The 41,601-nt window shown below is 46.1% G+C and carries 31 protein-coding genes; 11 read left to right on the forward strand and 20 right to left on the reverse strand.

The features are described 5' to 3' along the window. Positions 1-1,560 (forward strand): calcium-binding protein (locus tag QT994_RS21250; RefSeq protein WP_333177859.1); only part of this gene is annotated, 1,560 nt, incomplete at its 5' end. Between the two features lie 88 nt (positions 1,561-1,648). Here QT994_RS21250 and cruG read toward each other — a convergent pair. The 8 genes from cruG to QT994_RS21290 all read right to left on the reverse strand — a co-directional run bounded on the left by cruG (position 1,649) and on the right by QT994_RS21290 (position 18,793). After that, on the reverse strand, positions 1,649-2,860 hold the full coding sequence (gene cruG, locus QT994_RS21255) for a 2'-O-glycosyltransferase CruG (RefSeq protein WP_333177861.1): 1,212 nt from the start codon (positions 2,858-2,860) through the stop codon (positions 1,649-1,651). Between the two features lie 409 nt (positions 2,861-3,269). After that, entirely contained in the window at positions 3,270-4,211 is a 942-nt protein-coding gene (gene cruF, locus QT994_RS21260) for a gamma-carotene 1'-hydroxylase CruF (protein WP_333177862.1), read from the reverse strand. A 135-nt stretch (positions 4,212-4,346) separates the two neighbouring features. Then, the gene (locus QT994_RS21265; protein ID WP_333177864.1) at positions 4,347-6,962 is read right to left on the reverse strand and encodes a CHAT domain-containing protein; all 2,616 of its coding nucleotides are present in this window, start codon (positions 6,960-6,962) and stop codon (positions 4,347-4,349) included. 120 nt (positions 6,963-7,082) lie between these two features. After that, positions 7,083-10,001 (reverse strand): two-partner secretion domain-containing protein, encoded by a 2,919-nt coding sequence (locus QT994_RS21270; protein WP_333177867.1) that lies wholly within the window; start codon positions 9,999-10,001, stop codon positions 7,083-7,085. A 65-nt stretch (positions 10,002-10,066) separates the two neighbouring features. Beyond that, the gene (locus QT994_RS21275; RefSeq protein WP_333177869.1) at positions 10,067-12,961 is read right to left on the reverse strand and encodes a two-partner secretion domain-containing protein; all 2,895 of its coding nucleotides are present in this window, start codon (positions 12,959-12,961) and stop codon (positions 10,067-10,069) included. Positions 12,962-13,026: 65 nt separating this feature from the next. Then, positions 13,027-15,930: an S-layer family protein gene (locus tag QT994_RS21280; protein ID WP_333177872.1), complete on the reverse strand. Its 2,904-nt coding sequence runs from the start codon at positions 15,928-15,930 to the stop codon at positions 13,027-13,029. Positions 15,931-15,982: 52 nt separating this feature from the next. Then, positions 15,983-16,603, reverse strand: a complete 621-nt coding sequence (locus QT994_RS21285; RefSeq protein ID WP_333177874.1) for a Uma2 family endonuclease — start codon at positions 16,601-16,603, stop codon at positions 15,983-15,985. A 129-nt stretch (positions 16,604-16,732) separates the two neighbouring features. After that, the gene (locus tag QT994_RS21290) at positions 16,733-18,793 is read right to left on the reverse strand and encodes a ShlB/FhaC/HecB family hemolysin secretion/activation protein (protein WP_333177877.1); all 2,061 of its coding nucleotides are present in this window, start codon (positions 18,791-18,793) and stop codon (positions 16,733-16,735) included. Between the two features lie 47 nt (positions 18,794-18,840). On the opposite strand from QT994_RS21290, the gene QT994_RS21295 reads away from it, so the two are divergent. After that, positions 18,841-19,002, forward strand: coding sequence for a hypothetical protein (locus QT994_RS21295; protein ID WP_333177880.1), 162 nt, complete (start codon positions 18,841-18,843; stop codon positions 19,000-19,002). A gap of 425 nt (positions 19,003-19,427) precedes the next feature. Here QT994_RS21295 and QT994_RS21300 read toward each other — a convergent pair whose 3' ends face one another. The 3 genes from QT994_RS21300 to QT994_RS27915 all read right to left on the reverse strand — a co-directional run bounded on the left by QT994_RS21300 (position 19,428) and on the right by QT994_RS27915 (position 22,316). Further along, a complete protein-coding gene (locus QT994_RS21300; protein ID WP_333177882.1) occupies positions 19,428-20,435 on the reverse strand; it encodes a protochlorophyllide reductase in 1,008 nt (335 codons plus the stop codon). A 377-nt stretch (positions 20,436-20,812) separates the two neighbouring features. Beyond that, a complete protein-coding gene (locus tag QT994_RS21305; RefSeq protein WP_333177884.1) occupies positions 20,813-21,931 on the reverse strand; it encodes an alkene reductase in 1,119 nt (372 codons plus the stop codon). 124 nt (positions 21,932-22,055) lie between these two features. Then, the gene (locus tag QT994_RS27915; protein ID WP_445243933.1) at positions 22,056-22,316 is read right to left on the reverse strand and encodes a transposase; all 261 of its coding nucleotides are present in this window, start codon (positions 22,314-22,316) and stop codon (positions 22,056-22,058) included. A 149-nt stretch (positions 22,317-22,465) separates the two neighbouring features. On the opposite strand from QT994_RS27915, the gene QT994_RS21310 reads away from it, so the two are divergent. Further along, positions 22,466-22,906 (forward strand): hypothetical protein, encoded by a 441-nt coding sequence (locus QT994_RS21310; RefSeq protein WP_333177887.1) that lies wholly within the window; start codon positions 22,466-22,468, stop codon positions 22,904-22,906. Positions 22,907-23,080: 174 nt separating this feature from the next. Here the strand turns inward: QT994_RS21310 and QT994_RS21315 are convergent, their stop codons facing one another. Then, positions 23,081-23,296: a hypothetical protein gene (locus QT994_RS21315; RefSeq protein ID WP_172188518.1), complete on the reverse strand. Its 216-nt coding sequence runs from the start codon at positions 23,294-23,296 to the stop codon at positions 23,081-23,083. A 251-nt stretch (positions 23,297-23,547) separates the two neighbouring features. Between QT994_RS21315 and grxC the strand changes: the two genes are divergently transcribed. After that, on the forward strand, positions 23,548-23,862 hold the full coding sequence (gene grxC / locus QT994_RS21320) for a glutaredoxin 3 (protein ID WP_333100208.1): 315 nt from the start codon (positions 23,548-23,550) through the stop codon (positions 23,860-23,862). Positions 23,863-23,906: 44 nt separating this feature from the next. Here the strand turns inward: grxC and menD are convergent, their stop codons facing one another. Next, positions 23,907-25,709, reverse strand: coding sequence for a 2-succinyl-5-enolpyruvyl-6-hydroxy-3-cyclohexene-1-carboxylic-acid synthase (menD, locus tag QT994_RS21325; RefSeq protein WP_333177890.1), 1,803 nt, complete (start codon positions 25,707-25,709; stop codon positions 23,907-23,909). Between the two features lie 73 nt (positions 25,710-25,782). On the opposite strand from menD, the gene QT994_RS21330 reads away from it, so the two are divergent. Further along, entirely contained in the window at positions 25,783-26,082 is a 300-nt protein-coding gene (locus QT994_RS21330) for an antibiotic biosynthesis monooxygenase (protein WP_333177891.1), read from the forward strand. 52 nt (positions 26,083-26,134) lie between these two features. Here QT994_RS21330 and QT994_RS21335 read toward each other — a convergent pair whose 3' ends face one another. Then, positions 26,135-27,568, reverse strand: a complete 1,434-nt coding sequence (locus QT994_RS21335) for an isochorismate synthase (protein WP_333177894.1) — start codon at positions 27,566-27,568, stop codon at positions 26,135-26,137. 427 nt (positions 27,569-27,995) lie between these two features. Between QT994_RS21335 and menA the strand changes: the two genes are divergently transcribed. From menA to QT994_RS21355, 4 genes are all read left to right on the forward strand, one after another. Further along, positions 27,996-28,892, forward strand: coding sequence for a 2-carboxy-1,4-naphthoquinone phytyltransferase (gene menA / locus QT994_RS21340; RefSeq protein WP_333177896.1), 897 nt, complete (start codon positions 27,996-27,998; stop codon positions 28,890-28,892). Positions 28,893-29,025: 133 nt separating this feature from the next. Next, positions 29,026-29,826, forward strand: a complete 801-nt coding sequence (gene menH, locus QT994_RS21345; protein ID WP_333177899.1) for a 2-succinyl-6-hydroxy-2,4-cyclohexadiene-1-carboxylate synthase — start codon at positions 29,026-29,028, stop codon at positions 29,824-29,826. An 11-nt stretch (positions 29,827-29,837) separates the two neighbouring features. After that, positions 29,838-30,944: an o-succinylbenzoate synthase gene (locus tag QT994_RS21350; protein ID WP_333177903.1), complete on the forward strand. Its 1,107-nt coding sequence runs from the start codon at positions 29,838-29,840 to the stop codon at positions 30,942-30,944. 69 nt (positions 30,945-31,013) lie between these two features. Further along, entirely contained in the window at positions 31,014-32,432 is a 1,419-nt protein-coding gene (locus QT994_RS21355) for a 2-succinylbenzoate--CoA ligase (RefSeq protein WP_333177905.1), read from the forward strand. A gap of 178 nt (positions 32,433-32,610) precedes the next feature. Here the strand turns inward: QT994_RS21355 and QT994_RS21360 are convergent, their stop codons facing one another. The 4 genes from QT994_RS21360 to QT994_RS21375 all read right to left on the reverse strand — a co-directional run bounded on the left by QT994_RS21360 (position 32,611) and on the right by QT994_RS21375 (position 36,629). Continuing rightward, positions 32,611-33,582 carry a putative 2-dehydropantoate 2-reductase gene (locus QT994_RS21360; protein WP_333177909.1) on the reverse strand — a complete coding sequence of 324 codons (972 nt, stop codon included), beginning with the start codon at positions 33,580-33,582 and terminating at the stop codon, positions 32,611-32,613. A 218-nt stretch (positions 33,583-33,800) separates the two neighbouring features. After that, positions 33,801-34,214 (reverse strand): thioesterase family protein, encoded by a 414-nt coding sequence (locus tag QT994_RS21365; protein WP_333177912.1) that lies wholly within the window; start codon positions 34,212-34,214, stop codon positions 33,801-33,803. A 294-nt stretch (positions 34,215-34,508) separates the two neighbouring features. Continuing rightward, the gene (locus tag QT994_RS21370) at positions 34,509-34,955 is read right to left on the reverse strand and encodes a tellurite resistance TerB family protein (RefSeq protein WP_333048640.1); all 447 of its coding nucleotides are present in this window, start codon (positions 34,953-34,955) and stop codon (positions 34,509-34,511) included. Between the two features lie 369 nt (positions 34,956-35,324). Next, a complete protein-coding gene (locus QT994_RS21375) occupies positions 35,325-36,629 on the reverse strand; it encodes an ATP-binding protein (RefSeq protein ID WP_333048634.1) in 1,305 nt (434 codons plus the stop codon). A gap of 126 nt (positions 36,630-36,755) precedes the next feature. On the opposite strand from QT994_RS21375, the gene QT994_RS21380 reads away from it, so the two are divergent. After that, positions 36,756-37,079 (forward strand): TMEM14 family protein, encoded by a 324-nt coding sequence (locus QT994_RS21380; RefSeq protein ID WP_333103981.1) that lies wholly within the window; start codon positions 36,756-36,758, stop codon positions 37,077-37,079. 181 nt (positions 37,080-37,260) lie between these two features. Here the strand turns inward: QT994_RS21380 and QT994_RS21385 are convergent, their stop codons facing one another. Together QT994_RS21385 and iscB are read right to left on the reverse strand one after the other, a co-directional pair. After that, a complete protein-coding gene (locus QT994_RS21385) occupies positions 37,261-38,286 on the reverse strand; it encodes a hypothetical protein (protein WP_333177915.1) in 1,026 nt (341 codons plus the stop codon). 72 nt (positions 38,287-38,358) lie between these two features. After that, positions 38,359-39,630 carry an RNA-guided endonuclease IscB gene (gene iscB, locus QT994_RS21390; RefSeq protein WP_333177918.1) on the reverse strand — a complete coding sequence of 424 codons (1,272 nt, stop codon included), beginning with the start codon at positions 39,628-39,630 and terminating at the stop codon, positions 38,359-38,361. 326 nt (positions 39,631-39,956) lie between these two features. Here iscB and QT994_RS21395 point away from each other — a divergent pair, with 326 nt between their 5' ends. Then, positions 39,957-41,369, forward strand: coding sequence for a hypothetical protein (locus QT994_RS21395; protein ID WP_333177920.1), 1,413 nt, complete (start codon positions 39,957-39,959; stop codon positions 41,367-41,369). The last annotated feature ends 232 nt before the right edge of the window (positions 41,370-41,601 follow it).

The raw sequence follows: 41,601 nt of genomic DNA on the forward strand, positions 1-41,601 counted from the left end.
GCTGGGATATTGTTGGGAGCCAACACCAGTCAAAATATTGCGATTACTGACAACGACTTCCCCAAGGTCAACCTCTCTGTTACTCCCACCACCGGCACCGAAGCCGGCACAACCAGCATCACCGTCACAGCCACCGCCGCCGCACCTGTAGCCGGCAACCAAACCGTTGACCTCGCCTTAACAGGAGTTGCCACGGCTGCTGATTTCACCGGCACCATTCCCACCCAAATAACCATCGCTAATGGCGCCACCAGCGGACAAGTCACCTTCACCATTACCGACGACCAAATCGCCGAAATTGAGGAAACTGCCAACCTCACCATTAGCAATCCATCGGCAGGCCTTCAATTAGGAACCACTACCACAGGTAGTTTCACCATCACCGACAACGATACTGCACCTGTACCCGCGCCCTCACCGACACCATCGGTAACACCGACACCATCGGCAACACCGACACCATCGGGAACACCGACCCCATCGGGAACACCGACACCAACGGCAACACCGACACCAACGGCAACACCGACACCAACGGCAACACCGACACCATCGTTAACACCGACGCCATCGTTAACACCGACGCCATCGTTAACACCGACGCCATCGGGAACACCAACGCCAACGGGAACACCGACCCCATCGGGAACACCGACCCCATCGGGAACACCGACCCCATCGGGAACACCGACCCCATCGTTAACACCGACCCCATCGTTAACACCGACCCCATCGTTAACACCGACCCCATCGTTAACACCGACCCCATCGGGAACACCGACCCCATCGGGAACACCGACCCCATCGGGAACACCAACTCCGACACCAACTTTAAACCAACCCAATGCAGTTGAAAACACCATACTTGGTGTATCGGGAATTCAAAGAGGCACTGCCCAAAACGATGAATTTCTCGGCACTAACAACGGCAATATATTTGATGGCCAATCCGGGGATGACAACTTATATGGTGGTGCCGGCAACGACATCTTTAATGGCAATCAAGGCAACGACTTCATCACCGGAGGCAAAGGTGACGACATCCTCTATGGAGAAGAAGGAAACGACATCGTTCTTGGCGAGTCGGGCAACGATTTAATCTTCGGAGGCAAAGGCAATGACTCGTTATATGGCGGCAAAGGCAATGACATCCTTTATGGTGGCAAGGATAATGACTTCATCGATGGCGGCAAGGATAATGACGTTTTATATGGAGGCAAAGGTAACGACATCATCCTTGGTAGTCAAGGTAATGATACTCTCACGGGTGGGAAAGGCGACGATCTCCTTGACGGAGGCGTGGGAAATGATAGTTTGATTGGCGGTAGCGGCAACGATATCTTTGCCTTAAAAGCTGGTCAAGGATTTGATGTTATTGCTGATTTTACAATCGGTCAAGATTCGATCGCACTAACCGGAGGTTTGAGTTTTGGTCAGTTAGAAATAACTCAAAATACTCAGGGAACTCTCATCAAGAATCTCTTGACAGGGGAAGAGTTAGGTGTAATGATTGGAGTGAGTGCCAATGCGATTACATCTGCTAATTTCCTGCTGATTTAGGAAATCAAGAAAAGTACGATCGCCCCTTCGATACAAAAGGGCGATCGCACTTCTACCAATTTTAAAAGGTCTAGCAAAAATTTAACGATTATTCATACTTCCGGCCGCGCCACTGAGTAGGCTGATTTAAAGCAGAAATTAGAATTCGCAAAAACGCCAGCGGATCGGCCAAAGGTGACAGCCAAAACAGCCATTTACCCGATGCCCCAGTTGTATCGTAGGAAGGAGCGATCGCGAAACACAAAGCCGATCGCACAGCAACCAAAAATACATTCAATCCCAACAGCCAAAAGTGCGGAAATACACCAACCGGCGGCAACGAACCAAACAGCAAATAGCACAACACAATCGGCACCGGCAAACCTTGAACCGCCAGCAACAGCCACAAATCGCCCCAGATTTGACCGCCCGAAGCAGCATCTTTCAAATCGAGCGATCGACCCCATTCATTCCAAGTCTCGATCGCCCCCTCATACATCCGCACCTTCAACACCTTAGCCCCATCCAAAAAGCCCACCTTAAAGCCCTTAGCAGCCGCATAGCGAGCCAAAGTCACATCATCGCAAAACGAACCCCTCGCGACCTCATAGCCCCCCAATGCCACCAAAACCTCGCGCTTACACAAGAAACACTGACCGTTCGCCATCACCCGTTCCGGCACATCCCCGCCAGTGCCCGTCGGCCCGAAGCGATAAACCAAAGTCATTAACAAAGCAGGTTGCAGCCACAACTCCCCCGGATACTTGAGGATAAACTGCGGCGACAGCGAAATCAAATCGTAATTTCCAGCAGCCGCCGTCTTCAGCAAACTCGCAATCAAACCCGGATGCGGCACAGTATCCGCATCTATCCCCAAAATCCACTCGCACTTCTGGGAACTTGCCAAAAAACCCGTGTGCAAAGCCCAGGGACGCCCTACCCAACCCGCCGGCAGCGGATCGTCGTTAATCAAGCGAAACCGGGGGTCTTTTTCTGCTGCTGCTTTGACTAAATCTCCGGTTCCGTCTACCGAATAGCTGTCAACGACGATCGCTTCTCGGAGTTCGTAACTTTGGCGGCTCAATCCTTCCAAACAAGGCGCAATTCGATCGGCTTCGTTCAAAGTCGGTACTACCGCAGTACAAGAACCTAACAAATCCAGCGTCGGCGAATCCGGTTCCAGGGGCGGGATGCGCGATGGGCCTTTAATCAGACGCGACATCAGAATTGCGGCGGCGGGCAATTGCAGTAGCAAGAGTGCGACAGGGATGATACTTGTCAGCGATTGGGAGAAGAGGTGAGGGGCGATCAGCAAAACCATACTATTGAAGAATTGAAGAATTGGGAATGACTGACTGGATATGGGTCAATACGGTTCAGTTAACACTGTTAATTCCCCGGAGATCCCCCTAAATCCCCCTTAAGAAGGGGAGTAGGGGTTGACTTTGAGTAAGTTCTTGTCCCCCCCTTTTTAAGGGGGGCTAGGGGGGATCGGTCTTATCTGAACCTTATTAGGATATGGGTTGGGAGCTTATTTACAGTTGATTTTTTTGATAACTGATATCAATTTAAAAAATTCAATAAAATTTTGACCTCAAACATATTACAGGAATTGCGAATGAAAAAATCGCCACTGAAAAACCCGGTTTCTTGTAGAAACCGGGTTTTTAAACTAGCTCAAAATTTAGTGTAAATTTTTGCTAAATCAGCCGGGGTTGCTCACTAGCAACTCACTTACGCAAAACGCCCACCGGCTGAGGTGGAATTTCAGCCGTGAGAACAGATGTATCCAAAGACGGCATTGTTTCGGTTACGTCACCTGTTGCGGGTTTAGCGATCCAGCTTAACGCGATCGCCGGAACTACACCCAGAAGCACCGCTAACGATGTCGGGAACCAGAACCGAGAATCCAAGGAAGTTACAGTGATAATTGCTCCGAAAGCAAAGTTTACCAAATAAACAATTAAGGGCAAACCCAATTCCGATCGCTCTAATTTAATCGGTGTTTTTCTCCACAAGAAAGCTGCTACAGACATAAATAGCGCCCCCGTACCCATCCAGCCAGCCAAATTGCGGTAAGGCATCCCAAAGAAAGCCCCAAGTTCCTCAAACTCCCAAAAAGGCACAGAAGTTTGACTCATCGCCGGATCTAGTACAAAATCCCAAGCTGTTAGCAGCAAAGCACCAAGGGCGATCGCCCCTATTTGGCGCACCCAGTTGAGTTCACCTTTACCGCCAGCTACTCCAGCGCGAGCAATTATGTATGAAACCAGTCCCAGATAAAACCACGACAGAGGAATTGTAAACGGAACCAACCCTGCAATTTTGTAGCCCAAACCGCTCAAATAGTGGTAGTGGCCGAAGGGAAAACCCGTACTCGTTCCCAACAACTCGCTACTCAAGGACAAAAACACAGAAGGCACTAAAAAACCCAGAGTTGCACCCCAACCCAACGTCCGCAAGGCATAGAGAGCAACCGCTGCAGCACCAAAGATGATATAAACTACTCCACCCCCAGCCATCCCCCACTGGAATAGCGTTTGCCCTGCTGGTGGCAAACTCATCACCAATTCGGGACGGGGTAAAATCAGCAGCAACCCTGCCAATCCAAAAGCCATTGACAAGACGTGGGCAATTAGGCAAAAGCGCTCAGCAATCAAAAGTTGCTTCATGGGACTCCTCGAAAAAATATTAGATGCAGAAAGCACTCGTTAACAGTTTACAATCTTTAACAAAAAACCAACACGAATAGAGCATCAGTCTTTCCCAATCTAAAATCCACAATCTCAAATCCCAAATCGCCTGCCTTATTGCCAATTCCCCACTAGCACGAAAGGCGCCCAGAAATAGGGATTTTGATACTGTGGGTTTTTCAACAGAGTTAATTGAGCGTTGCGGAGGGCTTCAGCTTTGCTGGTTTTAGAAGAAGCAAGCTGCCGGTAAAACTCAGTCATAAAGATAGCTGTCGATTCGTCGTTGACTTGCCAAAGGGTGGCGGCGGTGCTGCGGGCACCCGATCGAATTGCCGCCCCCGCCAAACCCAAAGCCGCGCGGTTATCCCCCGAAGCAGTTTCGCAAGCACTCAAAACCAAAAGTTCGATCGGCTGTTGTCTCTCCCCAGTGCGGGCTCGCAGCAGTCGATCGAACTCCTTAACATTCACTTTCTGATCCCAAGTCACAATAAAAGTATCCGCCGCGTTCGAGCTAAACTGACCGTGAGTTGCCAAATGCACGATCGGGTAAGACAAAGCTTTAATTCGATCGTGCAACCGCCCGCTGACAAAATCTTCATTCAGCAGCGAACTCGCCGGCATCTCGGCTGCAATTTGTTGAATTTCCTCCTTCACTCCCGGCAAAGCCGAGAAGCCTTGACGCGCTTCGGAGAGGGCAGCGGTAAGCACTCTTAACTTGACTTTGTTCAGCGGTTTCGGTGCCAGCAATTGCAATCCCGGCGCCAAAGCAATACTGTATTTTTCTACCAAAAACTTTTCACCGTCGTGGAGCACCGCCATCGGCAGATTCCGCAAGTAACCGTCGAGCACAAATACCAGGGTTTTAATCCCGGCGGCGGTCAAATCCGCCTCTGCGGGACGGATTAACCAGTCATAAACCTGTTCAACCGGTTGCCTCCTGTTGCGGGGGAAAGAAGCAGGCCTGATGGTATTTTTGGCTTGTCTGAAGGCAGTTTCCAATTCAGCTTGAGACTTCACAGTAGTGTAGCGGCGCAGGGGTTTGCCGGGAATCGATAAAATTACCTCTAAACGATCGCTCAAAATAATCGGATAAATCACCGCCGCTGTAGGATCAATTTCCTCGATCGACTTTGGTTTAGCATCAGCGCAAGCATCCCGAAAAAAGTTGTCCAATTCTGCCAACTGCAAAGATTCCACCGTTTGGCGCGCTAGTTTCAATTTAGCTTGACTGGGAGATTCCTCTTGCAAAAGCAGTCCGACTAATTCCCGATAAACCGGTTCGGCACTTTCCCGAAACGAAAATTGCACTTCGGGATTGACTGTTACCAAATCGCCCCGCAGAGATGACAGTAGATTCACAGCTTGAGTATATTGAACGATCGCCCCTTCTGTATTTCCCTGAGCTTTCCGAATCCGTCCAAGTTGCCAAAACAATTGGTAAGCAATATCGGGAGATTGAAACGCCGGCGCTAAACTCAAAGCCTGAATTGTGAAATTTTCCGCTTTCTGATACTGCTGTTGGATTTCCGATAGTTTGCCTTTCGCTGCCAGAATATAAGCTTGTATTCGTTTATCGCCCAAACTGTTTGCTGGTTCGACAGAGCGATCGAGCATTTGGTCAATATCGCTTAAACTCAAAGTTTTCGCAGGCGACTGAGCTAATTTCATCAAGCTTTGAGCTAGATTAATGTAAGCGTAAAGTCCGGCGCGGTTCGACCCAAATTGAGCGACTTGAGGTTCGATGGAACGCCACAAAACCTCCGCTTCAGACCAATCTTTGCGATCGACTAAAAGACTCAATTGGTTTAACTTCGCCTGAATTTGTAAAAGCGATCGCTCTGGCATCGCCCCCGTCGATCGAGCATAATACTCTAGGGCTAACCGTTCCAAATCAGCCCGCTGTTTGGGTGTCAAACCAGGTTTATTGCTTTTAGCCCGTACCGTATTGCCCAGATTGAGATAAATTGCAGCCTCCTCTGGCCGAGCACCTAATTTTTGGGCTGCTTCGAGTCCAACCGACAGCACATCCTGCGATCGTTCCAGTTGTCCCAAAACCCGCAATACCCGCCCTAAAGCATGAATTGCCCGGACTTGTTCGAGGGAAACTGGCTGATTTTTCAAAGTTTCAAAACCCGCTGCCGAAACTTCGCAAGTTTGGTTTTCCAGCTTGAAAGAAGCTAACAGCATTTTGCAAGCCCTGGGGTAAAGTCCGAGAATTTCCCAAGCCCGACTTTGATTAATTTGAACTTGAAAAAGTTGGTTCTTTCTATCAATTTGCTCGAAAATTTGAGCAGCTTGCGTCCAAATCTCGATCGCATCTTGAGTCTGCCCCCGTTCGAGTTGCAACTGTCCTTGAATGTTGAGAGTTTCAGCCAAAATCCGCTGCTGTTCGGGAGTTTTTGCCTGTGTTCGCACAGCCGACAAACTCGAATTTACCGCTTTTTCTGCTTCTTCCCAAAGCGCCAACTGCCCGTAGGTTGCAGCTAAATTGCTCAAAGCTGTGGCGCGATCGAGATTTTCGCCTTTTGCCTCAAACGCCGCCGCCGCTTGCTGCAACAACGGTACAGCTTCCGAAAAGCGTTCCTCTTGGTACAGAGTTCGAGCTTGTCGGACAAGCTGCACCGCTTGTGGTGGATTAACCTGAGCAACGCCGGGAGGAATCGCAACTGCTAGCAGACAGGAAATCACAAATAACAGAATTACTTGCCGGAGCGATCGGGTAAACTTCATATTTATAAAATAAAATTACAGCCGCAGACACACATACTAACTAACCCAAATACATCTTATTATTGATCTGCGTTAATCCGCGTTAATCCCCCTACATCTGTGGTTAAAAGAAACCTAATTTCAACGCGGCACACAACCAGAATTCTGCCGAGGATTGCGAGAGTCACCAGCATTACCCGGATTATATCCAACAAGCGTTACCTCCCCTTTCGCATTCACCACCCAACCTTGCGCCGGAACAACTTCCCGATCGGGGATTTTCCCTTCTTCCTTCTTCCCTCGATCGGTTACATCGGTTAAATCCTCTACATTGCTCGTTGCCGAACTTCCTGCCTCTTCTACCCAAGGCAACGGCGGTAGAGGGCTGCTGAGGGCATCATTAGGACTTGGAGGCACTCCTCCTTTCCCCGTGACGGTAAATGCGCTCCCTGCCTGTTGCGTGCAGGGATTTGCAGCAATTAACGCAGTCGGATCGACAACATTTTGCGGCAGTTCCACTAAACCTTGAGCAGGATTCACCCCAGAAGAACCAAATGTCACACTACCTTGCAAAGCCGGGCCGCTACTTTGGGAAATCGCCGCAATATCGCTGGTAGGAATTAGAGAAGTCGGACTTACTTGCAACGCACCAAATTGAGCATCTGTTAATCCCAAACTCGCTCGAACCTGTTCACGAGTGACTGATGTAAACCCGAAAACATTGGGGACATTAATATTAACGCGACCACCTTGAGCCGAGATCGCATTAGCAGTAATATCGCTATTTTCATTAGGGATAGCAACCAGAATATCGCTTTTAATGTTGATATTGCCACCCGCAGACATACTTGCATCAGTTGTAATTCTGCTCCCTCGACGCAACTGGACATCCCGTGCTTCGAGGTTAATATTCGCTCCGGCCCCGGATTCTGTTCTACCGTCAATGCTGCTTTGACTGTCAAGGGAAATTGAATCGGCTTTCACGTTAATGTTACCAGCCCGTGCCGAACCCAATGCTTGCAGATTGAGTGTTCCCCCGTTGCGAAGAATCAATTGCCCGACATTCAGATTCAACGAACCTCCGTTAGCCGTAGCATTGGGATTTCTAACGCGAGAGGAAATCCCAACGGAAGTCTGAATTTGACTGTTAAATTCACCTTGACCTCCATTACCAATCACCTCTACACGCCCCGCATCGATCGTGATGCTTCCTGCTTCTCCTTTGCCTAAAGATGCAGTAGAAATAACTCCCCCATCCCGGAGAGTCAGGACAGGTGTAGAAATGTTCATATTTCCTCCCCGATTAGCAGCGTTGGCATCAGCGGAGATGAAACTGGGACTGCGACTCCCGTTCGCCAAAACACCAGAAATACCCTCTATTGTTACTGACTCAGTAGCCGTAAGTGTAAAATTACCTCCTGCCCCCCCAGTTGTATTGAACGGTTGGTTGCCCACAACCGATCCGCTAGATAAACTAATTCCGCCTCCGTCAGAGATCCTCAACCGCTTCGTGTCGATATTAATGTCCCCAGCTTGCCCATTCACACCGCCCGCAGTTGAGCCTATTAAGGTGGCTACGGGACTTCGAGCTGGAGTCCGCAGCACTTCTACTGATTCATTCGCTTTAATGTTGATATTCCCCGATGCTCCTCGATCGCGGGTGATGCTGATCAGAGCTGCACCATCACTCACCGTTAAACGTTCTCCCTCAAAGCTGATATTTCCTCCCCTGCCCCTACTCCCCGCAAATGTGCCGCTGTTAATTACCGAACCTACCAGATCGAAGTCTCTGATACGGAGGGTAATATTTCCGGCGTTGCCAGTAGCAAACGTGGCGCTAGTCAATGCTGTTCCATTGTCCATCAGCAATCGTCCCGTGTCGATCGAGATGTTTCCGGCATTTCCCAGGCCAGTAGTGCCAGAGATCAGAACAATTTGTGGGTCAAAAGGAGCGACAGTTCCAGATAGTAAATACTTACCTGCAAAAACTGTATAGAGAGCCAATCCAATCCCCTTCATTTCTACTGAGTCGGTAGCGCTGATGTTGATAGCGCCCCCCGCACCACTTCCTGCTGTCAGTGTGGAGATTTTTGTTCCACCTTGGGCCCGAAACTGTTGAGCGTTAATATCGATACCCCTACCATCGATATTTCCCAAAGTCAGTGCATAAATTCGCCCACCGTTGAGGCTGACAGTTCCACCTCGAATATCGACTTTCCCGCCACCGACTCCACTGGTGTTGATTAGTGAGCCGTTGGTCATTTCAATATTACCCAAGTTGGAAATCTTGTCATAGTTTAAACTTAATCCAAATGGCGTTGCCCCCAATCCAACAATCCCCGGACTAGCGACGCTACCCAGTAAAATTTGTCCGGTTGAGGCAGTGACACTTCCCTGATTTAATTCAATATCTCCGCCCACTAGGGCAAGAGTTTGTCCGGGCTGAACTCCTAAACCGGTATTATTGAAAATCGGCGGGATTCCAGCGGGTAATTCTGGTAAATTCAAGGCTGGTGCTGCTGAAGAGTTAATGATTTTTCCCGGATTTTCTCGAAAGTTTAAACCGATCGGTATATTGACATTTAACAGCGGTAATGATTGGGGATTGCTGCTGCTGAATTGATAGCCATTATTGAAAACTACGCTATCAGCAGAACTTGCTAAAAATGAACCACGCAAATCTAACCTCGCGTTCGGCCCAAAGACAATCCCTTTTGGGTTTATTAAAAATAAGTTGCCGTTCCCCAAAACTCCCAGAGTTCCTAAAATATTAGAAGGGTTGCCACCAGTAACGCGGGTGAAGATGTTGGCAATTCCGCTGGGATTGGCAAAATAGGCTCCCCGCCCTTCACGGATGTTAAATTCACGCAAGCTGTGAAAGAGGTTAACGCCACGAGTTGCACCGCCTTCTATTCTGTCCGATGGTAAGTTATTAATCGTGTCGGGAACTGTGCGCGAACTTTCTGCACCCAAGCTATTATCGGGGATGATTTGGGCGATCGCAGGGACAGGAAACAGCAGTAAAAATGCAAAAAATAGGGCGGAAGATTGGCAGCGCATCTTTGAAGTTTTGTTAATTTAATTTTAGAAAAATAGCGATCGGGTAGCTAAAACCTCAAGAGTACCTATCGAGGTACGCAAACACCCGTCGGTTTCGGACTGCGAATAGATGCACCACCACCAGAATTATAGGCTAACAGCGTTACTTGTCCTCGATCGTCCATTACCCAACCTTGAGCGGGAATAATTTCTGTTGGCCGAATTTCTTCTATGGATGCTCTTTGACCTTTTACTTGCTGGCTTTCACCTACGGCTGGTTCCACCCAATTAAACTGGGTAGAATTGCTGCTGAGAACATCATTAGGACTTGGTGGCACTCCTCCTTTCCCAGTAGCCGTAAACTCGCTCTCGGCCCCTTGGATGCAGGGATTTGTCGCAATTAACGCAGCCGGATTGACAACATTTTGTGGCAGTTCCACTAAACCTTGAGCCGGATTCACCCCAGAAGCACTAAATGTTACAGTACCTTGCAAATCCGGGCCGCTACTTTGGGAAATAGCCGCAATATCGCTGGTAGGAATTAGAGAAGTCGGACTTACTTGCAACGCACCAAATTGAGCATCTGTTAATCCCAAACTCGCTCGAACCTGTTCGCGAGTCACTGATGTAAACCCGAAAACATTGGGGACATTGATATTAACGCGACCACCTTGGGCCGAGATCGCATTAGCAGTAATATCGCTATTTTCATTAGGGAGAGCAACCAGAATATCGCTTTTAATGTTGATATTGCCACCATCAGAAATACTTGCATCAGTTGTAATTCTGCTTCCTCGGCGCAACTGGACATTCCGTGCTTCAAGGTTAATATTTCCTCCGGGGCCGGATGCCGTTCTACCGTCAATGCTGCTTTGGTTGTCAAGGGAAATTGAATCTGCTTTGACGTTAATGTTACCAGCCCGTCCCGATCCCAAAGCTTGCAGATTGAGTGTTCCTTCATTGCGAAGAATCAATTCCCCGACATTTAGATTCAACGAACCTCCGTTAGCCGTAGCATTAGGATCTATAAGGTCAGATGCAATCCCAACAGAAGTCTGAATTTGACTGTTAAATTCACCTTGACCCCCATTCCCAATAACTTCTACACGACCCGCATCGATCGTGATGCTTCCGGCATCTCCTTGGCCTAAAGATGCAGTGCTAATAACTCCTCCATCCCGGAGAGTCAGTACAGGTGTCGAAATGTTGATACTCCCTCCCCGATTAGCAGTATTGGCATCAGCGCAGATGAAACTGGGATTCCGACTCCCGTTGGCCAAAACTCCAGAAAAACCCTCGACTGTTACTGACTCAGTGGCCCTAACTGTCAAATTACCTCCGGGCCCCCCAGTTGTATTCAACGGTTGGTTGCCCACAACTGCTCCGCTAGATAAACTAATTCCGCCTCCTTCAGAGATCCTCAACCGCTTCGTGTCGATATTAATGTCCCCGGCTTGCCCATTCACACCGCTCGCAGTTGACCCAATTAAACTTGCTACGGGACTTCCAGTGGGAGTCCGCAGCACTTCTACTGATTCATTCGCTTTAATGTTGATATTCCCCGCTCCTCCTTCACCGCGGGCGAGGCTGATCAGAGCAGCACCATCGCTCACGGTTAAACGTTCTCCCTCAAAGGTGATATTTCCTCCCCTACCCGTACTCCCCAAAAGTGGGCCACTGTGGATTGCAGAAGCGACCATATCTAAAACCCCGGCACGGATGGTAATATTTCCGGCGTTGCCAGCACCTAACGTGGTGGTAGTCAATGCGCTTCCATTGTTTATCAACAGTTTTCCCGTATCAATCGTGAGGTTTCCGGCGGCTCCCATGCTATTAGTGCCAGTTATCAGCAGAAGTTGTGGGTCAAAAGGGTCGAAAGAGCCAGATACCGTATAATTACCACCAAACACTCTATAGTTATCTAATCCAATTCCGAGCGTTTCAACTGAGTCGGTAGCGCGGATGTTGATAGCGCCTCCGGCACCACTTCCTGCTGTCAGCGTGGAGATTTGCGTTCCACCTTGAGCCCGAAAATTTTGAGCGTTAATATCGATCGCCCTGCCATCAATATTTCCCAAAGTCAGGGCATAAATTCGCCCATTATTGAGGTTGACATTTCCACCTCGAATCTCGACTTTGCCACCACCGATTCCACTGGTATTTATCAGTGAGCCGTTGGTTATTTCAATATTACCAAAGTTAGAAATATTGTCATAGTTTAAACTTAATCCAAATGGCGTTGCCCCCAATCCAACAATCCCCGGACTAGCGACGCTACCCAGCAAAATTTGTCCGGTAGATGCAGTGACACTTCCCTGATTTAATTCAATATCTCCCCCCACTAGGGCAAGAGTTTGTCCGGGATCAACTTCTAAGCCCATGTTATTGAAAATCGGCGGGATTCCCGGAGGTAATTGTGGTATATTCAAGGCTAGTGCTGCTGAATTGTTAATGATTTTACCTGAATTTTCTCGAAAGTTTAAACCGATAGGTATATTGACATTTAACAGCGGTACTGATTGCGAATTGCTGCTGCTAAATTGATAGCCATTATTGAAAACTACGCTATCAGCAGAACTTGCTAAAAAGGAACCACGCAAATCTAACTTCGCATTAGAACCAAAGACAATTCCTTTGGAATTAAGTAAAAATAAGTTGGCATTTCCTTGGACTCCCAACACACCTAAAATATTAGAAGGATTGCCCCCAGTAACGCGGGTAAAAATATTTGCAATCCCGTTAGGATTTGCAAAATATGCTCCTCTGCCTTCACCCACGTTAAATTCTCGTAAGCTGTGAAATAAATTTATTCCCCGAGTTGCACCGCCTTCTATTCTGTCCGATGGTAAGTTATTAATCGTATCGGCAACTGTGCGCGAACTTTCTGCACCCAAGCTATTATCGGGGAGAATTTGGGCGATCGCACGGACAGGAAACAGCAGGAAAAATGCAAAAAATAAGGCGGAAGAGTGGCGCTGCATCTTTTAAGTCTTGTTAATTCAGTATTAGGACAATAGCGAGGGGTTAGCTAAAACCTCAAGAGTACCTATTGAGGTACGCAAACACTCGTCGATTTCGGACTGCGAAGAGATGCACCACCACCCGAATTATAGGCTAACAGCGTTACTTGTCCTCGCTCGTCCATTACCCAACCTTGAGCGGGAATAATTTCTGTTGGCCGAAGTTCTATGGATGCTCTTTCGCCTTCTACTTGCTGACTTCCACCTACCGCTGGTTCCACCCAATTAAACTGGGTAGAATTACTGGTGAGGGCATCGTGAGGACTCGGTGGCAATCCCCCCCGTCCAGTCACAGTAAACTCGTTCTCAGCCCCTCGGATGCAGGGATTTGCAGCAATTAACGCAGCCGGATTGACCACATTTTGCGGCAGTTCCACTAAACCTTGAGCGGGATTCACTCCAACAGAACTAAATGTTACTGCCCCTTGCAAAGCCGGGCCGCCACTTTGGGAAATCGCCGCGATATCGCTGCTGGGAAGCAGAGATGTAGGACTTACTTGCAACATTGCAAATTCGCTGTCACTGAGCCCCAACCTGTTTCTGACTTGTTCGCGACTCGCTGCTGTCAAGCCGAAGACATTGGGGACATTGATATTCACGCGGCCGCCGCCTGCTGTGCGGGCGTTGGCTGTAATGTCGCTATTTTCTTGCGGGAGGGCGACAAGAATGTCGCTGTTGATGTTGATATTGCCGCCGTCAGAACTGCCTGCATCGGTTGTAATTTGGCTGTTGCGGCGCAATTGGATGTCTCGCGCTTGCAGGTTAATATTTGCCCCTGTACCGGATACAGTCGTACCGTCAATCCTCGCTTTGTTGTCAAGAGCGATCGAATTTGCGACAACATTGATATTACCAGCGCGTCCGGTTCCCGTAGCCTGCACTGTCACTGTAGCTCCATTTCTGACAATTAGTCGATCGGCATTCAGATTCAACGAACCGGCATTGGCCGTCGCCTCGGGATTAGTACCAAATATCTTGCCTACCGAAGCATCAATTGTACTGACAAACAGACCATTATTTCCGCTGCCACTGACCTCAATGCGATCGGCATTAACAGTAATATTCCCCACATCTCCCACCCCCACAGAACTCGTAGAAACTAGCCCTCCATCCCGCACGGTTAGGCTTGGCGTATCAATGCGAATATCCCCGCCCGGACTAGAGCTCAAAGTTCCAGAACTCAGCGCACTAGCACTCTGAATTCCACTGGTCAAAAGTTGAGAAATACCTGAAATTTCTACTGATTCAGTAGCCGTAACTGTTAAATTTCCAGCAGGCCCGCCCTCCTGAGAAAACAAAAACCTGCCAATTAACACACCCGATCCTACTGTAAACGCAGAACCCCCAGAGAGACTCAACCGCTTGGTATCGACGTTAATATTCCCCGCCCTTCCGTTTGAGCCGATACTCAGGGTGCTAATTCCGGTTGACACAACTGTTGTCGGACCGGTGTTAGACAATTCTACTGATTCAGCAGCTTTAATGTTGATATTCCCCGATGGGCCGCTGCTGTAACTCGTCGTACCGAGAATAGAACCATCGCGCATAATTAATTTCGCGACATCAACACTAATGCTTCCTCCCGTACCGGTACTTTCTTTAGCTGTCCCGTTGTTGATTCCAGAACCCACCATCTCAAAAGTATTGGCGCGAATGATTAAATCTCCGCCATTTCCACCGCCAAAGGTGATGCCGCTACCTACTACCCCATTGTTGAAAAGCAGGCGGCCGGTGTCGATCGTAATATTCCCCCCCGAACCAGCACCAGCACTAGCATTAAACAGCATCATTAGCGGGTCAAACGGGTCTGTAGTTCCCGATACCAAATATTTAATTGCAACCTGTTGATAGCCCTCAACTCCCAGCCCGCTCATTTCTACTGAATCAGCAGCACGCAAGTTAATATTACCTCCTGCACCATCTCCTAGAGTCAAAGTAGAAAATTGCGTGCCATTTTCCACTCGCAACTTTTGAGCGCTGATATCGATACCTCTACCATCAATATTTCCCAGTGTCAGCGCATAAATTCGCGCCCCGCTGAGGGCGACATTTCCACCTTTTAACTCTACTCTGCCGCCACCGATACCGCTGGTGTCGATCAGTGTCCCATCCGCTATTTGAATATTGCCCAAGTTCTGAATATTGTCATAATTAACAGTTAAATTACCCTGCTGTTGCTCAGCAGGGGTTAGTGCAAAATTAACTAAACCGGGACTGGCGACGCTACCGAGTAAAATTTGTCCGCCGCTGGCTGTTAAATTGCCGCCTTGGAGTTGGATGTTGCCGCCAATCAGTGCTAAAGTTTGACCGGGGTCTACTGCTAAACCAACCCGAGCGCTAATTGGGATTGGCACAGCAGAGGCTGGCAGGTTTACCTTTCCTATAGCCGTCGATTGATTGACAATTGCACCTGGATTGTCTCTAAATCTTAAACCAACGGGAATATTAACTGTTAACAGCGGGGATGTTTGCGGGTTGGTGCTGCTGAATTCCACCCCGTTATTAAACACAATACTGTCAGCCGTTGAACCGATAAAGGAACCGCGCAAATCTAACCGCGCATTCGGCCCGAATATAATTCCTTTCGGGTTAATTAAAAATAAATTGCCGTTGCCTAAAACTCCCAGAGTTCCTAAAATATTTGAAGAGTTTGGGCCCGTAACGCGGGTGAATATGTTGGTAATTCCGCTGGGATTTTCAAAATAAGCTCCCCGCCCTTCACGGATGTTAAATTCGCGCAAGCTGTGAAAGAGGTTAACGCCGCGAGTTGCGCCGCCAGTGATTCTATCTGAGGGTATGTTATTGATAGTATCGGGAAAAGTCCGTGAACTTTCCGCCCCCAGGGTATTATCGGGAATGATTTGGGCGATCGCGGAAGTGGGAAATAGCAACAGTAAAGCAAACTGTAGACCGTAATGCAAGCGAGGCATAAAAAAACTCTTTTAAAGATAAAATTTTTCGGTGTAAGCTCATCTCGTTTCTCTAAATGTTTTGAATTTGGCTGCTGAGTACAAGTTGCTCGACTGTGATTTCTAGTTCGGGAAAACTTTTAGAGATTATGCGCTCATTACCTGTAAAACTTTGAACTAAATAACTGCCATTTTCCAAATAGTAAACGAAAACTGTGGGAATTTTGGGATTTCCTAGATAAGCCCTAGAAGCGATCGCTAAATAGTCCACAATCCAATACTCATAAATGCCGAGGCGTTGATACTCATCTAGCTTATCCACATAGTCGTCTTCCCAGTTAGTTGAGGCAACTTGTACTGCTAATTGGATAGGTTCGGTAAGGGCTCCGTAGCCACCACGTACATTGCTGTTCCATACTGATGCCTTAACCACGCCAACATCAGGATTTCTGCCTTGTTCTTGTCCTGAAGCTGTTACAGTTCTGAAAACTATATCTTTGTCAACGATATAGTCAAGCCCCAAGCGCCTGATTTCATCGTTAAAGCCAAATACTAGAAATCGTGCCACATTTTTATGAGCTCTGGTTGCTTCCAGTTTGACAATCTCTCCATTTACAAGTTCGTAGATGCCAGATCCGTCTGGGTACTTTTCGAGAAACTCTGCAAATGTCAGTTTAGTTTTTGTCTGAACCATAAGACAAGCCCTCTTTTGTTAACTAGATTTTAGATTGAAGTAGAGCAGGGAATTAGCTAAACTCTATTTAGTCCTCATAGCGGGGGAATTCCGCTAGGAGACAGGCGTTGAAACCCCAGGCAGAACTAGCTAGAAAGCAAAGTAATTAATCCGAAAGTATAAGCCTTTTTCCTGCAAAGTTCGATCGCCCGATCGAGCATTTATCAAAGGAATACCGTAGTCTAAACGCACATTGAACCGATCGCCCATCTGCCAAACCAGCCCCAAACCCGCACCCAGCAGTTTATCCGAGTCAGGATTCGGCTTTTCTCCTGAATGGTTCCACCCTACCCCAAAATCGATAAACGGAGCGACTTGCAACAATCCTTCGACTTCCGCGACACGCCAAACCGGAATTCGCACTTCGGCAGACGCAATCGCACCGCTATCAGTTAACAGCAAATCTTGGCGGTATCCGCGCACGCTTTGAACGCCACCGATCCCAATTTGTTCCAGGGAAAGCAGGGGGCGATCGGCTAATTGAATGTCTGAACGCACTATCAGCAAGGTTTCTGGCGCTAACAGCCGCACGTATTGGGCTTGTCCGCGCCACGCCAGAAAGCGGCTGTCGGGCCCGCTATCGTTCGCAGTCGCGCCGAACAGATTAGTGCCGAGGGAAAACTGCGATCGCGCCGCGAACACTTGGCGGGAACTCCGCTGCACGTATTCTTGAAAAAACCGCACAGCCGAGACCCGGGTTTCGCCGCGCTCATTTGCTCCCGCCGAAAGCGCAAATCCTTCCCCCGACAGGAATGTATCGCTTTCTTGCCGCGAAAAACTCAGTCCCAAAGCCAAAGTGCGATCGGGCTTTTCGACAATCGGCTGGCGGTAAGTTAATTCGTAAGTCCGCGATTTCCCCTCAATTTCAGCAGCATCAAACGGTTCCTCGATGATATTGGTGCTAGCAGCACTCGCAGCGAACCCAATCGTGCCGTTGCGCGCGTTGACGGGGACTGTGTAGCTGCCGTTGAATTCGTTGCTGCCGTCGGTGTTAGCATAAGATACCTCTAATCCGTCGCCCAAACCGAGCAAATTTGCTTGATTGATGCGAACACCGCGCCGAAAACTGCCGACACTGGGCGATCGATTGTTGTCTGCAAACACTTCAGCGCTAAAGCTGTCTGCTTCTTTGACGCGCACTTCTAAGCGGCTGTTTTCCGGGCGGCTTCCGGCTTGCAATTCGGCGGAAATATTGCCAATTAAGGGGTCGAGTTGCAGCAGTTGCAAGGCTTCCAGCAACCGAGATCGATTGAGGGGCCGTCTGGTGGCGCGTTCTAGGCGCGATCGCACGTAATTTGAATTTAAGCGCCTGTTTCCAGTAATCACAATTTCATCTAATCCGCCTTCTACAATCCGAATTTTCACCACACCTCCCGATCTCGGAAACGTTTGGTTGGCGGGAATTACAGCGCCGGAATTGATGTATCCTGCCGCTACATATTTTTGAGTAACGGCTGCTTCTGCTGCGATCAGTTCAGCAAAGGTGATTTCGCGCCCCGCAAACTGTTGCGTAACTTCTGCAAGTTCGCGATCGCTAAAAGCTGTGTTGCCCTCAAATTCAAAGCGCTCGACCCTAATTGTACCCAGAATGCTTGGTCTAGAATCGCCGGGAACAGGTGTTAGTGGGGTTGGTATGAGGGGAGGCGGCGCAGGCGGTTGGGGCGGCTCAGGAGTTGGCAATTCGGGTTCTCTGGGCAGAATTGGGTTCGGCAGTTGGCTTAGTTGCAAAGCTCGATCGATACCCAAATCGGTTTTTTTTAGGTCAATATTTTCTTCTAGCTTTTGATCTGAGTTAAAAAGCTCGGTTTCTTGAGTTTTTGTGCTGAATGTGCGATCGGCTGAATTTGCCGCTTCCGACTCTAAGTCGGGGATTTCCGTCGGTGGGGATAAGGGTAGAGTTGTCGCCAAAGCCGATCGTTCTGACTCAGCGGGTAACTGCGTTTCCTCGTCTTTTACGGGCAAGTCTTCGCGTTTGTCAAGATTAGTATCGGGAAGGAAAGCTCGATCGCCTCCGCTGCTGACTGCTGCCAAATCCTCAACATTTGAGGTCAAAATTTCCACTGTGCTAGCGGATGTTTTCGTTGGTTTTCCCAGCCAAACTAACCCAAAAATTCCAGCGAGTAAAAATAGTTTTTGTGAGCGACAAGCCATAGGATCTAATTATTATCTCGCTTAAGTGGGGGAAAATATTTTCAGGAGTGAGTACCCTCAAGGAAAAATCAATCTTAACAGCAAAAAAGGAAACTGCCGTCGCAGCCAACAGTTTGGGCGATGCTACAAACCAAAAGGTCGATCGACCCATGCTCATTCCCGAAAACTTACGCACAAAGCCGGTTATTATCCGAAGAAATATTGTGTAAGTCGATCGTAAACTGTAAAAAAACCCGGTATTTTGGGTTGCAAAACCTACGCTTTCATGCTAATGCCGCGACCCGAATAGCCTTGCACGCCAGGGTAAACCTGAAACCGGGTTGTGTCCGGAAAGACGCGCTACAAATGAGACCTGGTACCATTCTCAATAATCTTTTTATGAACAGGCAAGATGCCTGTTCCACAATAAAATTCATCTCTTGTGGAACAGGCATCTTACCTGTTCTTAAGAATAGTGCAAGATGTGAGTTACAACCCGCAGAGCCACTAAAAAACCCGGTTTCTTTGATTTTGGTGGATCATACAAAATCCGACTTTAATACCCCCTTTATTATTGAGTCCGCGTCTACCCACCTCCTGTGCGTAGACGCCGTTTCAACTGCCAAGCGTGATAAAGGGGATTTGTAACTTTGAATTATGCAGAGCGGCCCGCACCAGCCGCAGCACCCATTTGAGCCCCGTCAGTCAATCCCACCAACTTAGCACTCAGCTCCCACATCCGCTCGCCTTTTTCATCATCGCGGGCCTGCGGAGAAACCTTCTGTACAAAAGACTTACCATCTTTTTTCTGGCGATTTCCCCAACTCCAATAAGCCCCAGATTGCTTGTATTCTGGATCAGCAACCACCATCGCCAGCCTTTCCCCCGCCAACTCCTGCGACACGTAACCACCGGTGATATTCTTCTGAAACAGCGGGAACAGCTTCTGAAATAGGGGATAGTGATTGCGGAAAAGTGGCGTATCCGCAACGCATCCCGGATACAGCGAAGTGAAAGTAATCCCTGTGGATTCGTGAAAGCGGCGGTGCAATTCTCGCATCGTCAGCACGTTGCAAACTTTGCTATCTTTGTAAGCCTTGACTGGTTCAAACTTCTTGCCGTCAACCATCGAAATCGGGTCTTTGAAACCCGCTTCAAAACCCTCAAACTTGCCCAAATCCGGGCGCGGCGGAATCTTCCCGCCCAACTCGTCTGGATTGTGAGTCACAGTTCCCAAAATCACGATTCTCGCATCGGAATAATAGGAAGGCTTCATATTTTCCATCATCAGGTTGCACAGCAGGAAATGACCCAGGTGATTGGTAGTCATCGTCAACTCATAACCCTCCGGGCTCCGCAGCGGTTCCTTGATCAAAGGCATATAAATGGCGGCGTTGCACACCAAAGCGTCCAGAGGCCTACCACTGGCCTTAAATGCCCGAGCAAACCTACGCACGCTCTCCAAATCCCCCAAGTCAATCTGCATGATGGAGAAACTGCCTTCAGGTATGCCCAACTCTTGGGCGGCATCTCCGGCTTTCCGCACGTCCCGACAGGCCATGACTACGTGCCATCCTTTGTCTGCGAGAGCTTTCGCGCCGTACAAACCGACGCCGGAGGAAGCGCCGGTAATGATAACCGTTGATTTGTGATTTTGTGCCATCTTGTTAAAAGCGCTTCCGCTATTGATTATTTTCAGGCACTCAAAAGCTGAGCTAGCAGCTCGGATGTTTTGAAATGTCCTACGCTTATTAGGATATGAGGAAACGTTCTCGATCTCAACTGGGAGCCTCTCACTTTTGCACCCAAGCTAGAAATTGGAGGGAGGACACAGCAGGCAGCAGGCAGCAGGCAGCAGGCAGAAGAAGTGTTTTTACAAATAGGAGATGCTCGCTCTCAACGGGCGATGAAAATTAAATATGGCTGCAACTCCCAGTCCTATTTTGAGAAATTAACCATAAATCTTTTAGGGGCGGGTTGACCATTATCTATGATGCACATACTCGGTATTTATTGATAAACCCGCCCCAACCAACTCAACTAAGAAATAGCTGCCGGTTCCTGATAGCTAGGGAAATCGATATAACCTTCAGGCCCAAAAGAATACCAGACGCCCATTTCAGCAGGCGGATTGAGCGGCCAACCATTAGTAAAACGCTCCACCAAGTCAGGATTGCTGATAAAATCCCGACCAAAAGCTATTAAATCCGCAACTTGGCTGCTCAGGGCCGTTTCAGCCTGTTCTTGAGTATATCCGCAGTTGCCGACGAGCGGCCCTGTAAACACATCGCGAAACTCACCTATCATCATCGGCGTTCCCAATTCGTGAAAGCCAAAAGCCAGACCATCCACCAAGTGAAGGTAAGCTAAATCATAGGCATTTAACTGCTCCGCGAAATACAGAAAATCTTCTCGATATTCTGGAGAACCCATATCATTGTAAATACCATTGGGAGAAAACCGAACAGCCACTCGATTGGCAGGGAATACTGTGATAATCGCCTCTATAATTTCCTTCAGAAAACGGTAGCGATTTTCAACTGAGCCTCCATAGGAATCAGTGCGGTGATTAGTTTTGGTTTGCAGGAATGTGTCAATGAGATAGCCGTTTGCAGCGTGAATTTCTACACCATCAAAACCTGCCTTTTTTGCCCGTTCGGCCGCCTTGCGATAATCTTCTACAACCAGCGAGATTTCATCGGTTTCTAGAGCGCGGGGGGTTTCGTAGGGTTGTTTGCCTAGAGGGGTATGAATGCCTTCTCCGTTTATTTTGATGGCAGAGGCTGCAACTGGCAATTGATTGTTTTCATGAAAACTGCTGTGGGAAGCTCGTCCGCAGTGCCAAAGCTGCATGAAAATCGGCGTTTCGTGGGTATGAACCGCAGTCACAATTTGTTTCCAAGCTTCGCCTTGCTCGTCTGAATAAATACCGGGCGTATTTAGCCAACCATTAGCTTGAGTAGAAACCACTGTGGCTTCTGTAATGATTAAACCAGCGGAGGCTCGCTGAGTGTAATACTCTGCCATCAAGGCGTTGGGCATCCGCGCTTCACCGGCTCTGGCTCTCGTTAGGGGTGCCATGACTACCCGGTTTTTTAAGGGTAAATTTCCGATTTTGAAGGGGCCCAGTAGGAGTGGAGAAGTTGTTTGAGTAGTCATAATTTTGAGGTTTTCTAAACTGAAGAATCTGGGAAATCACATATAGCAACGGCCCGTGTTAGGATGCAAGGCGCAAGACATCCAAGGGTCGCCAAAACGTAAGCAATCAAACTCATCAAGCTGTTTAGGAATTTGACTTTTTAGCCAAGACTCTTCTTTGTTCAATTTTGTCAAACTCTGGAGAGTATCGCGGTAAATATAATAGTCTACACCCTGCTGTTTGAATCAATTCCTGAATCCGACCACTTTTATCAAATGTGAGATTATCCATCACCACCACCTGTGCTTTGACAAGTGTTGGAAGTAAACTTGTTTCTAGCCAAATGTCAAAAACTGTTCGATTACACGCTCCCATGACTGTAAAAGGAGCGAAGGGGCGATTAATTTTTGGTTACACAGGGCAGCGATCGTATTTACCCTAACCTCGCGTCTCCCTAATTTAAGTGGATGAAAGCGTTGCCTCCGTTGGTTTCAAGGGTAATCATACTGGTTTCGATTATCCATGCCAGACTCATCGGCTAAAAAACCCTGTCAGTGAGCTATGCGGAGATTTCGTTTGAAGAAAAGCGCTTTGACTGGGAAATCTGGTGCGAAGAGACTAACGATCTCAAAAATCCCGACTATCCCGAACTTGTTCACAATCGGTGTTTGCGGTTCGATCGCATCCAGGCTATTGAGCCAATGGACGGACTGTGGCGCGAGGAAGGCTTAGATTTTGTAAAAGTGTACTTACACTTTTGTCGTGGCATGGTAAAAGCTTACGAACGCAGGCAAAAAGATATCAGTGAGGAAGGTCAAGTCATCGCAGATGTCCGCCAAGTCGTGTGGCGCGTTTCCAATCCCTTTTGGCTGATTCGGGAGGTATTCCGTTACGGCGAAGATTGCGTCATTGTGTCTCGCGACAGCGTGCGCGATCGATTCCAACAAAAACTAATCGCCCTCTGCCGCCAGTACAACCTCGAAATCCGCGATTAGATCAAAAAAAAGCAGCCGGTAAAGGCTGCTTTGACAAATAAACCGTTGTTGAGTTAGAGGAGAAAACTTTTAAATCGAATTCAAATTACCGCTGTTTCCACTCCTGCCTGAGTTTCCACTATTTTTATCTACCGCTGACTCACCTTGCCTTCAGAACAAAACTTCAAATCCCGATTAGAATGCTGCTGAAAGTTCGTTGACTACTTGGACTCGGCCTCTGAGCACCGCGCGCAGCAACCGGTTGACACAGCCTCTGTCTTCGTCATTCAGAGAGTCGTCGAAGGTGGCGGCCATCAAACCGTAGCGATCCGCCAGAGTCAAAACGCCTGTATCGGTTACAGAAGCGAGGATTTCAGAGATAGCGCCGGGGAGGAGTTGTACGGGGTGCATGGCAGTGCGGTTGAATTCGATATATTTATCATCTTCTGGTTTCCTCAAAAGATCGGTGATATTAATGAGGCCGCGAAGGTGATTGTCAGGGGTGAAAGCCAGTGATCCGAGTAGAGTAAAGTTGTGATTTGGGTCACAGGGCGAGCGCCCGACAGCTTAAAACCCACCTCTGGCAGATGCGCCCATACCAGCGGAATTTATACATTGGGTATGATTTCTAAATGAGTTCCACCCTTACCCCCGTACTAAAAATGCTTGATTTTCTCAATCCCATCTTGGGCCGCAAGCCCGATCGCATCAAAGCCAATGTGGAAATCTATACTTGGCAAACCTGTCCCTACTGCATCCGCGCCAAAACTTTGCTGTGGTGGAAAGGCGTAAATTTCACGGAATACAAAATTGATGGCGACGAAGCAGCTAGAAAGGCAATGGCCGATCGCGCTAACGGACGCCGCAGCGTACCCCAAATTTTCATTAATAACCAACACGTAGGCGGCTGCGATGACATTCACAAACTTGATGCAGATGGAGAGTTAGATTCGCTGCTAGCTCAACCAGCAGTTTAAATTAATGTAGGTTGGGTTTCGTTCCACCTGCTCAACCTACCAATTTACAAATCTTTGGCAAATTTACTTAGATTATCTTGCCGCCATTTAGCATCGGCGCGCCTGTCTGTTTGCACTTCTAAGACGCGAATCCCGCTATTGGGCAGCGAAATTAATTTTTGTTTGAACAGTTCCCAATCCTCAATTACCTCGTGTTCCACGCCGTAAGTTGCACACAACTGAGCAAAGTTGATATGCTGCGGCGTGGCAAAAAACTCTTCAAAGGGCGGGTCAAATTTGGCAACGGGCAACATTTCAAAAATTCCGCCACCGTTGTTATTAATTAATATGATTGTCAAATGACCGAAAAATTTATTTTTAATTAAAAAACCGTTTGTATCGTGCAACAGTGTTAAATCGCCTGTTAGTAGGATGCTGCTTTGATTGCGGTGAGCAACTCCCAACGCTGTTGATAATGTGCCGTCTATGCCGTTAGCGCCGCGATTGAAAAACGGTTTTATTTCTAAGTTGTTCGGCTTCCAGAAAAACTCTACATCTCGGACGGGCATACTGTTGGCAATAAAGATCGGTGTTCCAGGTGGCAAAATTTGGGAAAGCAGCCAGGAAACTTTGGGTTCGATTATGTTGTTAATTGCTGATATTTTTTGGTCTATTGTTTCTCTGACTTGGATTTCGGTGTTGCGCCAAAGTTGGAGGTATTCGTTGGTAGTAGGGGCTCGATCCCCCCCTAACCCCCCCTTAATAAGGGGGGGGACAAGAGTTAATATAGTTGCGAGATTTTCTACGGAGGTTCGCAGGTGAATTGTTTTGCCATGTAGCGGATCGAAGTTGTGGTGGCTGGGGTCGATTATGTAGCGTTTTGGTTGGGTTTTGTCTAGCCAGTTTCGCAGTTCTTTGCTTGTGGGTAAGTCTCCGATTTGAATGGCGATTTCTGGGTTTAATTTATCTGCTAGTTCCCGGTTTCGCAGGATTAAATCGTAGGTGGAAATTAGATGGGGGTTTAGTTGGGCGTAGTTTCTGACTGGGGATAGTCCTTCTGCTAAAACTGGCCAGTTTAAGGATTTGGAAATTTGGCCGATCGCACTACAGTATTTTTCGGGAAATTGAGGCTGTGCAACGCCTGCAATAATTATCCCTTTGCTGCACTTTTGCCATTGTTGCATTGTACTTTCTTCTCCCCCCCTTGTTAAGGGGGGGCTGGGGGGGGTAGAGCTTTTTTCGGCAAAAATTGGTTCTAATCCTGCAAAGAAATCTTCGGGATTAAATTCTGTTTGTAAAGCTTCTACGGCTATGTCTGGAACGGGTATAAGTGGGTCGCGAAAGGGGATGTTGAGGTGGACGGGGCCTGGTGTTGGAAATTGCGATCGCTCCCAAGCATACACGATCGTCTGCCGCAGATAGTCTAGCATTCCTCTGGACCCAGAAGGTATCGCTAATTCGGCTTGCCAGTTGGGATAATTGCCGTATATTTTAACTTGGTCGATCGCTTGTCCGGCGTGACAGTCCCGCAGTTCGGGAGGTCGATCGGCAGTGAATATTAGCAGTGGAATTCGACTTTCTCTGGCTTCTATTATCGCAGGATAAAAGTTGGCGGCGGCGGTTCCCGATGTGCAAATTAGTGCGGTTGGCAAATATGATTTTTTGGCAATTCCTAATGCAAAAAAGCTGGCTGAACGTTCGTCGAGTATGGGAAGAGTTTCTATTTTGTTGTTCTGGGCAAAAGCGATTGTTAATGGTGCCGATCTCGAACCGGGACAAATCACGGCGGTAGTTAATCCCAACCGCTGCAAAGTTTCTGCTAATACGGAAGCCCAGACGGTATTTGTGTTGCGAAAATCTATTGGCATTGCTAAACCTGAGTAGCTCAACTCTGTATTGTGCTACGATATTATACCCAAATAATTGTCAGGATACATTTTTATGATTCTTGAGGCGGTTGTGCTGAATGTCAAATCTGGCTGTGAGGGTGATTTTGAGATAGCTTTTAGAGAAGCCTCCAGTCTGATATCGTCTATAGATGGATATTTATCTCACGAACTTCATCGCTGCACAGAAGTTCAAGGAAAATATCTATTATTGGTTAGATGGGAAAATTTAGAAGCTCATACAATTAGATTTAGGAATTCCGCTCAATATCAAGAGTGGAAAAGAATGCTTCACCATTTTTACGATCCTTTTCCCATAGTAGAACATTTTGAGGAAGTGAAAATTAAACATTAACACAGACTCAATCAATTAGCCAGACCACTCTAGATTCTCCAAATTAGCTGAATTAAACTAAAGCATTTAAAAGTGCCTGCAATTTCAGTTGAATTTCTGCTAGTTCTTTTTCTGGTTCCGAACCCGCCACAATACCAGCACCAGCATAAAGTATAGCCCGATCGCCATCGATTAAAGCCGAGCGAATGCCCACGGCAAATTCGCCGTTGCCGCTGCGATCAATCCAGCCGAGGGGTGCTGCATACAGAGAGCGATCGCAGCTTTCGCAGCCACGTATTTGCTGTAGGGCAATATCTCTCGGTACGCCCGCCACCGCTGGCGTTGGATGCAGTTGGGATAAAATCTTTAATAAATGAATATCACGGGGAATTCTAGCCCTGATGGGTGTCCACAAATGCTGAATGTTTGACAGTTGCAGCAGCCTGGGAACCGGGGAAAAGTCGGGATTGATACCGAGACTCGACAGGCGATCTACTATAAAATCAATTACAACTCGATGTTCTCGAATATCCTTTTCGCTGTTGAGTAAACCTTTGCCTAAATTCGCATCTTCCGCTTCATTTTTTCCCCTCGGTGCTGAACCTGCTAAAGCATCTGTTACTAACTCATTTTTGTGAATGCTGATTAAGCGTTCTGGACTGGCACCGATAAAATTTTGACCTTTGCCGTTACTGGTGGAAAATACGTAGCAACCGGGATAAGTAAGGCGCAAGTTATTTAATGAATCTATTAAACTAAAAGGGGTTTTGGAAATGACCTTTATTGCTTGGGATAAAACAATTTTACTGAAATATTGAGAGTGGATCAATTCTAAAGCTGACTTGACGGATGTTTTAAAGTGAGTGGCATCATTCACAGGAATTTGTTTTAAAAATATGGAAGTGTTTCTAATAGAAATAATTTTTTTGTAATGGGAACCCGAAATTTTATCAAAATTTTGCCAAATATTATCAGTAATAATCTTAACATTTAAATCTCGGTTTATGATGGCATTGGCAACAATTGTGCAGCTATCTTTCAGGCGAGTAATCTGCCATTTTGGTAAAAATACTGTGCCAGGGGGAAAGTAAGAATTGGTGGTGACATTTTCATCAAAAAAAGCAAAGCTACAAAAAAAGTGCGGCCCGCTGAAGGGCAAGCGTTCTGTACCGATGGTAATTGTTCGGGCAAGACAAGATTGAATAAAATTTTGAGCGAGGGTAAATCGATCGCTTCCGGCTACTGTTAGATGGATGGCCGAATCTAGGGCGGCGATCGCAAAACTATTGCCTGAAATCGGGTCTCTTTTTTCAAAGTAAAAGTGCCGCTGGCAAGGGTCGGAAATCTCTTGAAGTACAACTAGCGGATCGACGGGGGCAATCTCCTGAGAAATACTAACTATCTTGGTTTGATCTTTTTCGGTTAAAGACTGCTGGCAATCTAACAGAAACTGATGCAGTTGATTGCGGTCTTGTAAAAGATTAGCGCGGTGCGGTATTACTGTCATGAAAGCGAGAATAGCAGATTTGTCAGAAAGAGTGCGGTTTTGTCCCGCTAGAACCCCTATTTCGATCTAAGCACGGGAGGGCGATCGCAAAACATGACCTTTCGAGTTTCCCGGAAAGTTTGGGCTCGCTTGGGGCAAAAAAACAGACGATCCTCTTCCAGGGCTTTCCTTCGGATCGCTTCGCTAACGCCAACGCGCGATCAATCGAAACATTTAGACATAAAACTTTAAGATTGAGCGACTCAATCTCGACTCTCATGCGATAGACCCCGCAGAGGTTTGCAGACGGGCATTACCGGGCGCGCGCTCGCCCGCAAAGCCTCTCAACGGATGCCCCCCGCGCACTCAACCAGATACAGAGTAGAGTTTCTTCACCAATAAAATTGTAAAATTACTACGCTGCTATCAATTGCATCAAGTTTGTGTAATGACAACAAAGTTAATTGAACGTCCAAATAGTAAATTGTGGCTGGCGGCAATCAAGCCGCCCATGTACAGCGTTGCGGTGATTCCTATTTCCGTAGGAACTGCAATTGCTTTTGCCGAAACTCAAACGATTAATTCGTCAATTTTTTCGACATTTTTAATGTCAGCCATTTTGATTATAGCATGGCTGAATCTCAGCAATGATGTATTTGACTCAGAAACAGGCATCGATAAAAACAAAGCGCATTCTCTAGTTAACTTAACCGGAAATAAAACTTTAATTTTCGGGCTAGCGAATCTGTTTTTAGCAGTTGGAGTGTCGGGAATCTGCGCCATAAGCTGGTGGCAAAAAGACCCAACAGTAATTTTGCTAGTAGTTTTATGCTGTGTTCTCGGCTACACTTATCAAGGGCCTCCGTTTCGTCTTGGCTATCAAGGTTTGGGCGAAATCATCTGCTTTTTCACATTTGGGCCGCTAGCCTTCGCCGCTGCTTATTACAGTCAAACTCAAACTTGGTCTGCCACTAATTTAGCGGCTTCGGCAATCGTGGGAATTACAACGAGTATCATTTTATTTTGTTCCCATTTTCACCAAGTTGAGGACGATTTGGCGGCGGGTAAAAAATCCCCAATTGTTCGACTCGGTACGAAAAAAGGTGCTCAGTTGTTGCAGTGGTTATGCGGCAGCGTTTATGCTTTGACTGTGCTATTTGTGGCTTTGGGAATGTTCCCAATTTTGACGCTGTTGATTTTTGGAAGTTTGCCATTTGCGATCGACCTTTGCCGCCATGTCACAGACTATCACGACCAACCGGGAAAGGTCAGCAACTCTAAGTTTATCGCAGTTACGCTGCATTTTTCGAGCGGATTGCTGCTGGCGTTGGGGTTTGTTTTGTAGATCGGGCGATCGAGAATTCCGGTAAAATGGAGGTAGGGTTTGCTAAGTTGAGAGAGTTGGTGGAGTTGGGCGACTTCTCAAAATCTTCTTTAATTTAGCAAGCCGTACCTCACATCGAATCGTATAATTGTATATGGACAAATTTAATAATTATAACTTTCACTATTCCTTAACTGGCAAGAAGAATCAGCCGACACTTTTATTTTTGCATGGATTCACGGGCAGCAGTCAAGACTTTAGCACGGTCATTCCCTTAATTTCTAACATTTATTGCTGCTTAGCAGTTGACCTTCCCGGCCACGGAAAAACCCAAGTCAAGGGCGATGAAAGTTGCTACAATATGTCAAATACTGCCCAAGCATTAATCGAGTTATTGGATGATTTACAAATAAACAAATGTTTGTTGTTGGGATATTCAATGGGCGGGCGATTGGCACTTTACATGACATTACATTTTCCAGAAAGATTCGAGAAAGTAGTGCTAGAGTCAGCTTCGCCAGGATTGAAAACAGAAAAAGAGCGATCGCACCGCATCCAAGCCGATTTACAGCTAGCACAAAAGCTGGAAAATAGCAAGATTAAAGATTTTTTATTCAACTGGTACGATCGCCCTTTATTCAAATCTTTAAAAAATTCTCCCAACTTCCACCAACTCCTAGAAACCCGTTTAGCCAATAATCCCTTAGAATTAGCCAAATCTCTCCGCAACATGGGAACCGGCAACCAGCCCTCTCTCTGGGAAAAACTGGCACCAAATCAAATCCCTCTCCTTTTGCTAGCTGGAGAATACGATGATAAATTTACAACTATAAATACCGAAATAGCCAGCTTGTGTCCAGCCGCCCGTCTGGAAATTGTACCAAAAGCTGGCCACAATATCCATTTTGAAAATATTGATAAGTTTGTGGCAGTTGTGAGACAATTTTATGATTAACTAAAAAACCCATGCTTTATCAATTCGAGTTTCGCACTTATCAGCGAAAATTTAAGCGTCCCCTGCAAACAAGTCACGGCATTTGGGATATTCGCGAAGGAATTATCCTGCGACTTGTGGGCGAAAATGGTCGAATTGGTTGGGGAGAAATTGCCCCTTTGAGTTGGTTTGGTTCCGAAAGTTTTGAGCAAGCTTTAGATTTTTGTCACCAGTTGCAAGGTAATATTTCATCAGAGACGATTTTCTCTATTTCTGCTGAATTGCCGGCTTGTCAATTTGGCTTTGAGTCAGCACTATCAACATCTAGATCCCCCCTTAATAAGGGGGGGACAAGAAATATTCTCAAAATCCCCCTTAATAAGGGGGATTTTGGGGGATCTAGACTTCGCCTAAAATCGACATTGATTGCGGGTTCAGTCTTAAGCAGTCACCAATGGATAGAGGCTGGAAATCAGGAAGAAAAAAATCGGTTCAGCGGTTTATTGCCAGCAGGAGAAACAGCTTTGTCGGCTTTACAAATGCTTTGGTTAGAGGGATATCGGACGTTTAAATGGAAGATTGGTGTTGCTGCAATTGAACAAGAATTAAAGATTTTTCAGCAGCTAATCCAAGTAATGCACAATTTGTGCGATCGCGAAAAAGCATTTTTGCGCTTAGATCCCAACGGGGGACTCAGTTACTCGCAGGCTAAAACATGGCTGGAAGCTTGCGACAAGGTAAAAGCAACTCCCGACTTTTCCGCAGACATTGAATTTTTGGAACAGCCGCTGCCCGTAACACAGTTTCAGGAAATGGTAGAATTGAATGCTATTTATGCAACTCCGATCGCCCTAGACGAATCTGCCGCCAACCTCGATCGCATCCAAGAGTGCTACAGCCAAGGCTGGCGGGGCATTTTCGTCATTAAACCTGCGATTGCTGGTTCCCCATCCCAACTGCGAAAATTTTGTCAAACTCACAATATAGACGCTGTTTTCTCATCAGTATTTGAAACCAAAATCGGCAGACAAGCAGCATTAAATTTAGCAACACAATTGTCTTTAAATAAAAGAGCACTCGGCTTCGGCACTGATTGCTGGTTCGATGACAATGATTCGATTTTAGATTTTAAATTTTAGATTAGTCCCACGACTAAATCAAGCGGGTTAGGAAATTGTTTTGAATCGAAAAACTTGGTGAAAGCATCTATGGCAACAAATCTCACAGTAAATATCCTGGATATCGCGTCTGGCTTGCCCGATAATTGGCTTATCGGTTGTGATAGTCGTGAATTTGCCCGAATTGTCGATCGGCTCTTTCAAGAAATCACCCAAAATCCCGCACGAGAAACACCCCCAAAAATTTGCCTCGCCGAACCAGAACCCGTGCAATTTCTTGCCAGTTTCACCGCCGCCCGCGCCGCCAAATGCCCGATTTTTCTCTGCAATCCCAACTGGGTAAAACAAGAATGGCAACAAGTCTTTGATTTAGTCCAACCCGACTTAATTTGGGGACAATGCCCGCTTCCCACTACTCCCCATATCCCAGTCCGCGAAGGCGGACTTCGTTTGTATAGCCGCGAATTCCATTCGCCCGGTAAAAGCGGTTTTGATACAATCATGATTCCCACCGGCGGTTCTTCAGGCAAAATCCGTTTTGCCATCCACACTTGGGACACACTAACCGCCTCAGTACAAGGTTTTAAACAATATTTTCAAGTTGACCAAATCAACTCATTTTGCGTTCTGCCCTTATATCATGTCAGCGGTTTAATGCAATTCATGCGTTCTTTTACTACCGGAGGAAAACTGGGTGTTCAGCATTTTAAAGAATTAGAAAAGGGTAAAATATGCGACATCAAGCCAGAAGAATTTTTCATTTCTTTAGTTCCAACTCAACTGCAACGGCTGCTGCAAAACCCAGATACAGCTAATTGGCTGGGACGGTTTCGGGCCGTACTTTTGGGTGGTGCTCCCGCTTGGCCGGAACTTTTAGAAACAGCTAGAAACTATCAAGTCAAATTAGCGCCAAGTTACGGCATGACCGAAACCGCCTCGCAAATTGCTACACTAAAACCCGAAGACTTTCTCGCTGGCAATAACAGTTCTGGTCAAACTTTACCGCACGCTCAAATAAGTATTCGCAGTGCTAATGGCGCGATTTTGTGCGATAATCAAATAGGAAATATTGTGGTAAATGCTAAATCTTTGGCGTTAGGTTATTATCCTGAAAATTTTGGCGATCGGGAATATTTCCAATTAGACGATTTGGGATTTTTTGATAAAAATAACTACTTAAATATCGTCGGACGCAGCAGCGACAAAATTATCACAGGCGGAGAAAATGTATTTCCGGCGGAAGTCGAAGCCGTTGTGCGATCGACTAATTTAGTTGCGGATATTGCTGTAATTGGCTTGCCAGACAAAGATTGGGGTCAAGTCGTTACGGCTATCTACGTTCCCGCGAATTCCGAAGTTACTGTCAAAAATCTGCAAGCGGCAATAGAAGATAAGTTGAGCAAGTTTAAGCGGCCGAAATATTGGGTAATCGTCGAAAAATTGCCACGCAATTCTCAAGGCAAAGTTAATCGAGAACAATTGCAAAAGATTGCGATCGAATATCAATAATTATTAGGCGATCGCAATCCATGCAGAAGGCAGAATTTCTCATGCTTATTTCAGACTCCTGACAACAGTCAACAGCCAACAGACAACAGTCAACAGTCAACAGACAACAGTCAACAGTCAACAGTCAACAGACAACAGTCAACAGTCAACAGTCAACAGCCAACAATCAACTGACTAATTACGACAAACCTAACAGCCTTCTCGTCCTCTCTGCTTCTTGTCTTTGAAAGTCCACAAACTTCAACATTCGGTAAAGTACCTCTATTTGGGGCAACTTAATACCTGCTTGCTGCGCCACCCGTATCGGATTACCAAAAATCGCCTCAACTTCCAGGGGGCGCGATTCATCATAATCGATTTTCATGCTCGTGCGGTAAGGCTTCATTTTCTCAGTGTATTCGAGCATATGTGGGATAAAGTCATGGGGAATAATGCGATCGCAACTTTTGGCTCCCGCTACCACTTCCCCCATGATTTCCTTAACTAAAATCAGAGTATCGGGATTAGCCATCAGTTCGTCAGTTCTCGCATCCAACACTACCGACAGGCCGTTATAAGGAATATTCCAAACCAGCTTTTTCCACCTTGACAATAGCAAATCTTCGCTCATTTTAATAGGAATATGAGCACGTTTAAAATCCTTAGCAATTTGGTTCAATCTATCAGTAATACCGATAGGCTTGTAGTCTTGGGCATATTCGCCCAGCGTGATCGTACCGTAATCTAGGTGACAGATGTGACCGGGCCCAACTTTATAAGAACAGAGAAAACACAGCCCGCCAACCACTCGTTCTGCACCGACAATTTTAGCGACTTCCGGTTCGGTATTCAATCCGTTTTGCAATACTAAAACCGCACCGTTATCCTTTAATAAAGGAGGCAAAATTTTGGGCAACAAGTGATTTTGAGTTGTTTTCAGCGCTAGAATTACTACGTCGCACTGAGGCATTTTGTGCGCGTCGTGGTAGGCGCGGACGTGGGGGAGGGTGAAGTCGCCTTCGGGAGACTCGACAATCAAACCGTGTTTTTTTACTCGATCGTAATCGCTGCGTAGCAAAAAATTGACTTCTAAACCTGCTTGTTGCAGTCTAGCACCGTAGAATCCGCCTAAAGCTCCCGTGCCTACAATGGCATAATTGCGATTTGACATACTATCAAAAATTCCGAAAAAATTCTCAACCTAAAAGAAATTAGACTCCGCTCAAAAACGGATACCGTGCCACGTACTTAAGTCGCCATCTGTCCCCAATTTTCGACCAAAGTTGAAACTCCCAGATTCAATGCTGCAAGTAAATCTAACATCTAAAATCTAAAATCGACTGACTGTCATACCCTGTTATTATTTAAAGATAGAGCTAATCACAACTCTCAACTCTCAAATTTTATCATCCACTCTATCAAGTCTTCCGATAGCTGTTTTCGAGTTCGGCTAACGGCATCGATGCAAACGTGCTTAGTAAGAGCTTTAGCAGCGCTTCTTCCTGTAGCTTCGCCAGAAAATACTTGATAGACAATTTCAAATTCATCGCCAGCAACTTGTTTGGGCGTCAATTGAATCGTCAGCATATCGCCCGCAAACATTGGGCGATAAAAATCTACACTAGCATGAATTATGGGAAAAGCAACCTCGGGATTGCTGAAAAATGCTTTGAGATTGATTCCAGATGCTGCTAGAGAGGCCTCGTAAGCTTCGTGGCACATTGCCAAAACGTTAGCAAAGTAAACGACTCCAGCAGCATCGGTATCTTGAAAGCGAACAGTACGGCTGTAAGTGAAAGGCATTTAAGGTAGTAGCTGGCGATCGCAATCTGGATGGCAATTTCACTAACCATCATATCGGTAAACCCGCACTTTTGGAGAAGTTATCAGCTAAGTAAGTAGGCGCTAATTTTGTATATTTAGGACTAAGGCAAACTCTCACAAATAGGGGTTAAATTTTAGGTATGTAGTTGCGATAGACTAGCTCTTAGCTTAGGACAGATCGCCCAAGCGTAACTACATACCTTTGTTTAATGTGCCAGTTTCCTAAGTCCTAATATTGTAAAAATGGCCTTCCTCACTGCTTTCGCTTATTTCTTAACCTTTGTTTTTAATCAACATCACGTCTATAATCTTGAGGGCAATATCTTCGGAAAGCCCCAATGCACTGTAAAGATCGTTCAAAAGTTGTTCTTCTTCTTCTGAAACCTCGCCATCGGCTAAAGCCATATCAGTTGTCACAGCAAAAACGGTTTCTTTAAGTTCGTCAGGAAGCGTTGCCAAAGCAGCATTAAACAGTACCTCAACTCCTTGCCGTTGCAGAATCATCAGCAGGCGATCGAGCATTTTTCTCATCACGTCATCCGGATAGCTGCGGAACAGTTGCATCCTAGATAGCGTCATGCTAATCGCTTTACTTTCGCTGTCATTGATGTAACCGTCGGCTGCTACGGCAATTAACGCGATCGCGGCAAATGCTTCAGCAGGCCCTAACGTTACGTCCGTTTCTTTACGAGTCTGCGATACTTTATCAAATAAACCCATGATATTTTCCTCATTATTTAGTAGTGGATTCATGGAGTCAGGATCTGCTCTGGCTCGGGAATTTTCTTGGGAGATTTCGACAATTATATCAAATTTTGTTAGTTAGTTGTTATCAATAAAATTATGAAAAACTTAAGAATTTTTCTTTCGCCCTTGGGTGCTGTAAGGGCGGGTTGATTCATATCCTGAATAGCCTTCCCATATATCGGCTAAAACAGGCATCTTGCACCATTGTAAGCAACAGGCTTTCCGGCCTGTTCCACAATAAAATTCACTCTTTGTGGAACAGGCCGGAAAGCCTGTTCATAAAAAACTTATTGAGAATGATGTAACATCTCAGTTAAAACCCGCCCTCCCAGCGCAGACCATTTACTTGTCAAACAGGGCTAAATCTGCTTTCAGGAAATCCACAAACTGCCGCGCAGTCCTGCCCGATCGCCCATTGCGACGAGTTGCCCATTCTTTAGCGCGGTGTTCCAAATCCTCAGCAGCGAGTTTGATTCCAGCAAGTTCTGCCAGATGTCGGACAATTGTTAAATAAGTGTTTTGATCGGCCGGTTCAAAAGTTAAAGTCAAGCCAAACCGATCGCTAAATGAAAGTTTTTCCTGCACAGTATCCCAAGCGTGAACTTCGTCTCCATCGCGGGGGCGAGGTCTGTCGTCAAAAAACTCTCGAATTAAATGCCTGCGGTTAGATGTTGCGTAAACTACCACATTTTGAGAGCGAGCAGTAACATTTCCTTCCAAAACAACTTTCAGAGCTTTAAAAGCATCGTCATCTTCCTCAAAGGAAAGGTCATCCACAAAAATAATAAACTTTTGAGGAACTCCCCGCAACTGCTCGACAATTAGTGGCAAATCTTGCAAATCCGATTTAGATACTTCAATCAAGCGCAGATTGCGAGAGCCAAATTCATTTAACAGCGACTTAACCAAAGAAGACTTGCCCGAACCGCGGCTGCCGTACAGCAAAACGTGCAAAGCCCGATAACCTGCCAACAAAAACTCCGTATTTTTCACCAGGGCATCCCGTTGCCAATCGCAGCAAACCAACTCTTTTAAAGTTATGCGATCGGGATGCGAAATATTCGCCAACTGCCCTCCCCGCCACGCAAAAGCCCGATATTCGGCAAACAAACCCGTGCCAAACTGTCGGTAATAAACTGCCAAAGATTCCGCCGCACTCGACCATTTTTCTAGTTTCCCGTGCAGGGGCAAATCTCCCTGTTCTGCTACAGTTTCTGAATGCCAAATCGGAGGCACTGCGTCAAGCTGACCCGCTACCCGCACCCACTTGCTCAACTGTTCGCTGCTGCATTCGTAAATATTTTGCAGCACTTCTAAATCATGTCGGGCGGCCTCCACTAACGCGGGGGGCAAACTTGCAAAATCTGTTTGCTGTGCTCGGCGTGAAAAGGGGTTTTCGTCTTTGAGAATTTCGGAAATCAGAAAATCTTTCCAGCTTAAATTTTTAGCAGCCTGAACTTTGAACCAGTTCCCGTAAGCTACCTGACATTCCAAACCGCTGACTTCGCTGTGGTGAAGGGCTTGCAGCAAATCGAGAAAAGCTTGACCGGCGGGGCTTTTGAGAACTGATTGATACAGCAGCAGGGATGCTGCTTGGCGCTGGAGGTAACGGATTTGGGCGATCGCACCAGAAGTTAGGGCTGACATAATGGCAATTGTATAACAGTTACATATCCTGACTGGCTTTAATAAATTTTCTAACAATTCGTGACACTAATTGCAGCCCGCGCTGTATAAATTTAGATGCAAAGAGTGAAATCGGGAGGATTAAAAATGAATTTAGGGACAGCAGCGGCGATCGGCTACGGCATTTTAACACTGGTTGGCGGCATCATGGGTTATATCAAGGCCAAAAGCCAAGCCTCGCTCATTTCGGGCCTGATTAGCGGTTCCCTCCTAATTTTTGCCGGCACCGCCCAGCTTATGGGACAAAGTTGGGGTTTAACATTAGCAGCAGCCATCTCCGCTGTTTTAGTAATAGTCTTTATTGTGCGCCTGGTTAAAACTAAAAAATTCATGCCGGCAGGAATGCTAATTTTAGCTAGCTTAGCGTCTTTGGGCGCGATCGTTTACGAAATCAGCGGTCAATATCAATAATCTGTTGACTGTTGACTGTTGACTGTTGACTGTTTTTAGTGGTCAGTGGTTATTTGTTAATTGTTAGTTGTTCGTTCTAATAACCAATAACCAGTGACCAATAACCAATAACCAATAACCAGTGACCAATAACTAATGACTAATGACTAATGACTAATGACTAATGACTAATGACTAACCACTAATGATTGATGACTGCATCAATATACTGCTGAACTTCCCTGAGTTGCTGCCGCTGGCATTCGATCCAATCTTTTTCCGCCGCTCGCTGTTCCGGCGTCTCTTTCTGATACCGCCCCTGCTTCTCTAAAAAATTATTGTAGAATTTAATCGCTTTTTCAACTGTTTGAATAGCCAGTTTCATGCGCTCCTCAAAAATTGCCAAAATCACCTGGTCCAGGATTAAGCCAATCACTTTACAGCAATCTTCAAAATCGACCAAACTGATTCCCATATTGCTTTTATGAACCAGAGTTTCTACAGGTTCTTTCAGCGTTTCTTTAAAACTCTTCATATAAGAATCCGGCAAATATTTCACTGGCTCCGTAAACTTCGATACAATCTCGCTGCCTATTGATTGTAGTCGATCTCTAAATTTAGATTGACTGTTTAGGTCGAAGCATTCAATACAAAGTTCAATTTTTTCTATATCAATAGATTGTAACTCTTGAAAAATTAAACTTAGTTCATTGTCCATAATGAAAATCACTCGCTCGGCTTGGGCATCAACTTCATTCCGCAACTCTTTGTGCAAATTATCTTTTTCAAAAAAAGAGATAGTATCTCTTTGAAAGACTTGAGGGTTTTTATCCCACAAAAACCACTGATTTTTTAACTTGGTCGCCTTGTCGCTCCAAGATTTGCGAACTTTAGCAACAGCATCATATTTGCCCTGTTTTCCTAAACTGCGAATTCTCACATCGCATCCGCTTAGTTCGCCAATTTGCTCCCAGACATCAACAGGAGATGCTCCAGCAATTCTCGGCTTGCTATTCCAGACATCCTCAGCCTGAGATACATCTTTAAAACATACCTGAAGTAACCCCTTGAGTCTGATGGCAGATTGCTTAATTTCGTCAATACAAGGTTCCACATCTAAACTGAGTTGGGTAGCTGACTGTTTAATCTCCACGGATTGATATTCGTCTGCCAACAATCGATCGCTAAACTGGCTAATAGCCTGGAATGCCTTGAGATACTCATTCATCTGTCTTCCCCCTTGGAGACCCCCACTGAACCTGTACTCAGGTCAGTGGTGAGAGGAAAAGGGGGGCAAGGTTTATGCTGCATAAGAATAACCATCCTTTCTGTGAATAATTGAACAATATTTGTGGCTAACCCCCGACACCAATTCTGATGCGGAAATATTAAACGAACCACTTGTTATAACGGCAACACGCCCAACATATTTACCAACTTTTTTACCAGAAGTAACGATTGCTTTGACAATATCTCCCGTTTGAAAACCTTTAATAAACTTAAGTCGGGGAACATAGCGATATGGAAATCCAAACTTATCGGTACGACATATTTGACGTGTCCCATGTCCAGTAGCTTTAATTAACAACGGTTTGCTTGTTAAAATTTCCAACGATTCAACTTTCCCTACACAAGCTGCATCTAGCCAGTGAGTTTTAGCTAGATTTAATCGAGTGCGATTGAACTTTGTTAAGCCGCCACTGCCAGTAGAAACAGGCAAACCAGTCATACTAAGCCGATTGAATAATGCCCAACGAGTTGAATTGACTGCTGTCGCGTCTTTCAAAGGACGCTTTGCTTGAGATAAAACCCGTTTCAAGACCTCTGGCTTTTTAGACAGGAATTGCTCAATATTTTGAGTTCCTTTCTTGATATTGCACTTTCCACAAGCAAGGCAAAGATTAGAAATGCGATTAGAACCACCCTTAGCTTTAGGATGAATATGTTCGACTTGTAATGGTGTATTTGTAACACCACAGTAAGCACACTTTCTCTCCCACTTGTTGAGCAAATATTCCCGAACTTCGTAGCCACACAAAACGCCTTGTTGGTACTCAATTCCCGAAAGTTCCGGGCTTTGTAATTGTTGTAAGTCAAACCGCACAAGTTCTTGAACAATAGAAACAATGGGGGCAATTTTCATCAATTTAGTCACCCATGTTAGAGTTGTTTCAACGCGATGTTGCAAACTTGGTGCTAGCCAACCTTTAAGGCGAATTCTATTTAGGAATCTAGCTGGACGATAGCGAGTATGGCGATTTCTCCTTCCTCTACGTAATGAACGACGAGATTCAAGGTTGGCTTTAATAGCTTGACCTCGGTGAGTTAGTTCTGCACCAAAGATTACTTTTTCTCCTTGCAGTAATGCGAACCCAGTGGTTTTAGAGCCTGGGTCTATTTTGAGAGTGATTGGTTTTTGGGTTGCTGTTACCTCTACCTTGAGAATTAGTGTGAATGGATACCTTTTAAAAACAGCAGCTTTGCCATTAGTTAGCAATTTACGGGCCATTCCTGGGTGGATTGGATTGAGCAGTCGTTTTTGGGTATCTAGTACAAAAACAAAGTTAGACATTTTAAGTCCTCCCTTTCGGGGTAATGTTAGCTTCGTCAATGTTTAAGGTCGGTAACTATCTTAAAAGCACTGGCTTAACCCTTACACCTGTTTAACTTTTAAGTTCTAGAGCAAAGAACTAGCAACGCATTCTCTGGTAGGTACTTTAACGCTTACCTTAAACGTAGTGATTTAACACGCTTGACTGGTCAACTCGGCTTTTTCAAGCGCCCACTATATCGGTACTCCGATTAGTGGTGGGTAGTTGACTTCCTTTCATCCCTCGTTTCCCTAAACAGCATACAATACAGAACATCTGCCTTTTTGAATGGAAACTGAGTCACAACATGGATTATATATTCACTCCTGCAACTCAGGCGCGACTCAATAGTGGCAACCTAGTACAGCCTGTTGCCAAAACAGGACAATTGCTCCCTGCTGCTAGAGATCCGGTGACAGGGGAGTTTGTGGAACTCGCAAAAATCTTTTATCAATCAACAAGTGGAACTCTATCCGATCGCGGAGTTATAGGATTGCTCGCACAGTTAGCCGGAGGTGGCCCCGTACAGCCGCTGGTAGCTCCCGTATACGTGACAGTGGCGCCGTTGCAGGTTGCTCAAACTCATCAGGGGTTTCAAAAAATATACAGAATGCTTAACTGTCTGAAAATTAATTTGGCAGTGATGCAAGCGACTGCTGCTGTCATGGGTATGGGCGCTGTGTCGAGCACAGTTTTGTCCGCAGTAAACCTCAACCAAGTATTAAAAATCCGAGAAGAGGCAAAGCACCAGAAGCTAAAAATTAAAGACGGGTTTATCGATCTCAGACACATCCTCAAAGATAGGGGAGTAGAGGTAATCCAGCAGATTTTTAAGGTGGCTCACGACTCTAGTTTTGAAATGCACCGCCAGAAACTGATTAACGGTTACGAGATTTTTTCTAAAGCTATTAAACGCTGTCAGTCAGCCCTAACAGTGCCCGATATTAAACTTCGGAATTCCGAAATTAATAGCGGGCGGGATATGCTGTTTGAGGCTTTAAAAATTTATGACAATCCCAGTTTGTTGGAGGGGGTGTGTTCTGCCGGACAACTCAGGCAAATGGAATGTGTTTGGGCGATCGAGCAGGCGATCGGCGTCACGTTTCACTTGCAGCGCGCCTACGATATGGTGAGCGATCGCCTGCTGGAACTCCAATCAAAAATTCGTCAAAATATTCTAACTGTTGTTAAAGGATGTCAATCCGAAGCCGAACTAGATTTTTTATTTCCTGAAGTTGCTAGGATTCTCGGTCATGATTTAAGTGTAATAGAATTTTGGCAAAATGAGGTTGATTGGATGCAAACTTTGTCTCCAAAAGAGCAGCACCAGTTAGCTAGTTTAGATAAACTCACCGGCGAGAGTTTAAAAAGCAGCGTGTACACTACATTCGCGGTATTAGCGGCGGAACCTTCACTTTATGAAAGTTTAAAGCAAAAGTCTCACTTTCTATCCTTGCGCGACCAGCTAACCTTCGCTGTGTCGCCGGAAATCCGGCGGAGATACGAATTTTATGTCAGCCAGCAGGCGATCGCTACTGGCTATCCAGCTTTAGCTGCCTCGAATTGGGAAGAAATATCCGATTTAACTGTGGCTAACCTCTACTACTTTTTTCAAATCCGAGAGGACTCAACTGAAAATTATCCAACTGAGGACGAATTAGAAACGCCTTATTGGCACTTTCCCCAAACTTTAAAAAACGAGTTGAATTACAGCAATTAAATGACCAATGACCAATTACACCACTTCCTCATACCAATTCACTATGAATCTGCACTTAATATAGCTTCAAGGATCTAGTCCCAACCACAGAGAGATAAAACTTCTTCATTCGTGAGAGATTTGATAATTATATCTACCTGTTCTTTAAGTTTATCTAGGGTTTGCTGAATAATCGATCGCAAACTAAGAACAGAAGCGATCGATATATTCAAACTCAACTAAAGATAGGTTT

It is taken from the genome of Microcoleus sp. S13_B4, assembly GCF_036700885.1.
GTDB lineage: Bacteria > Cyanobacteriota > Cyanobacteriia > Cyanobacteriales > Microcoleaceae > Microcoleus.

Excerpts from the sequence above, each read along its gene's own strand:
- cruG (WP_333177861.1), bottom strand. The coding sequence starts at position 2,860 with ATGGTTTTGCTGATCGCCCCTCACCTCTTCTCCCAATCGCTGACAAGT.
- cruF (WP_333177862.1), bottom strand. The coding sequence starts at position 4,211 with ATGAAGCAACTTTTGATTGCTGAGCGCTTTTGCCTAATTGCCCACGTC.
- QT994_RS21265 (WP_333177864.1), bottom strand. The coding sequence starts at position 6,962 with ATGAAGTTTACCCGATCGCTCCGGCAAGTAATTCTGTTATTTGTGATT.
- QT994_RS21270 (WP_333177867.1), bottom strand. The coding sequence starts at position 10,001 with ATGCGCTGCCAATCTTCCGCCCTATTTTTTGCATTTTTACTGCTGTTT.
- QT994_RS21275 (WP_333177869.1), bottom strand. The coding sequence starts at position 12,961 with ATGCAGCGCCACTCTTCCGCCTTATTTTTTGCATTTTTCCTGCTGTTT.
- QT994_RS21280 (WP_333177872.1), bottom strand. The coding sequence starts at position 15,930 with ATGCCTCGCTTGCATTACGGTCTACAGTTTGCTTTACTGTTGCTATTT.
- QT994_RS21285 (WP_333177874.1), bottom strand. The coding sequence starts at position 16,603 with ATGGTTCAGACAAAAACTAAACTGACATTTGCAGAGTTTCTCGAAAAG.
- QT994_RS21290 (WP_333177877.1), bottom strand. The coding sequence starts at position 18,793 with ATGGCTTGTCGCTCACAAAAACTATTTTTACTCGCTGGAATTTTTGGG.
- QT994_RS21300 (WP_333177882.1), bottom strand. The coding sequence starts at position 20,435 with ATGGCACAAAATCACAAATCAACGGTTATCATTACCGGCGCTTCCTCC.
- QT994_RS21305 (WP_333177884.1), bottom strand. The coding sequence starts at position 21,931 with ATGACTACTCAAACAACTTCTCCACTCCTACTGGGCCCCTTCAAAATC.
- QT994_RS21315 (WP_172188518.1), bottom strand. The coding sequence starts at position 23,296 with ATGCACCCCGTACAACTCCTCCCCGGCGCTATCTCTGAAATCCTCGCT.
- grxC (WP_333100208.1), top strand. The coding sequence starts at position 23,548 with ATGCTTGATTTTCTCAATCCCATCTTGGGCCGCAAGCCCGATCGCATC.
- menD (WP_333177890.1), bottom strand. The coding sequence starts at position 25,709 with ATGCCAATAGATTTTCGCAACACAAATACCGTCTGGGCTTCCGTATTA.
- QT994_RS21330 (WP_333177891.1), top strand. The coding sequence starts at position 25,783 with ATGATTCTTGAGGCGGTTGTGCTGAATGTCAAATCTGGCTGTGAGGGT.
- QT994_RS21335 (WP_333177894.1), bottom strand. The coding sequence starts at position 27,568 with ATGACAGTAATACCGCACCGCGCTAATCTTTTACAAGACCGCAATCAA.
- menA (WP_333177896.1), top strand. The coding sequence starts at position 27,996 with ATGACAACAAAGTTAATTGAACGTCCAAATAGTAAATTGTGGCTGGCG.
- menH (WP_333177899.1), top strand. The coding sequence starts at position 29,026 with ATGGACAAATTTAATAATTATAACTTTCACTATTCCTTAACTGGCAAG.
- QT994_RS21350 (WP_333177903.1), top strand. The coding sequence starts at position 29,838 with ATGCTTTATCAATTCGAGTTTCGCACTTATCAGCGAAAATTTAAGCGT.
- QT994_RS21355 (WP_333177905.1), top strand. The coding sequence starts at position 31,014 with ATGGCAACAAATCTCACAGTAAATATCCTGGATATCGCGTCTGGCTTG.
- QT994_RS21360 (WP_333177909.1), bottom strand. The coding sequence starts at position 33,582 with ATGTCAAATCGCAATTATGCCATTGTAGGCACGGGAGCTTTAGGCGGA.
- QT994_RS21365 (WP_333177912.1), bottom strand. The coding sequence starts at position 34,214 with ATGCCTTTCACTTACAGCCGTACTGTTCGCTTTCAAGATACCGATGCT.
- QT994_RS21370 (WP_333048640.1), bottom strand. The coding sequence starts at position 34,955 with ATGGGTTTATTTGATAAAGTATCGCAGACTCGTAAAGAAACGGACGTA.
- QT994_RS21375 (WP_333048634.1), bottom strand. The coding sequence starts at position 36,629 with ATGTCAGCCCTAACTTCTGGTGCGATCGCCCAAATCCGTTACCTCCAG.
- QT994_RS21380 (WP_333103981.1), top strand. The coding sequence starts at position 36,756 with ATGAATTTAGGGACAGCAGCGGCGATCGGCTACGGCATTTTAACACTG.
- QT994_RS21385 (WP_333177915.1), bottom strand. The coding sequence starts at position 38,286 with ATGAATGAGTATCTCAAGGCATTCCAGGCTATTAGCCAGTTTAGCGAT.
- iscB (WP_333177918.1), bottom strand. The coding sequence starts at position 39,630 with ATGTCTAACTTTGTTTTTGTACTAGATACCCAAAAACGACTGCTCAAT.
- QT994_RS21395 (WP_333177920.1), top strand. The coding sequence starts at position 39,957 with ATGGATTATATATTCACTCCTGCAACTCAGGCGCGACTCAATAGTGGC.